Annotated in this window: 52 protein-coding genes and 1 pseudogene (2 of these 53 running past the window's edge); 31 read left to right on the top strand and 22 right to left on the bottom strand. The window is 63.2% G+C overall.

Features of this window, described 5'->3' with window-relative positions:
- From PU133_RS00570 to PU133_RS00550, 5 genes are all read left to right on the top strand, one after another.
- Window positions 1–268 carry the 3' portion of an ATPase inhibitor subunit zeta gene (locus tag PU133_RS00570; protein WP_164527747.1) on the top strand. The gene continues 92 nt to the left of window position 1, outside the view, so 268 of the gene's 360 nt are visible here — the last part of the coding sequence; its start codon lies beyond the left edge, outside the window; the stop codon is at window positions 266–268.
- A 19-nt stretch (window positions 269–287) separates the two neighbouring features.
- Window positions 288–1115: a universal stress protein gene (locus PU133_RS00565; protein ID WP_164527746.1), complete on the top strand. Its 828-nt coding sequence runs from the start codon at window positions 288–290 to the stop codon at window positions 1113–1115.
- 130 nt (window positions 1116–1245) lie between these two features.
- On the top strand, window positions 1246–2175 hold the full coding sequence (locus PU133_RS00560) for a transglutaminase family protein (RefSeq protein ID WP_404863077.1): 930 nt from the start codon (window positions 1246–1248) through the stop codon (window positions 2173–2175).
- 178 nt (window positions 2176–2353) lie between these two features.
- Entirely contained in the window at window positions 2354–4267 is a 1914-nt protein-coding gene (locus PU133_RS00555; RefSeq protein ID WP_404863076.1) for an autotransporter assembly complex family protein, read from the top strand.
- Entirely contained in the window at window positions 4264–8898 is a 4635-nt protein-coding gene (locus PU133_RS00550; RefSeq protein WP_404863075.1) for a translocation/assembly module TamB domain-containing protein, read from the top strand. Before PU133_RS00555 ends, PU133_RS00550 begins: the two co-directional genes overlap by 4 nt.
- A 50-nt stretch (window positions 8899–8948) precedes the next feature.
- Here the strand turns inward: PU133_RS00550 and PU133_RS00545 are convergent, their stop codons facing one another.
- Window positions 8949–10001: a LacI family transcriptional regulator gene (locus PU133_RS00545; protein ID WP_404863074.1), complete on the bottom strand. Its 1053-nt coding sequence runs from the start codon at window positions 9999–10001 to the stop codon at window positions 8949–8951.
- Window positions 10002–10235: 234 nt separating this feature from the next.
- Between PU133_RS00545 and PU133_RS00540 the strand changes: the two genes are divergently transcribed.
- The 8 genes from PU133_RS00540 to PU133_RS00505 all read left to right on the top strand — a co-directional run bounded on the left by PU133_RS00540 (window position 10236) and on the right by PU133_RS00505 (window position 17433).
- Window positions 10236–11489, top strand: a complete 1254-nt coding sequence (locus tag PU133_RS00540) for an ABC transporter substrate-binding protein (protein ID WP_404864605.1) — start codon at window positions 10236–10238, stop codon at window positions 11487–11489.
- Between the two features lie 113 nt (window positions 11490–11602).
- Window positions 11603–12523, top strand: a complete 921-nt coding sequence (locus tag PU133_RS00535; protein ID WP_126006643.1) for a carbohydrate ABC transporter permease — start codon at window positions 11603–11605, stop codon at window positions 12521–12523.
- Entirely contained in the window at window positions 12520–13401 is an 882-nt protein-coding gene (locus PU133_RS00530) for a carbohydrate ABC transporter permease (RefSeq protein ID WP_404863073.1), read from the top strand. Before PU133_RS00535 ends, PU133_RS00530 begins: the two co-directional genes overlap by 4 nt.
- Window positions 13402–13405: 4 nt before the next feature.
- Entirely contained in the window at window positions 13406–14524 is a 1119-nt protein-coding gene (locus PU133_RS00525; protein ID WP_404863072.1) for an ABC transporter ATP-binding protein, read from the top strand.
- Between the two features lie 11 nt (window positions 14525–14535).
- On the top strand, window positions 14536–15447 hold the full coding sequence (locus tag PU133_RS00520; protein WP_126006637.1) for an ROK family protein: 912 nt from the start codon (window positions 14536–14538) through the stop codon (window positions 15445–15447).
- 17 nt (window positions 15448–15464) lie between these two features.
- Window positions 15465–15959, top strand: a complete 495-nt coding sequence (locus tag PU133_RS00515) for a heme-degrading domain-containing protein (protein ID WP_126006635.1) — start codon at window positions 15465–15467, stop codon at window positions 15957–15959.
- Entirely contained in the window at window positions 15956–17140 is a 1185-nt protein-coding gene (locus PU133_RS00510) for an AGE family epimerase/isomerase (RefSeq protein ID WP_404863071.1), read from the top strand. Before PU133_RS00515 ends, PU133_RS00510 begins: the two co-directional genes overlap by 4 nt.
- On the top strand, window positions 17137–17433 hold the full coding sequence (locus PU133_RS00505; protein WP_404863070.1) for a SelT/SelW/SelH family protein: 297 nt from the start codon (window positions 17137–17139) through the stop codon (window positions 17431–17433). The genes PU133_RS00510 and PU133_RS00505 overlap by 4 nt, the downstream gene beginning before the upstream one ends.
- A 3-nt stretch (window positions 17434–17436) precedes the next feature.
- Here the strand turns inward: PU133_RS00505 and PU133_RS00500 are convergent, their stop codons facing one another.
- The 9 genes from PU133_RS00500 to PU133_RS00460 all read right to left on the bottom strand — a co-directional run bounded on the left by PU133_RS00500 (window position 17437) and on the right by PU133_RS00460 (window position 26345).
- Window positions 17437–18420 carry a type II secretion system F family protein gene (locus tag PU133_RS00500; RefSeq protein ID WP_404863069.1) on the bottom strand — a complete coding sequence of 328 codons (984 nt, stop codon included), beginning with the start codon at window positions 18418–18420 and terminating at the stop codon, window positions 17437–17439.
- Between the two features lie 18 nt (window positions 18421–18438).
- A complete protein-coding gene (locus PU133_RS00495; RefSeq protein WP_404863068.1) occupies window positions 18439–19452 on the bottom strand; it encodes a type II secretion system F family protein in 1014 nt (337 codons plus the stop codon).
- 14 nt (window positions 19453–19466) lie between these two features.
- Window positions 19467–20987 (bottom strand): CpaF family protein, encoded by a 1521-nt coding sequence (locus tag PU133_RS00490; RefSeq protein WP_404863067.1) that lies wholly within the window; start codon window positions 20985–20987, stop codon window positions 19467–19469.
- A gap of 57 nt (window positions 20988–21044) precedes the next feature.
- Complete coding sequence (locus tag PU133_RS00485) at window positions 21045–22298, bottom strand: CpaE family protein (protein ID WP_245451386.1); 1254 nt, start codon at window positions 22296–22298, stop codon at window positions 21045–21047.
- 78 nt (window positions 22299–22376) lie between these two features.
- Window positions 22377–23054: a CpaD family pilus assembly protein gene (locus tag PU133_RS00480; RefSeq protein ID WP_404863066.1), complete on the bottom strand. Its 678-nt coding sequence runs from the start codon at window positions 23052–23054 to the stop codon at window positions 22377–22379.
- Window positions 23055–23071: 17 nt separating this feature from the next.
- Window positions 23072–24628: a type II and III secretion system protein family protein gene (locus PU133_RS00475; protein WP_404863065.1), complete on the bottom strand. Its 1557-nt coding sequence runs from the start codon at window positions 24626–24628 to the stop codon at window positions 23072–23074.
- Between the two features lie 23 nt (window positions 24629–24651).
- A complete protein-coding gene (cpaB, locus tag PU133_RS00470; RefSeq protein ID WP_404863064.1) occupies window positions 24652–25449 on the bottom strand; it encodes a Flp pilus assembly protein CpaB in 798 nt (265 codons plus the stop codon).
- 112 nt (window positions 25450–25561) lie between these two features.
- Window positions 25562–26080: a prepilin peptidase gene (locus tag PU133_RS00465; protein ID WP_126006617.1), complete on the bottom strand. Its 519-nt coding sequence runs from the start codon at window positions 26078–26080 to the stop codon at window positions 25562–25564.
- Between the two features lie 97 nt (window positions 26081–26177).
- Window positions 26178–26345 carry a Flp family type IVb pilin gene (locus PU133_RS00460; RefSeq protein WP_126006615.1) on the bottom strand — a complete coding sequence of 56 codons (168 nt, stop codon included), beginning with the start codon at window positions 26343–26345 and terminating at the stop codon, window positions 26178–26180.
- Between the two features lie 320 nt (window positions 26346–26665).
- Here PU133_RS00460 and PU133_RS00455 point away from each other — a divergent pair, with 320 nt between their 5' ends.
- The 6 genes from PU133_RS00455 (at window position 26666) to PU133_RS00430 (ending at window position 31179) form a co-directional block, all read left to right on the top strand.
- Window positions 26666–27070 carry a pilus assembly protein N-terminal domain-containing protein gene (locus PU133_RS00455; RefSeq protein ID WP_126012530.1) on the top strand — a complete coding sequence of 135 codons (405 nt, stop codon included), beginning with the start codon at window positions 26666–26668 and terminating at the stop codon, window positions 27068–27070.
- Window positions 27071–27197: 127 nt separating this feature from the next.
- The gene (locus PU133_RS00450; RefSeq protein ID WP_404864604.1) at window positions 27198–27800 is read left to right on the top strand and encodes a TadE/TadG family type IV pilus assembly protein; all 603 of its coding nucleotides are present in this window, start codon (window positions 27198–27200) and stop codon (window positions 27798–27800) included.
- Window position 27801: 1 nt separating this feature from the next.
- Entirely contained in the window at window positions 27802–28380 is a 579-nt protein-coding gene (locus PU133_RS00445; protein ID WP_126006611.1) for a TadE/TadG family type IV pilus assembly protein, read from the top strand.
- 81 nt (window positions 28381–28461) lie between these two features.
- Entirely contained in the window at window positions 28462–29682 is a 1221-nt protein-coding gene (locus PU133_RS00440; protein WP_404863063.1) for a phosphopentomutase, read from the top strand.
- Window positions 29679–30647 carry an adenosine deaminase gene (locus PU133_RS00435; protein WP_404863062.1) on the top strand — a complete coding sequence of 323 codons (969 nt, stop codon included), beginning with the start codon at window positions 29679–29681 and terminating at the stop codon, window positions 30645–30647. The genes PU133_RS00440 and PU133_RS00435 overlap by 4 nt, the downstream gene beginning before the upstream one ends.
- 10 nt (window positions 30648–30657) lie before the next feature.
- A complete protein-coding gene (locus PU133_RS00430; RefSeq protein WP_404863061.1) occupies window positions 30658–31179 on the top strand; it encodes a gluconokinase in 522 nt (173 codons plus the stop codon).
- A 6-nt stretch (window positions 31180–31185) separates the two neighbouring features.
- On the opposite strand, the gene hemW is transcribed toward PU133_RS00430, so the two are convergent.
- The 4 genes from hemW to rph form a co-directional block, all read right to left on the bottom strand.
- The gene (gene hemW / locus PU133_RS00425; RefSeq protein ID WP_404863060.1) at window positions 31186–32382 is read right to left on the bottom strand and encodes a radical SAM family heme chaperone HemW; all 1197 of its coding nucleotides are present in this window, start codon (window positions 32380–32382) and stop codon (window positions 31186–31188) included.
- A gap of 80 nt (window positions 32383–32462) precedes the next feature.
- Window positions 32463–33119 carry an RdgB/HAM1 family non-canonical purine NTP pyrophosphatase gene (gene rdgB, locus PU133_RS00420; protein ID WP_404863059.1) on the bottom strand — a complete coding sequence of 219 codons (657 nt, stop codon included), beginning with the start codon at window positions 33117–33119 and terminating at the stop codon, window positions 32463–32465.
- The gene (locus PU133_RS00415; protein ID WP_404863058.1) at window positions 33116–33541 is read right to left on the bottom strand and encodes a VOC family protein; all 426 of its coding nucleotides are present in this window, start codon (window positions 33539–33541) and stop codon (window positions 33116–33118) included. The genes rdgB and PU133_RS00415 overlap by 4 nt, the downstream gene beginning before the upstream one ends.
- The gene (gene rph, locus PU133_RS00410) at window positions 33538–34257 is read right to left on the bottom strand and encodes a ribonuclease PH (RefSeq protein WP_404863057.1); all 720 of its coding nucleotides are present in this window, start codon (window positions 34255–34257) and stop codon (window positions 33538–33540) included. Before rph ends, PU133_RS00415 begins: the two co-directional genes overlap by 4 nt.
- 200 nt (window positions 34258–34457) lie before the next feature.
- On the opposite strand from rph, the gene hrcA reads away from it, so the two are divergent.
- The 3 genes from hrcA to PU133_RS00395 all read left to right on the top strand — a co-directional run bounded on the left by hrcA (window position 34458) and on the right by PU133_RS00395 (window position 38213).
- Window positions 34458–35528: a heat-inducible transcriptional repressor HrcA gene (gene hrcA / locus PU133_RS00405; protein ID WP_404864603.1), complete on the top strand. Its 1071-nt coding sequence runs from the start codon at window positions 34458–34460 to the stop codon at window positions 35526–35528.
- Between the two features lie 121 nt (window positions 35529–35649).
- Complete coding sequence (locus tag PU133_RS00400; RefSeq protein ID WP_404863056.1) at window positions 35650–36759, top strand: peptidase C39 family protein; 1110 nt, start codon at window positions 35650–35652, stop codon at window positions 36757–36759.
- Complete coding sequence (locus PU133_RS00395; RefSeq protein WP_404863055.1) at window positions 36759–38213, top strand: RimK family protein; 1455 nt, start codon at window positions 36759–36761, stop codon at window positions 38211–38213. Before PU133_RS00400 ends, PU133_RS00395 begins: the two co-directional genes overlap by 1 nt.
- 8 nt (window positions 38214–38221) lie before the next feature.
- Here the strand turns inward: PU133_RS00395 and PU133_RS00390 are convergent, their stop codons facing one another.
- On the bottom strand, window positions 38222–39136 hold the full coding sequence (locus PU133_RS00390) for a ribokinase (protein WP_126006585.1): 915 nt from the start codon (window positions 39134–39136) through the stop codon (window positions 38222–38224).
- Between the two features lie 69 nt (window positions 39137–39205).
- Window positions 39206–40420, bottom strand: coding sequence for a DNA recombination protein RmuC (locus tag PU133_RS00385; RefSeq protein ID WP_404863054.1), 1215 nt, complete (start codon window positions 40418–40420; stop codon window positions 39206–39208).
- 143 nt (window positions 40421–40563) lie between these two features.
- Between PU133_RS00385 and def the strand changes: the two genes are divergently transcribed.
- The 4 genes from def to PU133_RS00365 all read left to right on the top strand — a co-directional run bounded on the left by def (window position 40564) and on the right by PU133_RS00365 (window position 43879).
- Window positions 40564–41088 (top strand): peptide deformylase, encoded by a 525-nt coding sequence (gene def / locus PU133_RS00380; RefSeq protein ID WP_404863053.1) that lies wholly within the window; start codon window positions 40564–40566, stop codon window positions 41086–41088.
- 39 nt (window positions 41089–41127) lie between these two features.
- Window positions 41128–42063, top strand: coding sequence for a methionyl-tRNA formyltransferase (gene fmt / locus PU133_RS00375; RefSeq protein WP_404863052.1), 936 nt, complete (start codon window positions 41128–41130; stop codon window positions 42061–42063).
- Window positions 42063–42806: a tRNA pseudouridine(38-40) synthase TruA gene (gene truA, locus PU133_RS00370; RefSeq protein ID WP_404863051.1), complete on the top strand. Its 744-nt coding sequence runs from the start codon at window positions 42063–42065 to the stop codon at window positions 42804–42806. Before fmt ends, truA begins: the two co-directional genes overlap by 1 nt.
- A gap of 80 nt (window positions 42807–42886) precedes the next feature.
- Window positions 42887–43879, top strand: coding sequence for an adenosine kinase (locus PU133_RS00365; RefSeq protein ID WP_404863050.1), 993 nt, complete (start codon window positions 42887–42889; stop codon window positions 43877–43879).
- 13 nt (window positions 43880–43892) lie between these two features.
- On the opposite strand, the gene PU133_RS00360 is transcribed toward PU133_RS00365, so the two are convergent.
- The 3 genes from PU133_RS00360 to mutS all read right to left on the bottom strand — a co-directional run bounded on the left by PU133_RS00360 (window position 43893) and on the right by mutS (window position 48221).
- Window positions 43893–44525 (bottom strand): trimeric intracellular cation channel family protein, encoded by a 633-nt coding sequence (locus tag PU133_RS00360; RefSeq protein ID WP_404863049.1) that lies wholly within the window; start codon window positions 44523–44525, stop codon window positions 43893–43895.
- A gap of 97 nt (window positions 44526–44622) precedes the next feature.
- A complete protein-coding gene (gene grpE / locus PU133_RS00355) occupies window positions 44623–45324 on the bottom strand; it encodes a nucleotide exchange factor GrpE (RefSeq protein WP_404863048.1) in 702 nt (233 codons plus the stop codon).
- 149 nt (window positions 45325–45473) lie between these two features.
- The gene (mutS, locus tag PU133_RS00350) at window positions 45474–48221 is read right to left on the bottom strand and encodes a DNA mismatch repair protein MutS (RefSeq protein ID WP_404864602.1); all 2748 of its coding nucleotides are present in this window, start codon (window positions 48219–48221) and stop codon (window positions 45474–45476) included.
- 199 nt (window positions 48222–48420) lie between these two features.
- Between mutS and PU133_RS00345 the strand changes: the two genes are divergently transcribed.
- From PU133_RS00345 to PU133_RS00330, 4 genes are all read left to right on the top strand, one after another.
- Window positions 48421–50700 (top strand): NADP-dependent malic enzyme, encoded by a 2280-nt coding sequence (locus tag PU133_RS00345; protein WP_404864601.1) that lies wholly within the window; start codon window positions 48421–48423, stop codon window positions 50698–50700.
- Between the two features lie 73 nt (window positions 50701–50773).
- Window positions 50774–51652: a methylated-DNA--[protein]-cysteine S-methyltransferase gene (locus tag PU133_RS00340; protein ID WP_404863047.1), complete on the top strand. Its 879-nt coding sequence runs from the start codon at window positions 50774–50776 to the stop codon at window positions 51650–51652.
- A 59-nt stretch (window positions 51653–51711) separates the two neighbouring features.
- Window positions 51712–52386: an endonuclease III domain-containing protein gene (gene nth, locus PU133_RS00335; protein ID WP_404863046.1), complete on the top strand. Its 675-nt coding sequence runs from the start codon at window positions 51712–51714 to the stop codon at window positions 52384–52386.
- A gap of 46 nt (window positions 52387–52432) precedes the next feature.
- Window positions 52433–53815: a nicotinate phosphoribosyltransferase gene (locus tag PU133_RS00330; RefSeq protein WP_404863045.1), complete on the top strand. Its 1383-nt coding sequence runs from the start codon at window positions 52433–52435 to the stop codon at window positions 53813–53815.
- 18 nt (window positions 53816–53833) lie between these two features.
- Here the strand turns inward: PU133_RS00330 and PU133_RS00325 are convergent.
- Window positions 53834–54280: pseudogene (locus PU133_RS00325) on the bottom strand (cell wall hydrolase); the annotation flags it as partial.
- 376 nt (window positions 54281–54656) lie between these two features.
- On the opposite strand from PU133_RS00325, the gene PU133_RS00320 reads away from it, so the two are divergent.
- Complete coding sequence (locus PU133_RS00320; protein ID WP_404863044.1) at window positions 54657–55643, top strand: Gfo/Idh/MocA family protein; 987 nt, start codon at window positions 54657–54659, stop codon at window positions 55641–55643.
- Between the two features lie 9 nt (window positions 55644–55652).
- On the opposite strand, the gene PU133_RS00315 is transcribed toward PU133_RS00320, so the two are convergent.
- Window positions 55653–56027, bottom strand: a complete 375-nt coding sequence (locus PU133_RS00315) for a GtrA family protein (protein ID WP_404863043.1) — start codon at window positions 56025–56027, stop codon at window positions 55653–55655.
- On the bottom strand, window positions 56027–56562 hold the 3' portion of the coding sequence (locus tag PU133_RS00310) for a glycosyltransferase (protein ID WP_404863042.1). Its footprint extends 454 nt past the window's final position; 536 of the gene's 990 nt are visible here — the last part of the coding sequence; its start codon lies off the right edge, out of view; its stop codon occupies window positions 56027–56029. The genes PU133_RS00315 and PU133_RS00310 overlap by 1 nt, the downstream gene beginning before the upstream one ends.

Genomic DNA, 56562 nt, shown 5'->3' with positions numbered 1-56562 from the left:
GGACATGGCGCGCTGGGCCGCAGACAGGCTCGGCCTGATCGGCGCGGATGCGGACAGCTATGTCTCGACGCATGCGCACGCTGTTCTGACACGCGATGGATCCGGCCTTCTTCTGAAGCGGCTTGCGGCCGATCTGAAAGACCGCGACCTCGGTGTGTCCGAACAGGAACTGACGCGTGTTTACGACGGGTTCTGTGCCTCCGCGCTGATGCGCATGCAGACATTGCCCGATGCAGGCGAAGCGGGCATGGTGGCGCGCAAGCACTGATTGATACTGGAGAATGTGCATGAAGACGCTGTTGGTTCCGGTTCCCGAACAACCCAGTGCCGCCGTCTTCGATTGCGCGATCTCCTTTGCCCATGTCTTCGGCAGTCTTGTCGAAGGAATGGCGCTCGCGCCCGATCTGTCACGCACTATCGCAGCCGAGTTTCCGATCGACCCGCACTACATCGACCCGGACAACCGGCGCGACATGGTGACGACGGCGCGACGACATTTTGAGCAGCAGATGCAGCAGGCTCAATTGCCACGATGTGCCGACAAGGTGACCGGTCCCTGCTACCGCTGGGCCATGGACGAGCTTGGAGAGGATGGGCGCGTCGCGAGCTATGCGCGCCTGTTCGACCTCGTCGTGCTGGCTCGTCCGGAGCAACGTCGTGATGGCAGCCGCATCGCCACCGTGGAAACGATCCTCTTCGAGAGCGGCCGGCCGGTCCTTCTGGTTCCGCCGGCAATTCCCAAGGCCATCGGCCGCAGAGTCGTCATCGCCTGGAACGGCAGTCTCGAAACGGCCCGCGCCATCGCATTCGCCATGCCGATCCTGCTGCAGGCGGAACGCGCTATCGTTCTGCACCTGGAAGGCTGGGAAGTCGACGGTCCGCGCGCGTCCGACCAGGTCGAGTTTTTGAAGCGGCACGGCGTGAACGCCGAGCTTGCCTCGCGACCGCTCGTTTCGGGCCCCGGCGAATCGATCATGAAGCAAGCCCACGATCTGGGTGCGGACCTGATCATCAAGGGCGCCTACACGCAAAGCCGCTTGCGGCAGATGATTTTCGGTGGCGCGACGAGCCATCTGCTCGCTCATACGGATGTGCCGATGTTCATCGCCCATTGAGCATAAGCCACTGAAACTCTTTGATCCCTTTTCGTGACTGCCTGCAATCATAGCGAGATAAACCGCAAACCTCGCGGAACCAGAGTGCCTCGTATCGGTTGTAGCGGGATCAAACGCAGGGAGGTTGATCATGCTGGTACGTGTTGGTTTTGAGATCGGAATTTCCTGTAGCCAGCCGACGCCGATGACGATGCATCTCGCGATCCATCCCGAGCGTCGTCGCGATATCGTTGGCGAGACCGGGTTGAGCGCGTCGAACGACGTGCGTTTTGCGTCCTATCGCGACATCTATGGCAATGACTGCCGCCGCTGCCTCGTGCCCGAAGGCGGCATGGAACTGCGCTATGACGCCGTCGTTGAAGACGACGGCGAGCCGGACGAGTACGACCCGACCGCCGAATTGGTTCCCGTCGACCGTCTCCCCGCAGAAGCTTTGGCCTTCCTACTGCCGAGCCGGTACTGCGAGACGGAACATCTGTCGGATTTCGCCTGGCGCCGCTTCGGCTCGATCCAGTCGGGCTGGGAGCGCGTGCAGGCGGTATGCGACTATGTGCACGAGCGCCTGACCTTCTCCTATGGCTATGCCCGCGCGACACGCACGGCCTGCCAAGCCAACGATGAACGCGTTGGCGTGTGCCGCGACTTCGCCCATCTGGCGGTGGCACTTTGCCGGTGCCTCAATATTCCAGCCCGCTACGTCAATGGCTTCATGGGCGATATCGGCGTTCCGGTCGATCCGGCGCCGATGGATTTCAACGCATGGTTCGAAGTCTATCTCGGCGATCGCTGGTACACGTTTGACGCGCGCCACAACCAGCGACGCATCGGGCGCATCGCGGTCGCGAAGGGACGGGATGCCGCCGATATTCCGCTGTTCCATACGTTTGGTCCCCATACGCTGGAGATGTTCAACGTCTGGACATATGAAGCGAAGACCAGGATTGCTCGACCCGAAGCAATTCAGCAGAAGCACTCTCTGATAGAGCCATGGCATAGCCCATTTTGGGCGCGTCATTCCCGTTCTCACACATCGTTGTCGCCGAGTTTAACAGAGCGGTAACCTCTTTCGACCAACGTCAAGTGGTGCAATCTTGCTGCACCAACACGCCTCGTTGCTGCCAGTTACGTGAAATCAGGGCTGCTTGCCTTGCCGATTGCCGCCGCGTTTACGTAAGGTCGCCGCTCCGAAGGCGCAGCAATGCGTCAAGACGAACGGCTGTCGAGGAAGTGGGTTCGCGTTGCGTCGAAGACTGGGAGAGAGCGCATCAGCCATCGCCTTGGCGGTGCTGATTGCCGGGACGAGTGGGCAGGCGGCTGCCTTCGAGTTGTTCGGTATCCGCATTTTCGGGAGCAGCGAGCCGGCTGAAGCCGATGTGATCGGCGATCCGCAGTCCTATGAGGTGACGTTCGACGCGGGACCTGCTGAGGGCCGCGTCCTCAATGCCGTGCGGGGTGCCTCCAGGCTCTGGAGCGACCGCGACGAACCAGCCTCCGGATCCGCAGGATTGATCGGCCGGGCCAAGTCCGATTACGCGCGCATGGTCGCAGCCCTTTATACCGAAGGGCATTATGGCGGTTCGGTCAGCATTCTCATCGACGGCCGCGAAGCTGCCGACTTGCCGGTCGACTCCACGCTGCCCGATCCTGCCGTGGTGACCATCACCGTCGATATCGGCCCGCAGTTTTCATTTGGCCAGGCAACGATCGGCAATCAGGCACCGCCTGCGACCGAGCGTGGCGACGAAGTCGCGTTGCCATCCGAAGAGGGGCTGGCACCTGGCGAGATCGCCCGTTCCGGCGTGGTCATTCGCGGCGAGCGACTGGCGACCGAAGCTTGGCGGCAACAGGGCTTTGCCAAGGCGGAGATCGCCGACCGGACGGTGACCGCCAATCATAATTCCCAGACTGTGGATGTGTCGATCATCGTCGATCCCGGCCAGCGCGCCGCCTACGGCCAGACGCGGGTCGAAGGCGCGCAGCGCATGGATGCGGGCTATATCCGCTACATGACCGACCTGCCTGAGGGGCAGGAATATGATCCCGATGATATCGAACGGGCCCGCCAGCGCCTCGCGCGCCTCGATGTCTTCCAAGCGCTCACCGTGCGCGAGGCCGACGAAATTGCCCGCAACGGCCTTCTGCCGATGACGGTGAATGTCCAGGAGCGCCCGCTCCGCCGCCTGGGCGTTGGCGGCACCTATTCGACGGTCGATGGGCTGGGCGTCGAGACATTCTGGTTGCACCGCAACCTGTTCGGCAAGGCTGAGCGTCTCAGGCTCGACGCGCGGGTCGGCGGCATCGGCGACACGCTCGATGTTCAGGAATTCGACTATTCGCTTGGCGCTACCTTCACGCGGCCGGGCGTCTTCACGCCGGACACCAACTTCGTCGCGAGCCTGCTCGGCAAGCGTGAGGTGCTCGATGTCTATACCGAGACGTCCGTTGCGGCCCGCATGGGCTTCACGCACATCTTTTCCGAATATTTGAGCGGCGAAATCTTTGCCGAGGCGAAATATGCCGACTTCGAAGACGATCTCGGCGAGCGCAGCTTCACCACCTTTGGTTTGCCGGCTAAGCTCACCTATGACACGCGTGACAACTCCGCCGACGCGACGGAGGGCTACTTCCTCGAAGTAACCGCCGAGCCGTTCTACGAGTTTGAGTTCGGCAACATAGCGGGTCGGGCAACAGCCGAGGCGCGGGCCTATTACGGCATCGATGCGGACGATCGTTTCGTGCTGGCCGGCAAGCTCAAGATCGGCTCCATCGTGGGCGCCGATCTTTTCGAGCTCCCGCCGGACAAGCTGTTTCTTTCGGGTGGCGGCGGCTCGACGCGCGGCTATGCCTATCGCGGGATCGGGGTGGTCAACCCGAGCGGCGAAGTCACCGGCGGCCGTTCTCTGATCGAGGCATCCGGCGAAATTCGCACCAAGGTGACGGACTCGATCGGCCTCGTTGGCTTTGCCGACGTCGGCTATGTCGGCGCGGAATCCTTCCCGGACTTTTCCGAAGACCTGAAAGTCGGCGTCGGTATCGGCCTGCGTTACCAGACCGGCCTTGGGCCGATCCGCCTTGATGCCGCCATGCCGCTCGATCCGGGGCCGGATGATCCGGACTTTGCCCTCTATGTCGGGATAGGACAGGCGTTTTGACCCGTTTTCTCCTCATCATCCTTGCGATTCTCTTCGCTGGTCCGGCCTTTGCGCAGGACGAGGAAGCGGAAACCCGTTCGGCCTTCACGCGCTTCGTCGAGAACCAGCTGTCGGCGGAAAACCGGCAGATCCGTCTGCGCGGCATCCAGGGCGCACTGTCGTCCGAGGCCGTGATCGGCGAAATCACCGTCGCCGACCGCGAGGGCGTGTGGCTGCGAATCGTCAATGCGCGCATCGACTGGACCCGGTCGGCCCTGTTGCGCGGCCGGCTTGATATCGAAAGCCTGACGGCCGATCGCATCGAGGTCAGCCGCCAGCCGGTTCCGGCAGAGGGCGCGCCCCCGCCGGAAGCCGGCGGATTTGCGCTTCCCGAACTGCCTGTGGCGATCCGCCTGCAGCAATTGACCGTGCCCGAAGTGTTTTTTGGCCCGACGGTGTTCGGTCTTGAATCGATCCTGTCGATCAATGGCGGCATCAGCCTGACTGATGGTGCGCTGGAAACGAACCTCGCGATCGAGCGGCTCGATGGCCCGGGCGGATCGCTCACGCTGGCGCTCGCCTATTCCAATGCCACCGAGCAGCTCAACCTCGATCTTGCCGTCTCGGAGCCACAAGACGGGATTTTGGCAAACCTGCTTTCGATCGACGGCCGGCCTGCGGTTGATCTCAGCCTCGCCGGCTCCGGACCGCTCGCCGATCTGACGGTTGCGCTGACACTCGATGCCGACGGAACACGGGTCGTGTCTGGCACTTCGCGCCTGGAGCGAACCGCAGCAGGCCTGGCGGTCGATGCCGATGTCGAAGGCGCAATTGCCCGCCTCGTTGCCCCGGCCTTCCGCGATTTCTTTGGCGATAACGCCAGCCTGAGCGTCGACGCTCTGGTGCGAGACGAAGGTGGTCTCGCGGTCGAGGCGCTGACCATCGACACGGCCTCCCTCTCCGTGAATGCGACTGCTGAGACCAGCGCGGACAATTTCCTCCGGCGCCTTCGCCTTGAAGCCACCCTTGCCGATCCGTCCGGCGACGCCGTGATACTCCCGGTTGCCGGCGGCGACACCAGTGTTCGGCAGGCGCGACTGACGGTCGATTATGGCGCCGACGCTTCGGAGAACTGGTCGGGCGCCTTGACTGTCGGCGGGCTGGAAACGGCCACTCTTGCTGCAGACGATCTGGAGCTGACCTTCGGCGGGATCGCCGCTGCTCTGGACGATCCGGCAAACCGGCGCGTGACCTTCACCGTCGAAGGCGCGATGACGGGCATCGCAGCCGAGGACGAGGCTGTGGCGAGTGCGCTCGGGCAGAGGCTCGAGCTGGCGATCGATGGCGCATGGTCCTCGGGCAGCGCGGTGCAACTGTCGCGCGCCGAACTTCGCGGCGAGGCGCTGGCGCTTCAGCTTGCAGGAGCAATCGAGGAGTTCGCCTATACCGGCACGATCGGCGTCGTCGCCGAAAGCATCGCGCCTTTCGCCGATCTTGCAGGACGCCCGCTCGAAGGCAGCATCGATCTGACGGCCGACGGTACGCTGGCGCCGATTTCGGGCGCATTCGACCTGACGCTGGACGGCAGCGGCACTGGGTTGCAGGTCGGTACACCGGCGCTCGATGCGTTGATCGAGAGCACCGTGCAATTGTCCGGCAGGCTTGCCCGTGGCGAGGCTGGTTTTCAGGCCGGTGATTTCCGCATCGAGAACGAGCAGTTCAGCCTTGTGGCCGACGGGGTTTATTCGACTGAACGCGCCGACATCGCGCTCGACATCATGCTCGCCGATCTCGCGCTGGTCAGTGAGGATGCATCCGGCCGGCTGACACTGACGGGAACGGCGACCGGAGACGGTGGTCCCGTTGCGCTCGATCTTCAGGGCAGCATCCCGAGCGGCACACTCGTCGACCGTCCGCTGCGCGAGGCAACCTTCGGCTTCCAAGGCAACGTGATCGGCGTCGATGCGACGACGGGTTCGCCCTACGGTAGTGGCGTCGAAGGCGAGTTGTTGGTGGATGCCTTCCTCGACGGTCAGCGCATCGGCCTCAGCGCCGATCTGTTTGCCTCACCGGAGCGCCGCGCCCTCGACAATCTCGATTTCCGGGCAGGCGGCGCGACGATTGCCGGCTCGGTCGAACAAAATGCCGATGGCCTGCTGAGCGGCGCGATCACGCTGGATGCGCCTGAAATCGAGACGCTGGCTGCGCTTGCGCTTCAGGATGCCACCGGCGCGGCCAATGCCGATATCGAGTTCATCATCGTCGAAGGGCGTCAAAACGCAGTCGTTTCGGCCAATCTTTCCAACATCGCCGCCGAGGCCGTCACGCTGTCCTCCGCGCAGATCGATGCGACGATCGAAGACCTGTTCGAGATTCCGAAGATCGACGGCACGGTAGAAGCAGCCGGGCTGGAAGCGGGCGGCACCGTCGTCGAGCGGCTCAACGCGACGGCCAACCGGCAGGGCGCCCTGACGGACTTCACGGCCAATGCCAACCTGGCAGGCGGCACGACGATCGCGCTTTCCGGTGCGCTGGAAGACATCGAAACGGGTTTCCGCGTGGCTTTGGCCGAACTCGCTTTGAGGCAAGGCCAGACGGCGGCACGGCTTCTGCAACCGGCGGAAGTCCTGGTCGAAGGCGAGCGCTATACGCTGAGCGACATCGTGCTCGACGTCGCCGGAGGCGAGATCCGGGCAAGCGGCACGGTCGCAAACGAGATTAACCTCGATGTCGCGATCCGCGCCCTTCCGCTTTCGATCGCCAACACGATCATGCCCGACCTCCAGGCGGCCGGCACGGTGAACGGCACGGCGCAAATCCGCGGCACGCGGGATGCGCCGGACATCACCTTCGACGTTCAAGGCCGGGGCATCACCGCCGCGCCGGTGCGTGAACTCGGTCTCGGCGCAATTTCGGTCGATGCTTCGGGTCGCTCGTCGGGCAATCGGGTCAACCTCGATGCGCAGCTTGCGGCGGCTGGTGGCATCAACGTCAACATATCCGGCTCCGCGCCCATCGGCGACGGCCAACTCGCTCTTGACGTCACGGTCAACGAATTGCCGCTGGCGACGATCGACGCACTGGCCGGCAATCAGGGGCTTCAGGGCCGCGTTTCCGCCGATGCGCGGGTGACGGGAACGATCGCGGCCCCGGTGGTTGCTTTCGACGTCACCGGCTCAAGCGTCTCGGCAAGCGCGCTTGCCAGCAATGGGATCACGCCGCTCGGCGTCGCTGCCAGCGGCCGCTTCGCCGAGCAGTCCGTTGCACTCTCCTCGGCCACGGTCACCAACGGACAGGGCATCGACATCTCCGCGTCGGGTACGGTTCCGCTCACCGGCAGCGGGCTGAATGTCAACGTGCAGGGCCGCGCTCCGCTCTCCATCGCCAATGTGGCGCTGGCCGAGCGCGGCACGCGTGTCGATGGCACTGTGGAACTGTCCGTGCGGGCGTCGGGCTCCATCGCCGATCCGCGCTTCGACGGCATGGTGTCCACCTCGAACGCCGCAGTGCTCGATCCCGATACGAATGTGCAGTTGCGCGGCATCAATGTCATGGCATCGATCCAGGGCCAGCAGGTCACGATCAACACGTTCCAGGCGGGCCTCTCCACCGGCGGCACCATCACCGTTGGCGGCACCATTTCGCTCGATGCCGCCGCCGGCTTCCCGGCCAATATCAACATCGCACTCAACCAGACGCGTTATGCCGACGGCGATTTCCTGATCGTGACGGCCTCGGGCAACCTCGCTGTCACCGGCGGTCTCACCCGCGATCCGTTGGTGTCCGGCACCGTCAACATCGACAATGCCGAGATCGGCATTCCGGAAGGTGGCGCCGGTGCCAATGGCCTGACGGATGTTCGGCACATCGACCCGCCGCCGGCCGTTGCCGCAACGCTCGATCGTGCCCGTCTGCGCCAGGACGGCGAAATGCCCGTACCGACGGCACGGCCGAGCGTGGTCCAGTTCGACATACAGGTGAACGCCAACAACCAAATCTTCGTCCGCGGCCGTGGCCTCGATGCGGAACTCGGCGGCAGCCTTCGCATCACTGGCCCGGCGACCAACGTTCAGCCGGTCGGTGCATTCGACCTCATCCGCGGTCGTCTCTCGATCCTCGGACGGCGCATTGTGTTCGACGAGGGCAACGTCACGCTCATCGGTGATCTCGACCCGTTCGTGAACCTGACGGCCTCGTCCCAATCCGGCGATACGACAGTCATTATCACCGTGTCGGGAAGGGCGTCCGACATCCAGATCGACTTCTCCTCGCAGCCGGAATTGCCGGAAGACGAGGTGATCTCGCGCCTGATCTTCGATCGCGGTATCGCCGACCTGTCGGCATTCCAGATCGCACAGCTCGCTGCCGCCGTCGCCGAACTCTCGGGCGGGCAGAACACCTCGCTTTTGGGTCAATTGCGCCAGTCGACTGGGTTGGATGATCTCGATGTCGTTACCGACGACGAAGGCAACGCCGCGCTCAGGGCTGGCCGGTATCTGCGCGACAACGTCTATCTCGGCATCCAGGCCGGTTCGGGAGATTCCAGCGAGGTCACCATCGATCTCGACATCACCGACAGCCTAAAAGCACGCGGTGCCGCAGGTGCCGACGGCGACACGAGCCTCGGCATCTTCTTCGAGCGCGATTACTGACGGGAAACTCGGATTTGCCGCCCCGTCGGGCGGCGATCGTTCGGGTTGGATCAGGCAGCCGTTGCGTCGGCGGTCTCCATCTGAGGGCGATGCAATTCCTGAAGGTCCTCCGCGGCTGCACCACCGATGCGCTTCAAAAGCAGCCGCCCCATGGCCTCGCCGGCAGCGGCCAAATCCTCTTCGATCGTATCGATCCGCGGCCGAACCGGCGTGAAGAGCGTCGAGGTCTTCTTCGCCACGATGCCCACGTCCCGGCCAGGCACCATGGCGCGATCCGTGTAAGCGGCCATCACGGCCAGCGCCGAGACTTCCCCGCCGCAGACATAGCCGTCGGGCGGCGACGCTTCGTCGAGCCGGGCCAGAATGCGCGCATGGATCGTCTCCGCCGAGCTATCGAGGCTGACACCGGACAGGACCTCGTAGTCCACGCCCTGCATGCGCACCGCCTTCATGAAGCCGTAGCGAAGGTGATGATGAAAGGTAAACCGCTCGGGCGGCAGGATGATCGCCGGCTTGGTGCGCCCGGCCGCGATCAGCTTCATCGTCGCCAGGAAGGCGAACTCCTCATTGTCGTAGTCGACGTAAGGGTGCGGCACGGACAGTTCCGTGCGCCCGTGCGAGACGAAGGGAAAGTCGTTTTCGAGCAGCAGCCGCACCCGTTCGTCAAAGGGCTGCGTGCGCGAAAAAATGATGCCGTCCGCCATCCGGTTGCGCATGATGTAGCGCACGGGATCGAGGTTCGGCGCATCCTCGAAAGAGGGGGTGATGACCAGATGGTAAGGCGTTTGCCTAAGCGCCGTGCTGATGCCGCGGATCAGCGACGTGCCGAAATTGATGATTTCCTCGTGGGGATCGAGAATGAGGCTGATGACATTGGTGCGCCCTGTGCGCAGCCGCTGCGCAGCCCGATCGGGCATGTAGCCGATATGATCGGCCACCTGGCGCACGCGCTGGCGCGTCTCGAGCGCGATCTGCGGTGCGCCGCTCAGCGCTCGGGATACGGTTGTGACCGCAAGACCGGTGATCTCGGCGATCGTCCGCAATGTCGGCTTGCCGCCGGCATCATCCACGTCCCGGCGCGGGAGGTCATCCCGTCCACTCATGCTGCAGCCTCCCGATTTTTGCGTCTCCCCACGCATTTGCAACGTTATAAACATGAATGAGGGGCGATCGGAAGCACAATTCGCATAGGTGAAACGGCGAGAAAACGATCATATCGCGCCTGTTGCACAATTTTAAATCGGTTTGATCTTCCCGGCTTGACAATCTCCAAGCTTGTATCGTTATAAATCCCCACGTCCGGAAGGAACCGGACACGATGGGAGGTTTCCATGACTATTCGCACGATTGCAAAACTGGCCGCTGGTACCGCACTTCTGGCGCTTTCCGCCGGCAGTGCCAGCGCCCAGGACAAGAGCGTTGAAGTTCTGCACTGGTGGACTGCCGGTGGCGAGGCTGCAGCTGTCAACGTTCTGAAAGAAAACCTGGAAGGTGAAGGCGTAAGCTGGACCGACATGCCGGTTGCCGGCGGTGGCGGTACCCAGGCCATGACCGCTCTGCGCGCCCGCGTCACGTCCGGCGATGCGCCGACGGCCGTTCAGATGCTCGGTTTCGACATCAAGGACTGGGCTGAACTCGGCGTCGTCGCCAACCTGAACGATCTCGCGGCCGAAGAAGGCTGGGACGATGTCGTGCCGGCTGCTCTTCAGGAGTTCTCCAAGTACGACGGCAACTGGATCGCTGCTCCCGTCAACGTGCACTCGACCAACTGGCTCTGGGTGAACAAGGAAGCCTTCGATGCGGCAGGCGGCGAAGAGCCGACCGATTTCGCTGGCCTGATTGCCATGCTCGACTCCTTCAAGGAGCAGGGCATCACCCCGCTCGCCCATGGCGGCCAGCCCTGGCAGGATGCGACGCTTTGGGAAAACGTCGTTCTTTCCGTCGGTGGCATGGACTTCTACCGTGACGCCGTCATCGAACTGAACGAAGAAGCGCTGACCGGCGACACGATGCGCGAAGTCTTCGATAACATGACCCAGCTCGCAACCTATTTCGACGAGAACTTCTCGGGCCGCGACTGGAACCTGGCATCGGCCATGGTCATCGAAGGCGAAGCTGGCGCTCAGCAGATGGGCGACTGGGCAAAGGGCGAGTTCCTGCGCGCAGACCTGACGCCGGGCGAAGACTTCGTCTGCATGCGCTTCCCGGGCACCCAGGGCAGCGTTCTGTTCAACTCCGACCAGTTCGTCATGTTCGAAGTCGGTGACGACCAGCGCGAAGCCCAGAACCTGATGGCGTCTGCCGTCATGGATCCGGCCTTCCAGGTTGCCTTCAACACCGTCAAGGGCTCCGTTCCTGCCCGTACCGACGTTGAAGACACCGAGTTCGACGATTGCGGCAAGAAGGGCATGGCCGATCTCGCCGAAGCTGCCGAAAGCGGGAACCTCGCAGGCTCGATGGCCCATGGCCACGCTCAGCCGGCTGCCGTCAAGGAAGCCATGTACGACGTGATCACGCAGCACCTCAACGGTCAGATCACCACCGACGAAGCGCTCGAGCGCCTGCCGCAGGCCGTCGCTTCGGCTCAGTAAGCCCTAAGGCTTGAACATCGGCGCTTCGGCGCCGACGACCCAAGGCGTGCATGGCCGGCAGATGGTGCCGGCCATGCGCCCAACAATCCGATACACATGGGGAGAGGGCGGACATGACCGTCACAGTGGACGCGGTCGAGCCGGTGCGCCACAGGGCCGGGGTCCTCGACAAGGCCCGCGACATCCTGCCGAAAGTGGTGCTCGCACCCTCCTTCGCGCTGATCCTGTTCTTCGTCTACGGGTTCATCCTGTGGACGCTCTATCTCTCCTTCACCAATTCGCGCATCCTGCCGGTCTATGAACTGGTCGGTTTCGGCGCCTATGTGAATTTGTGGTCGCAGCCCAACTGGTATGTGGCGCTGCAGAACCTCGCGATCTTCGGCTCGCTCTACATCTTCTTCTGCATCGCCATCGGTCTGACGCTTGCGATTCTTCTCGACCAGCGTATTCGCGGCGAAGGCGTGCTGAGGCCGATCTTCCTTTACCCGATGGCGCTTTCTTTCGTCGTCACCGGTACGGCGTGGAAGTGGTTCCTCAATCCGGGCCTCGGGCTCGAGCGCACCATGAAGCAGTGGGGCTGGGAAAGTTTCGAGTTCGACTGGCTGACGAGCACCGACATGGCGATCTATACGGTCGTGATCGCGGGCGTCTGGCAGGCCTCCGGCTTCGTCATGGCCATGTTCCTCGCCGGTCTGCGCGGCATCGACAGCGAAATCATCAAGGCCGCCGAAATCGATGGCGCTTCCACCTATGCGATTTATCGCCGGATCATCATTCCGCTGTTGCGGCCGGCTTTCCTGTCGGCCGTCATCGTGCTCGCCCACATGGCGATCAAGTCCTACGACCTTGTGATTGCATTGACCGGCGGCGGACCTGGGAACGCGACGGAACTGCCGTCGACCTTCATGTATGCCTACACTTTCACGCGCAGCCAAATGGCCGTTGGCTCGGCCAGCGCGGTCATGATGCTGATGGGCATCTCCGCCATCATTATCCCCTATCTCTATTCGGAACTGAGGGAGCGTGAGCGATGAGCGCGGCTGCCACATCCGTCTCGCCGGGCTCGGCACGCTTTGCCCGGTATTTCATCTACGCGATCCTGGTTCTGTTCGCGCTGATCTACCTCTTACCGCTCTTCGTGATGATCATCACGTCGCTGAAGCCGCTGGCCGAGATCCGTTCGGGCAACATGCTGTCGCTGCCCCAAGAACCGTCATTCGAAGCCTGGGCCAAGGCCTGGGGCACCGCGTGCGTCGGCGTCAATTGTACGGGGATCAGCGGCTATTTCTGGAATTCCATCAAGATGGTCATTCCGGCCGTGGCGATCTCCACGATCCTCGGCGCGCTCAATGGCTACGTGTTGACGAAATGGCGCTTTCCCGGCCACAAGCTCGTCTTCGGCATGATGCTATTCGCATGCTTCATCCCGTTCCAGGCGGTCCTGATCCCGATGGCGCGCGTGCTCGGGCTCATCGGCCTGTCGAATTCCACGACGGGGCTCGTGCTGGTCCACGTCGTCTACGGTCTCGGCTTCACGACGCTGTTTTTCCGCAACTATTATGAGGCGTTTCCGGATGAACTGATCAAGGCCGCCCAGATGGATGGCGCCGGCTTCTTCAAGATATTCTGGCGCATCCTGCTGCCAAGCTCCGGGCCGATCATCGTCGTAACGGTCATCTACCAGTTCACCAATATCTGGAACGACTTCCTGTTCGGGGTCTCCTTCGCCTCGGGCGGTGGAGCGCCGATGACGGTTGCCTTGAACAACCTCGTCTCGTCGTCGACGGGCGTGAAGGAATACAATGTGGACATGGCAGCCGCCATGTTCGCCGCTCTGCCGACGCTGATCGTCTATGTCGTCGCGGGGCGCTATTTCGTGCGCGGTCTGATGGCCGGCGCGGTGAAGGGATAAGCCCATGGCGTTTCTTGAAATTCGCGGTCTCTACAAGACGATCGCCGGTGCCGACATCCTCAAGGGCATCGACATCACGCTCGACAAGGGCGGGTTCCTCGTCCTCGTCGGCCCATCCGGCTGCGGCAAGTCCACCTTGCTGAACACGGTGGCCGGCCTGACCGACGTGACCAAGGGCGACATCGTCATCGACGGCGAGATCGTCAACGACCTGCACCCGTCCAAGCGCGATATCGCGATGGTGTTCCAGTCCTACGCGCTCTACCCGAACATGACGGTGGAGGGGAACATCGCCTTTGCGCTCGAAATGCGCGGCGTGCCGAAACCCGAACGCGAGGAAGCGGTGAAGGCGGCGGCGAAGACGCTGCAGATCGAGCATCTCCTCAAGCGACGGCCGAGCCAGTTGTCCGGTGGCCAGCGCCAGCGCGTTGCCATGGGCCGCGCGCTCGTGCGCAAGCCGCGCGTCTTTCTGTTCGACGAACCGCTGTCGAACCTCGACGCGAAGCTGCGCGTGGAAATGCGGGCCGAGATTAAGCGCCTGCACCGCGATACCGGTGCCACGATCGTCTATGTGACGCACGACCAGATCGAGGCGATGACCATGGCGACCAAGATCGCGGTGCTCAAGGAAGGCATCGTTCAGCAGGTGGGCTCGCCGGAAGAAATCTATCGTCGCCCCGCCAATCTGTTCGTCGCCGATTTCATGGGCTCTCCCGCGATGAACCTGCTGGAAGGCAAGGTGGTCACCAACGGCGCGGAACGGGCGATCGAATTTGCTGGAAGCGGCAGCGATGGGCCGATCCGTCTCGCCATGCCGAGTTCCGTTCGCGAAACCACGTTCGTCGATGGGCAGAGCGTCATTCTGGGAATCCGACCTGAAGCGATCACCGATCGCGGCCTGACGGATCCCGAAGCGAATTCCGTGAGCTTCGTCGATGCGCTTGTCGATCTCGTCGAGCCGACCGGCTCCGACACCTTCGTCGTGACCAAGATCGCCGGCAAGGAGATCACCGCCCGCGTGCGCTCCGATGTCGATGCGCGCGCCGGCGAGACATTCCAGTTCGCCTTCAATCTGGACAAGGCCGTCGTGTTCGATCCCAAGACGACTCAGCGCCTCGCCTGACCGGTGAGACAATGCTGATCGGTATCGATTGGGGCGGCACCAAGATGGAAGTGATCGCGCTCTCGCCCCATGGCGAGACGCGCGCACGCCATCGAATCGACACGCCGCGGGCCGGCTATGACGCTTGCGTGACGGCGGTGCGCGACCTCGTCGCGCGCGTGGAAGGCGAGACGGGCGACCGTGGCACGGTCGGCCTCGGCATTCCGGGCAGCCCGTCGCCGCGCACCGGCCTCATTCGCAACGCCAACACGACCTTTCTCAACGGCAAGCCGCTCGGCGCCGATCTGCAGACCGCGCTCGACCGCCCGGTGCGTATCACCAATGACGGCAATTGCTTTGCCGTATCGGAGGCGGTGGATGGAGCGGGACAGGGCACCCATGTCGTCTTCGGCATCATCATCGGCACCGGCCATGGCGGAGGGCTGGTGATCGAAGGCCGCGTGCATGCCGGATTTCAGGGCTTTGCCGGCGAGATCGGCCACTACCCGCTGCCTTGGATGCGGGCCGACGAATATCCCGGCCATGCCTGCTGGTGCGGCAAGACCGGCTGCCAGGAAATGTATGCGTCGGGCACCGGGCTCGAGCTCGACTATCGCCTGACGACCGGCCGGGAAAAGCGCGGACGCGACATCCTGACGGACAAGCGCGCCGGCGATGCTGTGGCCGATGGTGTCTACCGCCGCTTCGCCGATCGCCTCGCCCGCAGTCTCGCGCTTCTGGTCAACGTCGTCGATCCCGATGTCTTCGTACTGGGCGGCGGTATGTCCAATGTCGACGAGCTCTACAGCGACCTCCCGCCGCTGATCGAGACCTACATTTTCGGCGATGGTTTCGAAACGCCGATCCGCAAGGCGGTGCATGGCGACAGTTCGGGGGTTCGCGGCGCTGCCTGGCTGTGGAAGGATAGCGCGACAAGCGCCTGAACCGCGAAGGACCGACCATGCAGGATATCGAAGCCGATCTGAGACGGATCGCCGAGCAGGAAGATGCGCTCGTATTTCCGACTTTCGATGCGGATCAGGCCTGGCAACTGGGCACGCTTCTGCGCGATGCCGCAAAAGCGGCGCAGGTATCGGTTGCGATCGATATCACCATCGCCGGGCAATGCCTGTTTCATACCGTCGTTGGCGGCGCGACGCTCGACAACAGCAACTGGATCCGGCGCAAGCGCAACGTCGCTATTCATTTTCAGCGGGCGAGCTATGCCGTCGGTCTCGGGCTGAAGCGGGCGGAGGCGACGCTCGACGGAAAATACGCATTAGCCGATGCCGATTACGCGGCCCATGGCGGCAGCTTCCCGATCCGCGTTCAAGGTGCTGGCATGATCGGGACAGTCACCGTTTCAGGCCTGCCGCAGCGTGACGACCACGCGATGGTGGTGGCAGCGCTCGCGGGGCTTCTCGGCCGAAGCGCCGAAGGGCTCGCTTTGGCATGAGTGGCGTTTTGGACCGTGTTCAAGCGCATGCGCAGGAATTCCGGCGCTGGCTGGACGAAGACGCTCTGCCGCTCTGGGCGGATCGCGGCGTCGATCCTGACTGGGGCTTCGTCGAGCGGATCGATCATTCAAGCAAAGCTGTGAACGGGCCGGTGCGCGCACGCGTGGTGCCGCGTCAGATCTATGTCTATGCCGAAGCGGGGCTGCATCAGTGGGGCGGCGATTGGCAGCGGCCGGTGGAACAGGCGCTCGAGCGGCTGACGACGATCTACCGCCGCAGCGACGGTCTTTACGGAAATGTCGCCGGACCCGACGGGCTGATCGACGATCGGTTCGATCTTTACAACCATGCCTTCGTTCTCCTGGCGCTCGCCTCGGCGGCGAAGGTGTTTACGGACAAGCGTGACGCGCTGCATGAAGAAGCCTTGGCCCTTCTGTCGCTCTTGAAGGCGCGGTTTGCCCATCCGATCGCCGGTTTTGAGGAAAGCGAGCCGCCGACGGCACCGCTGAAATCCAATCCGCACATGCATCTCTTCGAAGCCGCACAGGCCTGGACGGCGGTGCCGGATGTGGACACGGCTGCATTTGCTGCGGTCGCAGACGAGATCGCAGCGCTCGCCACGCGCAGCTTCATTGATGCCGAGACAGGCGCGCTGCGGGAATATTTCGGCCGCGGCTGGTTGCCGATGCCGGACGAAACGGGCCGGATCGTCGAGCCAGGGCACCAATTCGAGTGGGCCTGGCTTCTTGCCCGGCACGCCCGCGGCGGCCTCGACGAGGACCGTCACGTTACCCATGCCGCCCGGCTGTTCGATATCGGAGAGACGCACGGCGTGGATACGCGGGGCGTCGCTTTCATGGCGCTCGACGATGCGTTCGGCATTGTGGACCCGATCGCACGGCTCTGGGCGCAGACGGAGTGGCTGAAGGCTGCAAGCCTGCTGGCTGCGATGTCGACCGGCGCAGAGCGTGACCGCTATCTCGCTTCGACAGAGCGGGCAGCATCGGCGCTCCGGCGCTTCCTGGAGACGCCGGTCAAAGGGCTATGGTTCGACAAGATGCGCCCCGATGGCACATTTGTCGACGAGCCTGCACCGGCGAGCAGCTTCTATCACATCGCCTGCGCGATCTATGAGTTCGAAGACAGGCTCGGCGAGATCGCCGGTACGAGGTCGATGTGACCGGGGAAAGGCAAAAGACAGCGGTCTCCATCCGCTATTGTACCCAGTGCAACTGGCTTCTGCGCTCTGCCTGGCTGGCCCAGGAACTGTTGCAAACTTTCGGCCAGGAGCTGGGATCGGTTTCGCTCGAGCCGGGGACTGGTGGCATCTTCGAGATCAGCGTCGATGGCGTGCTCGTCTGGGAGCGCAAGCGTGACGGCGGTTTCCCCGAAGCCAAGGTGCTGAAGCAGCGCGTGCGGGATGCGGCGTTTCCCGAGCGCGATCTCGGCCATTCGGACCGGACGTCGGGATAGTACTCAGAACGTGTCCATGACGCCGATGATGGCAGGTCCCAGGATAACCCCGAAGAGGACCGGCAGGAAGAACAGGATCATCGGGACGGTGAGCTTCGGCGGCAGTGCGGCAGCTTTCTTTTCCGCTTCCGTCATGCGTTGATCGCGGCTTTCCTGGGCCAGCACGCGCAGGGCCTGGGCAATGGGTGTGCCGTACCGCTCCGCCTGGATCAAAGCCTGGCAGACGGATTTGACGCTTTCGAGCCCCGTGCGGATGCCGAGGTTTTCATAGGCTTGCCGGCGCTCCTGCAGGTAGGAGAGTTCAGCTGTCGTGAGGACGAGCTCCTCGGCCAGTGCCGTCGACTGGGCAGCGATTTCGTCGGCCACGCGGCGCAGCGCCGCCTCGATCGAGACGCCCGACTCGACGCAGATCAGCGTCAGGTCCAGCGCGTCTGGCCAAGCCTGCCGGATGGATTTTTGCCGCTTGCTGGCATTGTTGGAGACATAGAGGTTCGGCGCGTAGAACCCGGCATAGGCGACGACCATGCAGAACAGGAGCTTGATGGTGAAGGGTTGCTCGGCGAGCCCGCCCATGAACATCACGTAGAAGACCGCGCCGGCCAGAAAGAAGAATGGCAAGGCAAAGCGTGCCAGAAGGAACCGGTTGAGGGCATTCGGGCTGCGATAGCCGGCCGAGCGGAGTTTCGCGACCGTGTTGTCGTCCACGAGGGCCTTGCGCAGGTTGAGCTTCTCGACGATCTGGCGCAGCGAGGAGTTGTTTTCCTGGCGCAGCGAACCGCGGCGGTTCTGTTCCGCGTTGAGACGTGCGCGTTCCCGGGCACGGATCTCATCACGCTCGACGGCGACCGCCTTCATGCGCTGGTTGAGATCGCCGCGTTCGAAATAGGGCATCACGAAGGTGATGAGCGTCGCGAAGACCGAAATCGAGACGAGCACGGCCAGAACGAAGCTCGGTTGGGTCGCCGTGTTGATGATGGTCGTGAACATCGCCGTGCTCGCCCCGTCTCAGACTTCGAAATTGATCATGTTGCGCATGACGAGAACCCCGATCGTCATCCAGACGGCCGACACGCCGATGATGAACTGGCCGCGCGGATCGGTGAAAAGCACGATCATGTAGTCGGGCGAGGTCAGGTAGACGAGGATCGCGACGATGAAGGGCAGAGCGCCGATAATGGCAGCCGATGCCTTGGCTTCCATCGACAGGGCCTGAACTTTGGCCTTCATCTTTCGGCGGTCGCGCAGGACCTTGGAAAGGTTGCCAAGGGCTTCGGACAAGTTGCCGCCGGCTTGCGCCTGGATCGCAATGACGATGGCAAAGAAGCTCGCCTCGGGCAGCGGCACGCTGTTGTAAAGCCGGGCGACCGCATCCGGTACGGAGAGGCCGAGCTGCTGGGCTTCAACGATGCGGCGGAACTCGCTCTTCACCGGCTCCTGGCCTTCGGCTGCGATCAGGCGGATCGCGTCGTTCAGCGGCAGACCCGACTTGATCGAGCGCACCATGACGTCGAGCGCGTTGGGAAATTCGTTAAGGAAGGCCTTGAAGCGCTTGGAGCGAATGTAACCGACGATCCAGCGCGGCACTCCGAAACCGGCGGCGAACGTCACGCCTGCCACGACGAGGAGCGGCATTCCCGCTGCAAAGGTGACGAAGCCGAGCAGCAAGCCGAGCGCGGCACTCATCAGGTAGAACTGGCGCGGGGTGATGGAGAGACCCGCCTGAACCAGAAGCACCTTGAGCGGCGGCGACTTGGAGGTCTTCTGGTTCTCTTTCTGCTTGTCTTCGAGATCCTTGAGGGAGTTCTCGATCGTCTTGCGGCGGCGCGATGCTTCGTTGACCCGGTCGCGCGCAACGCGCACGGCGTTCTGGTCTGTTTCAGCCGCGCGCACGCGTTTCAGGCGGACTTCCGCCTTCTTTTCATTCTCGAAACGTGAGTAGAGGGCGCCATAGGACAGCCCCGCAGCGGCCACCGCGACGAGCAGAACGATGAGCAGAACTTGCGGGTCCAAACCGAACACGAGCGTCGCCTTCCCTATTCCCGTTCCATCGCATCCAGAGCGGCAGCGAGGCGCTTTTCCTCGTTGTAGTAGCGCGCACGATCCCAGAAATAGGGGCGGCCGATACCGGTCGATTTATGCGCGCCGATGATGCGGCCATTGGCGTCTTCGCCGTCCATGGCGAACTTCACCAGGTCCTGGGTGATGATGACGTCACCTTCCATGCCGATGACTTCGGTGATGTGCGTGATGCGGCGCGAACCGTCGCGCAGGCGCGATGCCTGGATGATGACGTCGACGGAGCCGACGATCATTTCGCGCACCGTGCGTGCGGGAAGCGTATAGCCGCCCATGGCGATCATCGATTCCATACGTGCCAGGCACTCGCGCGGCGTGTTGGCGTGGATGGTGCCCATGGAACCGTCGTGACCGGTGTTCATCGCCTGCAGAAGGTCGAACACCTCCGGACCACGGACTTCGCCGACGATGATCCGCTCGGGGCGCATACGCAGGCAGTTCTTGACGAGGTCGCGCATCGTTACCTCGCCTTCGCCTTCGATGTTCGGCGGGCGGGTTTCGAGACGGACCACATGGGGCTGCTGCAGCTGAAGTTCGGCGGAGTCTTCGCAGGTGATGATCCGCTCGGTGCGGTCGATATAGCGAGTCAGGCAGTTGAGCAGCGTCGTCTTGCCCGAGCCGGTACCGCCGGAGATGACGATGTTGCAACGAACGCGACCGATGATCTGCAGGATCGTTGCGCCTTCTGGCGTGATCGTGCCGTATTTGACCAGCTGATCGAGCGTCAGCTTGTCCTTCTTGAATTTTCGGATGGTAAGCGCGGTGCCGTCGATGGCGAGCGGCGGCGCGATGACGTTCACGCGGCTGCCGTCGGGAAGGCGCGCGTCGCAGATCGGCGAGCTTTCGTCGACGCGACGGCCGACCTGGCTCACGATGCGCTGGCAGATCGACAGGAGCTGCGAGTTGTCGCGGAAGCGGATCTCCGACTCTTCTACTTTGCCGGCGACTTCGATGAAGGTCTGCCCGGCGCCATTGACCATGATGTCGGCGATGTCGTCGCGAGCGAGAAGCGGCTCCAGCGGGCCGTAACCGAGCACGTCGTTGCAGATATCCTCGAGCAGCTCTTCCTGCTCGGAGATTGACATCGCGAAGTTCTTGATCGTGATGATGTCGTTGACGATGTCGCGGATTTCTTCCCGCGCGCTTTCGGCATCGAGCTTGGCAAGCTGCGACAGATCGATCGTATCGATCAGCGCGGCAAAAACCTGGCTCTTGGTGTCGTAATAATTATCCGTCTTGCGGGGGCGCTTGCGCTCTGGTGCCGGCGGAGGTGGCGCCACCTTGGTGCGCGTTTCGAGCACCGGCGGAGGCGTCGGCGCTCTGGCCCGCATCGCATCGGCAGCCTGGCCGGTAGGCTCGGCGCCTGTCAGCTCAAGCTCGTCGGCAACCGGCCGCAGGCTTTCCGGAGCCAATGGCGGCATCTGCTCTACCGGCACCTGGGGGCGCTGAAATCCGTCCTTGCCTCTTTTGCCGAACATCGATCTTTCCGTTCTTCAATTCGCTTGCCGCACGTGTGGGGCGGTCTGGGGGACCGACTAGCGTGCCGCTTTTTTCCTGCCGAGCAGCGACATGAGGTCCGGCAAGCCAGACTTCTTGCGCTTCTTCGCTTCCGCGCGACCCGTGACGACATGCGCGATCTGCGAAATCGTCTCGGCCGTGGCAGACTTGGCGTCGATCTCGCTGATCATGCGGCCGCTGTTTGCCGCCGATCCGAAGAGCGCCGCTTCGAATGGGAGGATCGCGATCGGCTCGATACCGAGTGGATCGCAGAAATCGGCCGGCGTGATTTCGGGGCGCTTGGGCAAGCCCACCTGGTTCAGCACGAGATGCGGCAGCTGATCGTTCGGCCGCATCTTCTTCAACACATCCAGCATGTTCTTGGTGTTGCGCAGATTGGCGAGATCCGGCACCGCCGTGATGACCACCTGATCGACCGATGAGAGCAGATTGCGCGCCCAGTCGGTCCAGATGTGCGGGACATCCAGAACGGCCACCGGCGCACTGCGCTGCACCACTTCCACCATGGGCATGAAGGCCGAAGGGTCGAAATCATAGGTGCGGTCGAGCATCGAGGGTGCGGCAAGCATCGAAAGACGCTCGGAGCATTTGGCCAGAAGTCGATCGAGGAACACGTCGTCGAGCCGCTCTGGCGAATACACCGCCTCGGACATGCCCTGGGGCGGGTCCTGGTCGAAATTGATGTTGGCCGTGCCGAAGGGCATGTCGAGATCGGCGAGGATGACTTCCTCGGAAAAGAGGTTCGAGATCGCGAAAGCGCAATTGTGCGCCATGGTGGACGATCCGACGCCACCCTTTGCGCCGACGAAGGCGATGGTGCGGCCGAGCGGCTCTGCCTCGGGATCGACGAAGATCGCGGTAATGACGCCGATCAGGTCGGCAAGCGATACGGGAGCGACAATGTATTCCGAAATGCCGTTGCGGATGAGCTCGCGGTAAAGGCCGACATCGTTCTGGTGTCCGACGATGACCACCTTGGTCGAGGCATCGCAAACCTCTGCGAGTTGCTCGAGTTCGCCAAGCAGTGTTGCCCGGTCGCCATCCGACTCCAGGATGATCAGATTGGGGGTCGGATGCGAGGCGAACATGTTGATCGCAGCCGGCAGCCCGCCCTTGTTTACCCGAAGATTGACCTTGGCCATGCGGCGATCTTCGCCACAGCGCTCGATCGTCCGCAGCAGGCCTTCGGTTTCGAAGAAAGCCTGGATGGAGATCCGCGGAAGCGGCCTCAGCTTGTCGATCTGTCCGCGTGCGATGTCGCTCTCGCTCATCTCGCCCCGTCCTTCAATGCCGCTGTCGTTCATCGTCGTTTTGCCCCCAAGGCTCAATTCACTGGCCAGCTTCGCTGCTCAAAGGCCGGCGCCGTCTGCCTGGTAGTCGCGGATCGCATTGCCGCGGCGCTCTGCGTCGATCGGCGACGAGCCGCGCGGTGCGATTAGATCCATCGGATCAGCGATCTGGGCAGCGAGGTTGTTTTGCGTCGCGCAGCCGAAATTGGCGTAGTGCTTGTTCTCGTTGCCATTGGCGAGAATGTCTTCCGGCCAGCGTCCGCACTCGCCCGTTGAGGCGGCCGTCGCATAGTAGGAAAGGCGGATCGGGGCCGCATCGCCCGTGGTGTTGGCCTGGTAGCCCGTCACGATGATGTTGCCACCTGGAACGCCTTGCGCCACCAGCTCGGAACGGATGTCGTTGGCGATGATCGAAGCGGCGTTCGAATTGATGGAGCCGTGTGGCGTCAGGATCGTGATCGCGCCCGAAGCTGTGTCGCGATAACGATTGGCATAGCCGCGAACGGCGCTGCGTGCGCCGAGCGTCATGCGCCGATCGCCCGAGGCGACGGGAATGTCGATCGTGCGCTCCTGCTCGCTGACGATGATCGGATGGTTGGTGCGATAATCGTCAGGCACCGCCCCGACTTCGATGTGGTGCACGTTGGCGCAGGCGCCAAGTGTCGTGGCAAGGCCAACCAGAAGGGCGCTGCGCACGGTGCGGAGGCTGATGTGAGGTGATCGTGCCTTCAAGGTCATGGTGGAAGCCCCCGCGCTTACTTGTAGATGAAGCCGACGACGCCGTGATAACGGCCATCGGGCAGATTGGTGTCGGCGCGGCCATAGACGCGGTTCACGCGACCGAGGAAGAAGCCGGCGCCGTCGCTTGCTGCGTTGAAATTGTCATCGGGACGGGCAAGTTCGTTGCGGGCCACCGGACGCACAAGATAGGGCGTCGCGATGATCACCAGCTCGGTTTCGTTGCGCTGGAAATCGCGGCTGCGGAAGAGCGTGCCGAGGATGGGAATGCTCGACGCTCCAGGGACGCTCGACATGGCCTGGCGGATGTCGTCGCGAATGAGGCCGGCAATCACGATCGAGCCGCCTGAAGGCAATTCCACCGCGGTTTGCGCTTCGCGCCGGCGAATGCCGAGCAGCGTTCCAGCCTGGTTCCCGACACTGCCTTCGAAGGTCGGTTCCGACACTTCCGTGCGGACCCTGAGGCTGATACGGCCGGGTCCCAGCACCAGTGGCGTGAAGTCCAGGCCAATGCCGTACTGCACTTCGCCGATGGAGTAATTTTGGCGAGCCGGGTTGTTGGCATCGGCTGGAGTGACGGTGATGTCTTCGACGAGACGGAAGTCGCCGCCGACGAAGAAGGAAGCAGCCTCGCCCGAAATTGCGGTCAGCGACGGCTCGGCAAGTGTGCGCATCACGCCGGATCGTTCGAGCGCGTTGAGCTGAGAAGCCAGGTTGACGCTGCCGATCGTACCGCCGATCGAGCTGCTGAGGCCGGCGATCGGCGGTTGCTCGAGATTGCTGCCGAGGCCCTGGCTGAGCTGGCCGAAGAAGGCTCCGCTCGTGCCGGAGGTCGATCCATTGAAGCCGAGCTGCTTGAGAACCTGGCGGCTGACTTCGGCGACAGTGACCTTCAGCGTGACTTGGTCTTCGCCCTGGATCGTCAAGAGGTTCACGATCTGTGAGACCTGGCGGTCTTCGGCGAAGATCGCGGCATCGCCGCCATCGCCGACGGCCGTGAGGTTGCGGGTGGTCGCTTCACCGCCCGTCAGGAAGATCTGCGCGAGCTGGCTCGCGCGCTGCGCATCCTGCGGTGTCTGCACCGAGCCGTTCAGCACGATGTTGTCGTTGATGATCTCGACATTGATGTCGCTGTCGGGAATGAAGCGTGCAAGCTGCTGCTGCAGCCCCGTAATGTCGCGTTCGATCTGCAGTTCGAGCGTGACGACTTCTTCGCCGTTCGGTCCGAACACGAAGATGTTGGTCTGGCCGACAGCTTTGCCAAAGAGATAGAGCCTTGTCGACGTGCGCGTGACCGCATCGGCGATGGAAGGGTCGGCAACGAGGATATCGCCTGCCTGGCTCGGCAGATCAATGACCACGGCCTTGTTGAGACCGAGCCCGACGCGCTTGGAAACGCCGGAACCGCCCTGCGCGATGCGGATGATGTTGGCTTCCTGCGCTTGAGCGGTCGCAACCTGAAGGCCGTCAAATGGGTTGCCGAGCGTCGCCGCGCCGGTGAGAAGGATCAGCGCGAAAGCCGTCGACAAACGGGTCGTGCGGGCGGTCGGGCGAAATGTCTTGGATGTCAGCACTGTGGTCTGCCCCCGTTTAAGTCTTACTGGCCAACGCTCGTGATGGCGCCGGAGCGGATGAGCTGGATCGCGTCAGCGCCGCTCGCACCGCTCAAGAGATGTTCTGCGAATGTCGTGTCGGGCTGCTGGACGTCGGCGACGCTGCGAAGCGCGAGCGTCAGCCGGTCGGCCATCTGCTGGGCCACCGCGATGACCTGCGTCTGCTCAGGCGTCAGCTCGAGCGTCGCGGTCGAACCGATCGCCGTGCGGCTGCCGTCTTCGTTTTCCTGGATGGTCTGGTCGATCGCCAGAACGCGGATGTTGCTGAGCACGACTTCGGTCAGATAGTTGTCGGTCTCCCCGCGCCGCACCATGACGACATCGACGCGGTCGTTTGGCAGGATGAAGCCGCCGGCGCTGGTCGATACGGAGATGTCGGTAGCGACAGCGCGCTTACCGGACGGCAGCAGCGACGACATGATGCGCGAGGAGGAATCAACGATCTTCTCGGCGCGCAGCGGCTCGCCATCGAAAACCGGCAATCTGACCACGGCGCCTGCAAGCTCGGTCGATGCGTCAGGGCGTTCGTCGCGGGTGATGAAACCTTCGGTCAAGCCGCTCGTCGGCCATTCGCGCCATTCGATCACCTCTTCGGTGATGCGGGTGCCGATCGGCAGGCTGGTATTGGCGACCAGCACGTCGGTCACGTCGATGCGTTCGGTGACCTGCTGAATGGTTGGCTCGGTGACGGGCTGCGGCGCGCTCAGCGTCATCGCCAGATACCCGGCGAGGCCAGCCGCGGCAACGGCCACGGTAAGTATGACGAGGCGGGCAGGCTTCATGGTGATTCCCCGGAACACGACTGTCTGTTCTGCGGAGAATGTCGGCTATTGGTGTAATTAAGGTTAACGTGATGCTTACAAGCGTAGTTAACCAAACCTTGCTAGAGCGGCCTCAGCCGGCCGCAAGCTGCGCCATGACCTGCTGCATGATCGCCGTGTCGGGATAGGTGATGAGCCCGGCAGCGCCGATCGCGATCCCGTAGGGCACGCCTTGCGCGGCGGTGAGATTATGCGTCAGCGGAATGCGCGACATGATGTATATGCCAGCCGGGCTACGCGCCTTGAGGATGAAGAGGCACAGAAGACCACCGACCACGGTGACGAGGATCATGAACGTCATCAGTTCGGTGCCTAGCCCGAACCAGAGCGCGCTGGCTGACAAAAGCTTGGCATCGCCGCCCCCCATCGTGTTGGCAGCGAAAAGGCCGAAGCAGATGACGAAGACGACAAGCATCGCCGCCACGTGATTGCCGATCTCGTGGAGGCCTAGGCCCGCCATCGGCGCGATGCAGAAAAAGGAAACGATCAGCAGCAACGACACGCGGTTTGCGATCGTCATCGTCAACAAATCCGTAAACGCCGCATAAGCCATGCAGAGCGGAAAGATGACGAGAATAGCTGCTGTGAGCATTGATCGCGCTCCGTTTGTGGTCGATGGCCCGAAACGTAAAGCCGCCCGGATCGAAATTCGGACGGCTTGCTTTGGAATGATGTGACTGACGTCAGTTTTACTGAGTCAGGCCGTTCGAGATGCTGTTGAACGTCGTCTCGAGGTTGTTACCAACAGTGCTGACTGCAGTGATGATACCGACGGAGATCAGAGCTGCGATCAGGCCGTATTCGATGGCCGTTGCACCCGACTCGTCCTTCATGAAACGTGCGATAAGGTTTTTCATCTTGCTACTCCTTGCTCCACCGTGAAATTCAGCATTTGCCGTCAACGTGTTCTGCCGTGTTGATCGGATGACGCTAATCTACGTGTGGCCCATTGCGATCCACTTAAGAAACAGGGTTACCGAAAGCTTGCCGCCCCCATCCCGCCCCGATGGTTAACAAGTGCAGTCGGTGATCGTTAAAATTCAAACTGTGCATAGCGGGCCGCTTTAAGCCTTCATTCACCATTCTCGTTCAGTCTTGGCACATGGGCGCCGACGCGCGTTCAATGCGGAGGCGGAACGATGGCGCCTTCCAGATCAGCCTTGAAGGGTCGACCAAGATGATGAAGCGTGCCGCCAGATCGGGTCTCATTGCACTTTGCAGCCTTGTCGGGTTCGGCGCCGTATCGACCCTCCCGGCCACGGCCGAGAACATCCGCGTGTTCATGGACTACGCGCGTGTGCTGAAGCTCGACCGCGCTGTCAGCAAGGTCATCATCGGAAACCCTAACATCGCCGATGTTACGGTTAGTGATCCTCAGACGATTGTCGTCACCGGCAGATCGTTCGGCGTGACGAACCTCGTCATCATCGACACCGAAGGCACGACCCTCGTCGACGAACGGATCGTCGTCGCGCGGGATGGCACGGACCAGTTGCGCGTCTACCGCAACACCGAGCCTTCGACCCTGATCTGCTCGCCCACCTGCGAGCGTCCATCCGAGGCCGCCGCTGCGGTCAACTGACCCAATTTAGCTGCTGAAACGCCTGTATCCGGGGCAGTTGCGCTGGATTCGAGCGGTTCCTATTACGGATTGTAAAGGCCTTTGCGCTAATCCTTTTGATGACGAAAGGGCAGCTGCGGGGGCCATGATGACAGCATCGACAGGGCGCAAAGGCGTGTTCAGACGCCTTGGTCTGAAAGGGCGTACGTTCCGCCGTTCCGATGAAGGTGCGGTCGCGATCGAGTTCGCCATGCTCGCGATCCCGTTCTTCATGTTGCTTTTCGCCATCATCGAATCCTGCATCGCCTATGCGGCGGAGCAGGTGCTCGACAATGCCGTCGACGATATCGGCCGACAGCTGCGCACCGGTCAGATCACGGCTGGCGCCAATCTGCCGACTGACATGAACGCAGCTGAATTTCGCGAAGCCTTCTGCGAACGCATCGAGATCATGCTCTCCTGCGACACCGACAAGCTCTATCTCGACATACGTTCCTTCTCGAATTTTTCGAACATTCCGGTCGGAATTCCGCGTGAAGACAACCGCACCTTTGGCGATCTGGACACCACGAATTTCGGTTATGCGCCGGGTGGCGCCGGTTCGATCAACATGGTGCGCGCCTTCTATCGCTGGCCGATCATCACAGACCTCATTCGTCCGTACATCACGAATATTCGACCCGAAGATGGGTCGATGCCCACCGACTACCTGATCGTCGGGACCTCCGCATTCCAGAACGAGGCGTATTGAGATGAGCACTGCGCCAAAGACGACGTTTCGCGGTCTCCTGCGGCGGTTGCGCGGCGATCGGTCCGGTGTCGGCGCCATCGAGTTCGCCTTCATCGCGCCGGTCATGATCGTGCTCTATATCGGCGCGGTCGAGGTGTCGGTCGCCATGTCGGTCAACAAGAAGCTGGCACGCGCCTCGAGCACGGTTGCCGACCTGATCACGCAGGAACAGTCGGTCACGCGTGACAAGCTGAAGAGCATGAACACGGTCGCCCAAAGCATCATGTCGCCCTATGACCCCACGCCGGTGGCGATGAAGATCACCGGCATCTGGGTGGGTACGGATCTGGTGCCCAAGGTCGAATGGTCCTGGAAGCCGAATGGCGGCAATGGCGAGGCGGCCTACACGGTGGGCTCCGTCGTCGACATTCCGGAAAATCTGAAGATCGCGAACACGTTTCTGCTGCGAAGCGAGATCGATTACCGGCACGACATGATCACGTCTTTCCCGATCACCGGGCAGACGATGACCGGTATCGACATGGCCAAGACCTATCATCTGCGCCCTCGCATCGGCGAACGCGTCACCTGCTCCTGCTAGCGCTAAGCGCCTGCGCTTGACATGACTTGACCATTCTGGCGATGGAACCTCTCCGAAGCCTGGTCTTGAAGAAGGTGTTCCATGTCGCGCGCATTTCTGTTCGTGCTCGATTCCGTCGGTATCGGCGGCGCTCCCGATGCCCAGGCGTTTGGCGATGAGGGCGCCGATACGCTCGGTCACATCGCCGAGTTCTGCGCCATGGGCGCGGGCGACCAGCAGGGCCTGCGCGAAGGCCCGCTTCATCTTCCCAATCTGAAAGCGCTCGGGCTTGGCCGCGCAATGCGCCTTGCTGCGGGCGCGACGCCGGAAGCGCTCGCGACCAATGAGCGGCCGCGCGCGATCTATGGCGCAGCCAGTGAAACCTCGCGGGGCAAGGACACGCCCTCAGGCCACTGGGAAATCGCAGGCGTGCCCGTCGATTTCGAGTGGGGCTACTTCCCGACCAAAGGCGATGCGTTCCCGCCCGAACTGGTCAACGAGATCGTGGAGCAAGGCAGCATTTCCGGCATCCTCGGCAATTGCCATGCATCCGGCACGGAGATCATCGCTAGGCTTGGTGAAGAGCACATCCGCACCGGCAAGCCGATCTGCTACACGTCCGCCGACAGTGTCTTCCAAATTGCCGCTCATGAGACGCATTTCGGTCTCGACCGGCTCCTGAAGCTTTGCGAACTGGTGCACGGTCTCGTCGCACCGCTGAACATCGGAAGGGTTATCGCCCGTCCCTTCGTCGGCGAGAGTGCTGCCACCTTCGAGCGTACGGGGAACCGCCGCGACTATTCGGTGCCGCCGCCGGAGCCGACTTTGCTGGATCGCGCGAAGGAAGCCGGCCGCAACGTCATCGCTGTCGGAAAGATCGGCGATATCTTCGCTCACCAAGGCGTGACGGATCTGCGCAAGGCCAATGGCAACATGGCGCTTTTCGACCGGACGCTGGAAGCGATGGACGATGCCGAGGACGGCGATCTCGTCTTCACCAATTTCGTCGATTTCGACATGCTCTTCGGTCACCGCCGCGATGTGCCCGGTTACGCGGCCGCACTCGAAGCGTTCGACCGGCGCCTGCCGGAGATCGAGGCCAAGCTGAAGAAGGGCGATGTGGTGATCATCACCGCCGATCATGGCTGTGATCCCACCTGGCGGGGCAGCGATCACACGCGCGAACGGGTGCCGATCCTGGCCTTCGGACCGGACGTCATTGCCCGGTCGATCGGCGTGCGTACGACATTTGCGGATATCGGCGAAAGCATCGCCACGCATCTGCAACTATCGCGCGGCAGGCATGGGCGGTCGTTCCTGTGACGGGTCCGGTGGTCAAGGCGGAACTTCATTGCCACATCGAAGGCGCCATCCCGCCGGCGCTGGCAAGGGCGCAGGCTAAGCGCTACGGCGTCGATACCGCCAGCTTCATTGCCGGCGACCGGTATGTCTGGAACGATTTCACGACCTTCATGGCAGCCTATGATGGAGCAGCCGCGCTTTTCCGGACGCCGGAGGATTACGCGCTGCTTGCCGAAGTCTATCTCGCCGAACTGGATGTGGCCGGCGCCATCTATAGCGAAATCTTCGTTTCACCGGATCATGCCCGCACCGCCGGCTTGTCGGCGGAAGCTTATATCGAAGGCCTGGCGGAAGGAATTGCGCGCGCCAAAGACAAGTCCGGCATCGAGTGCCGGATGATCGTGGTCGGCGTGCGCCATCTGGGGGCGGATGCCGTGGAGGGTGCGGCGCGCTTCGCGGCGGCCAGGCCGCATCCGCTGATCACCGGTTTCGGCATGGCGGGGGAGGAGCGGTTCGGCCGCGTCGCGGATTACGCGCGTGCTTTCGACATCGCGCGTGATGCGGGCCTCGGCATCACCATCCATGCCGGCGAACTCGTCGGTCCTGAAAGCGTGCGCGACGCGCTCAATGTGGTTCGCCCAAGCCGCATCGGCCACGGCGTGCGTGCGATCGAGGATCCCGATCTCGTACGTCGCCTGGCCGACGAGGGAACGGTGCTGGAAGTCTGCCCCGGTTCCAACATTGCGCTGAACGTCTTCCCCGACTTCGCAGCGCACCCGTTTCGACGGTTGATGGATGCGGGCGTGAAAGTCACGCTGGCCTCGGACGATCCGCCATTTTTCGACACGTCGCTCGCGCGGGAATATGAGCTGGGGTCGGAAGCCTTCGGCTTGTCCGATGACCAGTTGCGGGACGTGACGCGCACTGCGATCGAGGCTGCTTTTGTCGACGAGCCGACGCGTCAGGCGCTTCTCGCGAAACTCTGATGCAGTGCTGATGCTGGATCAAGCCACGGTCATCCTCGTCATGGGCGTGAGCGGCTGCGGCAAGTCCAGCGTGGCGACTGAACTTGTTGCCAAGATCGGCGGCCGGTTGATCGAGGGCGATGCTTTCCATCCGCCTGAAAACATCGCCCGAATGGCCGCCGGCCAGCCGCTTGACGATGCAATGCGAGGGCCCTGGCTGGATCGCATCGCATCAGAGATCACTGCCCTGCAGAAGGCGGAAGGTTCCCCGATCGTGGTTGCCTGTTCCGCTTTGAAACGCGCTTACCGTGATCGCCTACGCTCAGCGGCACCGACCATGCGTGTCCTCTGTCTCGTGGGAAGCGAGGATGTGCTGCGGCAGCGGCTTGAAACACGCGAAGGCCACTTCATGAAGGCCGATCTGCTGGCCAGCCAGTTGGCAACGCTGGAAGTGCCGGAGCCGGACGAGGGCGCGACGGTGATCGACATCGACCAGCCTATTGATGCGATCATAGACCGGTTTCTTGAAGAGTCAGCAGATTGGTCCCGTTGATGGGTCCTAGATCGCGAGATCCGCAACCACCGCATCGAGAATGAGCATGCCGGCCGGTGTACAGCGGATGCGATCGTTGCCAAGCCGCTCCAGGAAGCCGTTGGCGATCAGGTCCCGCTCGCGCGCGGAATCGAAAGGACGGCCCGAAAGCGCCTGCCAACGCGACACTTCGATGCCTTCCGTCAGCCGCAGACCCATGAGCAGTAATTCGTCGGCCTGCTCCTCGGGCTCCAGCTCCTCGATCTCGACATGAGCAGCGCCGCGGGCCTCCACCATCTCCAGCCAGCGTTCCGGCATGCGCTCCGTAGCGGTGGCGATGCGGGTCCCGTTCAGCGTCAGCCGCCCATGGGCGCCGGCGCCAATGCCGGCATAGTCGCCATAGCGCCAGTAGGTGAGGTTGTGACGGCTTTCCGCGCCCGGCCGGGCATGATTAGAAACCTCGTAAGCCGGCATGCCGGCCTCGCCCGTAATCGCCTGCGTCGCCTCGTAAAGTTCGGCTGAAAGATCGCCATCGGGCACGATCAGCTTGCCGGCCTTGTGTAGGGCGTAGAAGGGCGTGCCCTCTTCGATGGTCAGCTGGTAAAGCGACAGATGGTCGACCGCGTAGCCGATCGCCTGTTTCAGCTCGGCTTCCCAGGCGGCGACCGTCTGATTCGGACGCGCATAGATGAGGTCGAAGGAAAGCCGAGGGAAAGTCTCGCGTGCAAGCCGGATCGCCTTCAGCGCATCCTCGACGTCATGGAGCCGGCCGAGCACCTTAAGATCGGCGTCGTTGAGCGCCTGGACGCCCATGGAAACGCGGTTCACCCCGGCATCGCGATAGCCGCGAAAGCGCGTCGCCTCCACCGATGATGGATTGGCCTCGAGCGTGATCTCGATGCCGTCCGGCACATGCCAGTTGCGCGCGACCGTGTCGAGGATTGCGCCGACGGTCGACGGATCCATGAGAGACGGAGTGCCGCCGCCGATGAATATGCTGGTGACCGTCTTCGGTCCGGTCATCCCCGCCGTATAGGCAATCTCCTGCCGGAATGCGTCGACGAAGCGGTTCTGGTCGACCGGCTTGTGGCGGACGTGACTGTTGAAGTCGCAATAGGGGCATTTGGCCGCGCAGAACGGCCAATGCAGATAAACGCCGAAGCCCGGGTCGCCCGCGTCGGGATAGGCGCGGAAATCGCCGGTAAATCGGGTCGTGATGGTCATGGCCAGTGTCTTCGCAACAATTTCGGTTCAGCGGCCATCTGCGTCGAATCGCGACGCACCCGCGCGATGATCAACGCGTCTCACGACGCATTTCGTTCGGCAAGGCCTGTTTCCGCGAAGAGCTTGAAGGCGCGCGCCCGGTGGGAAAGCGCCTCGGCCTGACCCGGAACCCAGCCATGCTTTTCCGTCGCCGTCATTTCCCCGAAGGTGCGGGAATGCCCGTCAGGCAGAAACACCGGATCATAGCCGAAGCCGTCATTGCCGCGCGGCGGCCAGACGAGCGTGCCTTCGACCTCGCCCCGGAAGAATTCCACATGGCCATCCGGCCAGCTGAGGCAGAGCGTCGATACGAAGCGCGCACGGCGTTCCTCGGGCGATGTGGCGCCCTTTTCGGACAGCAGCGCCTCGACCTTTTCCATCGCCATCGTGAAGTCGCGGCTGCCATCCGGCCGTTCGGCCCAGTCGGCCGTGTAGACCCCGGGCTCTCCGCCAAGGGCGTCCACCATCAGGCCGCTGTCATCGGACAGTGCGGGCAGTCCGGTCGCCTTCGTTGCGGAAAGCGCCTTCAGTGCCGCATTTTCCTCGAACGTCGTCCCGGTTTCCTTCGGTTCGGGAAGGCCCAGCGATTTCGCAGTCACGATCTCGAAGCCGAAGGGCTCGATAAGCTCCGCGATCTCGCGGATCTTGCCCTCATTGTGCGAAGCGACGACGAGCTTTTTTTCCGTCAGACGTCTCATTCCAGTCCCCAGAGTTTGGGTTCGGCGAATTCCAGGCTGTTGCCGGCCGAATCGCGGAAATAGATGGATCGGCCACCATTCGGCCAATGAAAATCGGCCTCGATGGCGACGCCGTTTGCAGCAAGATGCATGACCCAGCCGTCGATCTCGTCTGCGCTTGCGGAAAAACAGAGATGCCCTTGGCCAATTGTCCCATGCGGTGGGACCGGCATGTCTGGATTCGTAGAGGGTTCCCGCGTCGCTTGCGGATTGAAGATCAGCAACACGCTGGCGCCGCAGCGAAAGAAGACGTGACGTCCCTCGACGGCCACGATCTTCTCCAGGCCGAGGATCCCGCCGTAAAACGCCTCCGCGCGCTCCAGGTCCTCGGCGTAAAGCGCCGATTCCAGGATGGCAGAGGGTGCGGCGGGCCCGTTCGTCATGCGCCGATCGCAGCCTTTTGCAGGCCGACGAGCTCGTCGATGCCCGCGCGCGCAAGGCTCATCAGCGTCTGGAACTCATCCTGCGAGAACGGGTCCTTTTCCGCCGTGCCCTGGATCTCGACGATGCCGCCAGACGCCGTCATGACGAAGTTGGCGTCGGTGTCGGCGGCGGAATCCTCCAGATAGTCGAGGTCGATGACCGGCTGGCTGGCGAAGATGCCGCAGGAAACGGCGGCCACATGGTCTTTCAGCACGCGATCGGTCTTCACCATACTGCGTGCTTCCATCCACTTCAGGCAATCGTGGAGGGCGACCCAGGCACCGGTGATGGACGCGGTGCGCGTGCCGCCATCGGCCTGGATCACGTCGCAGTCGATCGAGATCTGGCGCTCGCCGAGCGCTTCCAGATTGACGACGGCGCGCAGCGACCGGCCGATGAGGCGCTGGATTTCCACAGTGCGGCCGCCCTGCTTGCCGGAAGCGGCCTCGCGGCGCATGCGCTCGCCGGTGGCGCGCGGCAGCATGCCATATTCGGCCGTGACCCAGCCGCGACCGGCATTGCGCAACCATGGCGGAACCCGCTCTTCCAGCGATGCGGTGCAGAGCACATGCGTATCGCCGAATTTCACGAGACACGAGCCTTCCGCATGCTTGGAGAAGTTCCGCTCGAAGGAAACGGCGCGCATCTGGTCTGGCTTCCGCCCTGAAGGTCGCATTGGGAGCTCCTGCTGATCAAGTTGGCTGCCTTCTATCGTCGGCAAAGCCCGCTTGCAAAGGAAAAGCCTGATGGCACAGGATGCGCCTCTCTTCCGTCCGCTTCGCGGAGACACTATATCTGAGAACGAATGGCACGGAGTCGACCACCAACGTGAACAGCTTCTCCAAGACGCCAAAGCTGAGCCAGGGCTCGGCTTCCTTGTCCGGATCATCATCGCTTTCGGGAGCGCTTGACGACCGAACCGGCGAGATCTTTCGACGCATTGTCGAATCCTACCTGGAATCCGGCGAACCCGTCGGGTCGCGTAACCTGTCGCGCATCCTGCCCATGGCGCTTTCGCCCGCATCCGTGCGCAACGTGATGAGCGATCTGGAACATCTCGGCCTCATCTATGCGCCGCATATCTCGGCCGGACGACTGCCGACACAGCAGGGGCTGCGCTTCTTCGTCGATGCCTTCATGCAGGCGGGCGCGCTGTCCGATGACGAGCGGGTGCAGATCGAGACGCAGATCCGCCAGACCCACCGCGACCGCGACCAGACGGTCGAGAACCTTCTGACCGATGCGAGCCAAATGCTGTCGGGGCTCTCCCGCGGCGCGGGTCTCGTGATTGCGGCAAAATCCGACACGGTGCTGAAGCACATCGAGTTCATCCGGCTGGACCCGACGCGCGCGCTCGCGGTCCTTGTGGGCGAGCACGATCATGTCGAAAACCGCATCTTGGACCTGCCGGTCGGAACCACCGCGTCACAGCTGACCGAGGCCTCGAACTTTCTGAACGCTCATCTCGCCGGCCGCACGATCCCGGAAGTGCGCCGCGAGCTGGAGACGCTAAAATCCGAATTGACGCGCGAACTGGATGAACTCAGCCAGGATCTCGTCTCCAGGGGCCTCGCCGTCTGGTCGGGCAGCGGCAAGGATCAGCCCGCCCAGCTCATCGTGCGCGGCCGCGCCAATCTGCTCGATAGCGTCTCGGGCGGCGAGGATATCGAGCGGCTGCGGCTTCTGTTCGATGAATTGGAGAAGAAGGACAGCCTCGTGCAGCTGATGACGCTCGCCGAGGAAGGGTCCGGCGTGCGCATCTTCATCGGCTCCGAAAACAAGCTCTTTTCGCTCTCCGGCTCATCGCTCATCGTCGCGCCCTATCGCGACAGCGAAGCGCGTGTGGTCGGCGCGGTGGGCGTGATCGGACCGACGCGGTTGAACTATGCGAGGATCGTTCCGATGGTCGATTATACCGCACAGCTCGTCTCGAAGATGATGCGGTGATCGATCATATTTCTTCGCATGGGCGGGAGTTGGGGCATTCCGCCGCTCCGCGTGCCGGTGATAAGGTCGGCCCATGCAAAGCAGCCGTGCCCCACACGGCGCACCTTTTGGAAGTGTTCCCATGTCCGCTCTGCGGATACGTCCCGCCACCCACGATGACATCGATGCCCTTCTCGCCATCGAAAATGCCGTCTTTGCCACGGACCGGATTTCAAGACGCTCCTTCCGTGCGCTGATCAACCGGCCTACGGCCGAGACGATCGTCGCGCAGGACGAGGCAAATCGCATCGTCGGTTATGCGATGCTTTTGTTTCGCAAGGGCACGGGCCTCGCCCGCCTGTACTCGATCGGCGTGGCGCCCGACGCAAAGGGGCATGGTGTCGGCAAGGCGCTGCTCGCCAAGGCCGAGGAGGCCGCCAAGCAGCATGATCGCTTCCTTCTGCGCCTTGAGGTGCGCGAGGACAACATGCCGGCGATATCGCTCTATAAGCGGTCGGGATATCGCCGCATCGGCGTCTACGAGGATTATTACGAGGATCACAGCCGCGCTTTGCGCTTCGAGAAGCGGCTGCGGGATGATGAACATCAGGACTACGAAACGCCGTTTTACGAGCAGACGACGGATTTTACCTGCGGCGCCGCCTGCCTCAACATGGCGCTCGCGCGCTATGTGTCGCGCGATTATCTGGATCCGGTCTGGGAGATCCGTTTCTGGCGCGAAGCGACAACGGTTTTCATGATGTCCGGCATGGGCGGCTGCGAGCCGTTCGGCCTCGCCGTCACGGCCCATGCCTATGGGCTCGAGCCGGAGATTTACGTCACCGATACCAACGTTCTTTTCCTAGATACCGTTCGAAACCTGGAAAAGCGCCAGGTGATGGAACTGGCCCAGCGCGATTTTCGGCGTCGGGTGGAAGAAGCGGCCATTCCCGTCCTCAATTTTGCCGCTTCGCTGCATACGATCCGGGCGGCGATCGAACGGGGCCATTCGGCCATCGTCCTGATCTCCGGCTACTACATGTTCGGCAAGAAGGTGCCGCACTGGGTGCTCGTGCATGGTGACGATGGTCGGCACCTGATTATCAATGATCCGTGGGTGGAAGAGAAAACGTCCGAAACGGCGTCGGACGCGTCCAATCTGCCGGTTCCCTACGACATATTCGATCGCATCACGCGTTTCGGCCGCTCCAACCTGCGCGCTGCGGTGATCCTGAAAGGCAGACGTTCCTGATGTTCAACTGGGTGATCCTGTCGTCGCGCATGAACGACATCGACCATGCGGCGACCTCCCACAAAGTGCTTGCGACCCGCGACTACCTCGCGCGGCCGGAGCTTTTCCGGGGCTCCCGCCCGAACATCATCAACCTGGCGCGATCCTATCGCTATCAGAGCCGTGGCTATTATGCCTCGTTGCTTGCCGGCGCGCGCGGGCAGCGCGTGATTCCGTCGGTCGAGACGATCATCGACCTGTCGGCGCGCAAGCTCTACGAAAACGCGATCCCCGAACTCGAGGACACGCTGAACAAGGTCTGCGCCAAGGCCGGCGAGCGGCCGACCCGGCTCAACATCTTCTTCGGCTATACCGCCGACCAGCGTCTGGAACGCTTCGCCCGCCTCGTCTTCGACTGGTTTCGCGCGCCCTTCGTCGAGGTCACGATCAAGGACAATGGCGCCTGGCTGTCGATCCCGAAGGTGGCGCTCGGTTCGGTGACGAAGCTTTCCGACAAGGAGCGCGCATTCTTCTTCGAATGCCTCAACCGCTACACGGGCCGGCAATGGCGCGACGCCAAGGCCAAGACACCGGCGAAATACACCTTCGCCACCCTCGTCGACGCCAACGAGGCATTGCCACCATCGTCCATATCGAGCCTGAAGCACTGGGCGCGGATCGCCGCCCGCATGGGTGTGGAAGTGGAGCCGATCGGCAAGCGCGACCTGTCGCGGCTTGCCAACTACGATGCGCTCTTCATCCGCGAAACGACGTCGATCTCCAACCACACCTATCGCTTCGCGCGCCGTGCCCAGCAGGAAGGCATGCCGGTGATCGACGATCCGGTTTCGATGATCCGCTGCACCAACAAGGTCTATCTCGACGAGCTGATGGCTGGAAACGGCATCCCTGTGCCGAAGACGGTGATGATTGCTGGCATAGACGACCTGCCGCGCGCCGCCGATCTTCTGGGATTTCCGATGGTGCTGAAGATCCCGGATTCGTCATTTTCGCGCGGCGTCTCCAAGGTGGGGTCTCTTGAAGAGCTGAAGGCGCTCGCAACGACCTGGCTTGAGGATTCCGACCTGCTGCTGGCGCAGAAATTCATGCCCACGGCCTATGACTGGCGCATCGGGGTGCTTGGCGGCAAACCGCTGTTCGCGGTGCAGTATCTGATGGCCAAGGAACACTGGCAGATCATCAAGCACGATACCGGCGGCAAGCCGCTCGAAGGCGGCTTCCGTGGTTTTTCGCTGGCATCCGCGCCACCGCTCGTGCTCGACACGGGCCTGCGTGCTGCGCGCTGCATCGGCGACGGGTTCTATGGCGTCGATCTCAAAGAGACCGACGATGGCGTGTTCGTGATCGAGGTCAACGACAATCCGAACCTAGAACATGGTGTCGAGGATTTCGCCGAGAAGGATGAAGTCTGGACCAGGCTGACCAACTGGTTCCTCGAACGCCTCGAGGGTTGAGCGCCCGCTTACTGGGTGTCGGCCAGCGCGGCATCGACCTCCACAGCCGTGGGGATCGAGGGCTGCGCGCCGGGCTTGAGACAGGCGAGGCTGCCGGCAGCGGCCGCGCGCCGGAGCGCCAGCTCGAAATCGAGGCCGGCATCGAGCCCGGTTGCGAGATAGCCGCAGAACGTGTCGCCCGCGCCGACCGTATCGACCGGCTTGATCGATAGCCCCTGCACGTGATGCATCCGGCCTTCGTGAAAGGCCATCACGCCATCGGCGCCAAGCGTCACGATGATCGTCTGGTCGCGGTCCCGGCTCATCGCCTGCATCGCATCCTCACGCTCGGCCGCAGACTGGTCCTTGGCACGGCAGAGCAACGCAAATTCCGTTTCATTGGCGATGACGATGCTGGCGAGCGGAGCGAGCGTGATTGCATCCTCCGTCAGGGGCGCGACATTGAGGATGCTGCGGATGCTCCTGTCGCGCGCCGCGTTCAGCGCCGCTTCGATCGCAGGCGCCGGTATTTCCATCTGCAGAAGCAGCGTATCGTCCTTGCCCATCCGGTCGACGGCCGCTTTTGCCGCATCCGCGCTAACTTCACCATTGGCACCGGCGACGACCACGATGACATTGTCGCCGTCTTCTGCACCGACCAGAATCGAGGCGATGCCGGTGGCGCCTTCGACGCGAGCCACCTTATCGAGATCGGCTCCCGCTTCGGCGAGAAGCGCGAGCGCCTCATCGGCAAAGCCATCCGCTCCAACGGCACCCACCATCGCCACATCGGCGCCGGCGCGGCGCGCGGCCAGCGCCTGGTTGGCGCCCTTGCCACCGGCTGCAGTGGCAAACGCAGTGCCCGCCAGCGTCTCGCCCGGTTTCGGCAATCGCGCGACATTGGCGATGAGGTCCATGTTGATGGAGCCGACGACGGTGATCATGCCCTGATTGTCTCCCCGCTTGAATGCGCCGGCCACTCTGCCTTTTTCGGCTGGGCCGGCAAGGGGGTGTCAGTCTTCTTCCACCACGCGCAGCCGCAACGACCCGGTGCGGCTCTCGACCGCCTGGGTCGGCTCGGCGGCTGGCTGAGCGGTGTCGGCACCGGGTGCCTCGAGTTCCAGTGCCTCGATCCGGGCTCCCCGCTTGGCGAGCTTGTCGGTCGAAGTGACGATCTGGTCGATGTCTTTCTGCGTCTGGCCGAAATGGGTCTGCAGGTTCCGCACGCGCTGATCGAGCCGCGTCAGATCCATCATCAGCTTTCCCACTTCGCCTTGGATGAGATGCGCCTGTTCGCGCATGCGCTGGTCACGCAGTATCGCCTGCACCACCTGGATCGACAGCATGAGCAGCGAGGGCGAGACGATGACAACGCGGGCACGGTGCGCGCGTTGGACGATCTCCTCGAAATTCTCGTGGATTTCGGCGAAGATCGATTCCGACGGCACGAAGAGAAACGCCGTGTCCTGCGTCTCGCCCTTGATCAAATATTTTTCCGAAATGGCTCGGATATGCACGTCCATGTCACGGCGAAACTGTTGCGCAGCCGGCTTCGCCGCTTCCGCATTCTCCGCCGCCCGGATGGCATGCCACGCTTCGAGCGGAAACTTGGCGTCGATCGCAAGCGAGGGCTGTCCATTCGGCATATGGATCAGGCAGTCGGGCCGCTGATTGTTGGAAAGCGTCGCTTGAAAAGTGTAGCTGCCCATCGGCAGCGCATCGGCGATAATGGTTTCCATGCGCGACTGGCCGAACGCACCGCGCGTCTGCTTGTTCGTGAGGATCGCCTGCAGCCCCACGACATCCTTGGCGAGCGACTGGATGTTGTTCTGCGCCGTGTCGATGACGGCAAGGCGCTCCTGAAGCTTCGTCAGGTTCTCGTGTGTCGAGCGCGTCTGCTCGGTGAGCGTCGTGCCGAGCCGCTGCGTCATGCCGTCCAGCCGCTGCTGGATCGACTGATTGAGTTCCGCCTGCCGTGCGCCGAAAAGCTCGGCCATGGTCGCCATGCGTCCCTGCATTTCCGACTGCGCCTTGAGGATCTCGGCAAGCCGCTGCTCGCTCTCCTCCGCCGCTTGCACGAGCTCGGCACGTTCGGTACGCCGGACGGCGGAGCGCCACATCCACAGGATGGCGAGAACCACCAGCAACGCAGCACCAGCCATGCCGAAGCTGACGGCGGTATCGCCGAGGGTGAAGAGAGGCTGCGCGAGGAGAGACAAGTCGACCATCCCCAAATCCTACACGGATTTCTGCTCCATGCCAGATCAAAACGTGAACAGGCTTAACGGTCTCGCGGTGACCTGCAAGCCCAGAGGCCTCGTTGCGCAAGCGGAAGATTGACGAGAAAGCCGGCGATGCTTAATTGCCGGGCATGACCATCAAGCCACTCGTCCTCCTTCCCGATCCCGTGCTGCGCCAGCACTCCGAGCCGCTCGAACGCGTCGATGGCGACGTGCGCCGGCTCGTCGATGATATGCTCGAGACCATGTATGATGCGCCGGGCATCGGCCTGGCCGCCATCCAGATCGGTGTGCCGCGCCGACTGCTGGTGATCGATGTCGCGAAGGAAGAGGAGGGCCGCCAGCCCCAGATTTTCATCAACCCGGAGATCCTGGCATCCTCGGATGAACGGTCGGTCTATGAAGAGGGCTGCCTCTCCATCCCCGACTATTATGCCGAGGTCGAGCGACCGGCACGGGTCACCGTGCGTCACCTGGACATCGACGGTCACGAGCGCACCGTCGAGGCCGATGGCCTTCTCGCCACTTGCCTCCAGCATGAACTCGACCATTTGAACGGCGTGCTCTTCATCGACCACATTTCGAAGCTGAAGCGCGATATGGTCGTGCGCAAATTCACCAAGCTCGCCAAGTCGCGGCCGGCCTCGGCGCTCTGAACTGGCCGGCAGGCGGCTGCGTCTGCGGAAAGAGATCCGATGCCGTTGAAGATCGTCTTCATGGGAACGCCGGAATTTGCGGTGCCGACGCTTGCCGCCTTGGCGCAGGACGGGCATCAGATCCTCGCCGTCTACACCCAGCCGCCACGGCCCGGTGGCCGTCGAGGCCTGGCTCCCGTCAAGTCGCCCGTGCACCAGCAGGCCGAACTCCTGGGCTTTGACGTGCGCACGCCGACAAGCCTGAAAAGCGCCGAGGAGCAGGCAGCTTTCGCTGCGCTGAAACCTGACGTCGCCGTCGTCGTCGCCTATGGGATGCTCTTGCCGCAGCCGATCCTCGATGCGCCCCATCACGGCTGCTTCAACGGCCATGCGTCGCTCCTGCCGCGCTGGCGCGGCGCGGCCCCCATTCACCGCGCGATCATGGCGGGCGACGCGGAAACTGGCATGATGGTGATGAAGATGGATGCCGGCCTCGACACCGGCCCCGTTGCCCTCACCGAGCGCGTGACGATCGATCCCGACATGACCACCGGCGAACTTCACGACCGCTTGATGGTGATCGGCGGCAGCCTGATGGCCCGCGCGATGAAGGCGCTGGAGGCCGGCACGCTGACCCTGACCCAGCAGCCAGAAGAGGGCGCGACCTATGCCCGCAAGATCGACAAGGCCGAAACGCGCATCGACTTTTCCAAACCGGCTGCGGAGGTCCACAACCACATACGCGGCCTTTCGCCCTTCCCAGGCGCGTGGTTCGAAGCGGAGTTCGCCGGCAAGCCCGAGCGCGTGAAGGTGCTGGCATCGCGCCTCGTAGAAGGCAGCGGCGCGCCCGGAACGGTGCTGGATGACGATTTGTCCATTGCCTGCGCGGACGGCGCGGTGCGCCTCGTGAAGCTGCAGCGTGCCGGCGGCAAGCCGCTGGCGGCGGACGACTTCCAGCGCGGCGGCCGCATCGTGAAGGGCACGGTCCTCTCCTGATGCCGCGCTACAAGCTGACCATCGAATATGACGGCTCGAGCTTCGTCGGCTGGCAGCGCCAGGACAATGGCCGCTCCGTGCAGGGCGCCATCGAGGCTGCGATCTTCGGCTTCAGCGGCGAGACGGTGACCGTAAAAGGCGCCGGCCGCACCGATGCGGGCGTCCATGCGCTCGGCCAGGTCGGCCACGTGGACCTGGCGCGCGACTGGCCGGTCGAGACCGTTCGCAACGCCGTCAACGCGCATCTGATCAAGGCCCGTGATGCCGTCGCGATCCTCGCCGTCGACCTGGTGACCGAAGAGTTCGATGCGCGCTTTTCGGCGCTGAAACGGCATTATGTCTACCGCATCGTCAACCGCGCGGCGCCGCTGACCGTACTTCGCGACCGCGCGTGGCGGGTGCCGCGCCATCTCGATGCCGACGCCATGCACGAGGCGGCGCAGCGCCTGGTCGGACGCCACGATTTCACGACCTTCCGCTCCGTCCAGTGTCAGGCGAAGAACCCGGTGCGCACGCTCGACCTGCTGGATGTATCGCGCAGCGGGGAGGTGATCGAGATCCACGCTTCGGCCCAGAGCTTCCTGCACAACCAGATCCGCTCTTTTGCAGGGTCCCTCAAGCTCGTGGGCGAAGGCCGCTGGAGCGCCGACACCATGACCGCCGCGCTGGAAGCGCGCGATCGCCAGAAATGTGGCCCTGTCGCACCGCCCGACGGGCTCTATTTCGCAAGCGTCGACTATTGAGCCCATCGCTGCTTTCAATCGAACTGCAGCACCTCTAGAACAGCGGACGGCCCGCTTCTCCAACAGCTCCGGAACCCTTCATGTCTTCCATCGACGTCCTGTGCATCGGCAATGCCATTGTCGACATCATCGCCCGCTGTGACGATGCGTTCCTCAACGACAATGCCATCATCAAGGGCGCGATGAACCTGATCGATGCCGAACGCGCCGAGACGCTCTACGACCGGATGGGTCCGGCTGTCGAAGCCTCCGGTGGCTCGGCCGGCAACACGGCAGCGGGCATCGCAAGTTTCGGCGGCAAGGCCGCCTTCTTCGGCAAGGTCGCCAAGGACCAGCTCGGCGCAATCTACGCGCACGACATCCGCGCTCAAGGCGTGCATTTCGAAACGGCACCGCTCGCTTCGCCCCCGCCGACGGCACGCTCCATGATCTTCGTCACGCCCGATGGCGAGCGCTCGATGAACACCTATCTCGGCGCCTGCGTCGAACTCGGACCGGACGACGTCGACGAGGCGGTCGTCGCATCCGCCAAGGTCACCTATTTCGAAGGCTATCTCTGGGATCCGCCCCGCGCCAAGGAAGCGATCCGCGAATGTGCCCGCATCGCTCATGCCAATGGCCGGGAGATGTCGATGACGCTTTCCGACCCATTTTGCGTGGATCGCTACCGGGCGGAATTCCTTGATCTGATGCGCTCGGGAACGGTCGACATCGTCTTCGCCAATGCCAGCGAGGCAAAATCGCTCTATGAGACCGAGAGCCTCGAAGAAGCTCTGGAACGCATTGCCAAGGATTGCCGCCTCGCGGTCGTCACCATGAGCGAAAAGGGCTCGATCGTCGTCACCGGCGACGAGCGCGTCATCGTCGAGCCCCTCGCCATCGAGGAACTGGTCGACACGACCGGCGCAGGCGATCTCTACGCCGCCGGCTTTCTTTACGGCTATACCCAGGGCCGCGACCTCGCCACCTGCGGCCGACTGGGCTCGCTCGCCGCCGGCCTCGTCATCCAGCAAATCGGCCCCCGCCCCCTGCAGTCGCTCCGCGACGAGGCGAAGGCGCACGGACTGGGATGAGGCGTTTGCTGATCTACATGATGTCTTCCGGCTTGCGGCCCGGGCGGGCTCGGTAGGGTTTGAAGGTCCAGCCGTTCTTCAGCGCGCCGCCGCGCACGATGAAGGCGACGATGACGCCTGAGAGCGTTGCGACGATCACCGGTAGCCCGGCTTCGGCCAGAAACGTGTAAGTCGCGGCTCCTGAGAGAGCGGCGGTGACATAGATTTCCGGGCGCATGAGGACGGAGGGCTCACCCGCGAGCATGTCGCGCAAAATGCCGCCGAAGGTGGATGTGAGCACGCCCATGACGATGGCGACCGTGGCTGACCCGGTCACGGCATAGCCTTTCGCGGCGCCCATAACGCAATAGGCGGAAAGCCCTATCGCATCGAGCCAGAGCAGAAGCTTGTAGCGCGACTCGAACAGGTGCGCGGTGAAGAAGACGGTGACGGCGACAAGCGCGCAGACCAGGATATAGGCCGGATCGGCCACCCAGAGCACAGGCACGTCGAGGATGAGATCGCGCAGCGTGCCGCCGCCGATGCCCGTCACGGCCGCCAGAAAGATAAAGCCGATGATATCGAGCTGCTTGCGCGAAGCCGCAAGCGCGCCGGTTGCCGCAAAGACCGCAACGCCGGCATAGTCGAGCAGGTCGATGATCGGCATTCAAGCGGTCCTGAAAACGTGAAAAGGCCGGACTGGCCGGCCTTTTCTATGGCCCGGATCCCGGGCGCGTCAATTGTAGCAGGTCTGGCCCTGAGGCTTACGCGTCCCGCTCGGCCTCGCCGTTCGGTGCGCCGGGTTCCGCACCGGCTTCCGGCTTCGGCTCCACAGGCTGCTTCGGGCCGCCCTTGGCGACTCCGACCATGGCCGGGCGCAGAACGCGTTCGCCGATCACGTAGCCATCCTGCACCACCTGCATGACGGTGTTGTTCGGCACGTCCGGGTTCGGGATTTCGAACATGGCCTGGTGGAAATTGGGATCGAAACGCTGGCCTTCCGGCTTCAGCTTTGCCACGCCGTGCCGTTCCAGCGCCGACAGCATCGCGCGTTCGGTCATCTCGACGCCTTCGACGAGCGCCTTGAAGCCGTCATCCCCGGCTTCGCGCGATTCCGCCGGAATGGCATCGAGCGCACGGCGCAGATTGTCGGAAACGGCAAGCATGTCGCGCGCGAAATTGGCGATCGAATAGGAACGCGCATCCTTCACGTCGCGCTCGGTGCGACGGCGCAGATTGTCCATGTCGGCGGCAAGGCGGAGGTAGCGATCCTTGAGATCGGCATTCTCGGCCTTCAGGCCGTCGACGAGGAGGGCGATCGCCTCGGAATTGTCCGGCGCGCCATCGTCATGCCCGGCGTGAGGCTCGTCGAACGCGGACTCGGCAGCCTTCACCGCTTCTTCCATGCGCTCGTTTGCGCCGTCCTGGTGGGTGGTTTCGGTCGTCTTCTTCGTGTCGTCGGTCATGACGCTCGTTTCATTCCCTGTCGGCCTGAAGTTGCACCGCTCCGGCTGCCAACGCGCGATTGCGTGACAAGCGACTTCGGTAACGGCGGCGAATTCTCTTGGGGCGCATATCGACGTTCGGGCGCCAAAAATCAAGGATGTCGTCGCCTTCAGCCTTTGGGCGAGCCATCTACGGCAAGGCTTTTCAGCCTGTAAAGCACCTCGAGCGCTTCCCTCGGGCTGAGCTCATCCGGATTGACGGCGGCGAGTTCAATCGCCAGACCCGATAAAGCCGACGGCAAGGCGGCGCTTTCCGGCTTCGTCTGCCGCATCGAGGCGGCAAAAAGCGGCAGGTCGTCGACGAGATTGGCGGCGGGGCTCTTGCGGTCGTTTTCTTCCAGCTGGGCAAGCACGTCGCGCGCCCTGGCAACGACACTGTCGGGCAGGCCTGCAAGCCGCGCCACCTGGATGCCATAGGACCGGTCCGCGGCACCCTGGCCGACCGAATGCAGGAAAATCACTTCGCCCTGCCATTCCTTCACCCGCATCGTCGCGTTGGAAAGCCGGGCGAGCCTTTCCGAAAGTGCCGTCAGCTCGTGATAATGCGTCGCGAAAAGCCCGCGGCAGCGGTTGGCTTCGTGCAGATATTCCACCGCTGCCCAGGCGATCGACAGCCCGTCGAAGGTCGCCGTGCCGCGGCCGATCTCGTCCAGGATGACCAGCGATCGCTCGCTTGCCTGATTGAGGATCGCGGCCGTCTCGACCATCTCGACCATGAAAGTGGAGCGCCCGCGCGCCAGATCGTCCGACGCGCCGACACGGCTGAACAGCCGGTCGATCACGCCGATGCGGGCAGCACCCGCCGGAACGAAGGAACCCATCTGCGCCATGACCGCAATCAGCGCATTCTGGCGCAGGAAGGTCGACTTACCGCCCATGTTGGGGCCGGTCAGAAGCCAGAGCGCGCCATGCTTTGCACCCTCCGGCGGCGACAGGTCGCAATCATTCGCAACGAACGGGTCGCTCGCCTGGCGCCTCAGCGCCTGCTCCACCACCGGGTGGCGGCCTGCCGTGATGGCGAAATCCATCGAGCGGTCGACGATCGGGCGGCAATAGCCCTGTTCTTCGGCGAGCGCGGCGAGCGCGCGCGCGACGTCCATGACGGAAATCGCATGCGCTGCTTCCCGGATGGGGTCGGCGCTGGCGACCACCTGTGCGGACAGCGTGTCGAAGATCGAGAGCTCAATCGCGATCGCCCAGCCGGCAGCATTGGCGATCTTCGATTCCAGATCCGCGAGTTCCGTCGTCGTGAACCGCATGGCATTCGCCATGGACTGGCGGTGAATGAAGCGCTCCCGGCCTTCGTCGCTTGTAAGCGGTCCGGCATTGCCGGCGGTCACCTCGATGTAATAGCCGAGCACGTTGTTGTGTCGGATCTTCAGTGACTTGACGCCGGTCTCCTCGCCGTAGCGCGCCTGCAGCGAGGCGATGACCCGGCGCGTGTCGTCGCGCAGTGCCCGCATCTCGTCGAGCTCGCCGTCGCGGCCGGGACGCACGAAGCCACCCTCGCGCCTGAGCAGCGGCAACTCGTCGTCGAGCGTCGCCTCGAGCTCGGCAATCAGCGAAAGCGGCAGGCGGCCGAGCGCGTCACGCGCCTCGGCAAGCTCCTCTGGCAGATCGCGCTCGGCAAGCATCTGGCCGATGGCGCGCGCGGTCGTGAGGCCTTGGCGGAGGCTTCCGAGATCGCGCGGTCCGCCACGGTTCAGCGCAATGCGCGACAGCGCGCGCGGCATGTCCGCCATTTGCTTGAGGTGATCGGTCAGGCCGTCGGCAAGGCGTGGCTCCGCCATCAGCCACGCGATCGCATCGAGACGGCGGTCGATGGCATCCGGGTCGGTCAAAGGCGCGGTCAGCCGTTCGGCGAGGAGACGGGCTCCACCGCCGGTGACGGTCCGGTCGATCGCCTTGAGGAGCGAGCCGTCACGGCTGCCGGAAAGCGTGCGCGTCAGTTCCAGATTGGCCCGCGTGGCAGGATCGATGAAGAGCGTCGATCCCGCTTCGTCGCGCTGCGGGCGCGAGAGGGGCGGTCGCTCGGCAAGCTGCGTCTTCTCGACATAGCCGATCGCCGCAGCCGCTGCGGAGAGTTCGGCGCGGGAGAAATTGCCGAAGCCCGAAAGCGTTGCGACGCCGAAAAACCGGGCGACACGGCCCTCAGCACTTGTCCCATCGAACAGCACCGCCGGCTGCGGCATGACGATGCGCCCGAGCACGTCCATCGCAGCGCGCATGTCCGGATCGTGGAACAGCGTGTCGGGCACCAGCACTTCGCGCGGATCGATGCGCAGAATGTCGGCGACGAGCCGCGAGGCATCCGTTTCCGCAACCCTGAAGACACCTGTCGAAATGTCGATCCAGGCAATCGCGAAGCCGCGATCGCCGGCCGATTTCAGCCGGGTGAGCGTCATCAGGTAATTGGGCTCGGCCGGATCGAGCAGGCGTTCTTCCGTCAGCGTGCCCGGCGTCACGAGCCGGGTAACGCCCCGCTGGACGACCGACTTGCCCCCGCGCTTCTTCGCCTCGGCCGGGTCTTCGATCTGCTCGCAGACGGCGACGCGGAAACCAAGGGCGATCAGCTTCTGCAGATAATCGTCGGCTGCATGCACGGGCACGCCGCACATGGGAATGTCTTCGCCCATGTGCTGGCCGCGCTTCGTCAGCGTGATGCCGAGCGCGCGCGCCGCCGAAACAGCGTCATCGAAAAAAAGTTCGTAGAAATCGCCCATCCGATAGAACAGCAGCGAATCCGGATTGGCGGCTTTGATTTCGATGAATTGCGCCATCATCGGCGTCGCCGACGACAGGCTTTCGGCCGAGATCAGGCGCTCGGCGGTCAACTCTGTCGACGAAGCGTTCTTCATGAGCACGCGGTCTGTCCGTCCTGTCGAATTGCGATTTCGCTTGGGATGTCTAGTGTGCGGGACCCGGGGGCGGAAAGCACGTTTGCACGAGCCCGCTCCACAGGAATAAAGATGTTTCAGAGTCGTCTCAAGAACGGCCTGCGACGAGAAGCGCCGAATAATCGGCGACGCGAAATGATGAGGAAACATGCCCATGGAAATGAAGCCGCGCAAGGCTGGCCGTTCGGCGTCCAGCATATCCGATCAGGAGGCGCTGGATTTTCACGCGCGGGGACGCCCCGGCAAGCTTGAGGTGACGCCGACCAAGGCGATGGCGACGCAGCGCGATCTCGCGCTCGCCTATTCGCCGGGTGTCGCCGTGCCGGTGAAGGCGATTGCCGAAGATCCCTCCCGCGCCTTCGACTACACGACGCGTGGCAACATGGTCGCCGTCATTTCAAACGGCACGGCCATTCTCGGCCTGGGCAATCTCGGCGCGCTGGCCTCCAAGCCCGTCATGGAAGGCAAGGCGGTGCTCTTCAAGCGCTTTGCCGACGTCGATTCCATCGACCTCGAAGTCGATACCGAGAATGTCGACGAATTCATCAACTGCGTGCGCTATCTCGGACCCTCCTTCGGCGGGATCAACCTGGAAGACATCCGGGCACCCGATTGCTTCATCATCGAGCAGCGCCTGCGCGAACTGATGGATATCCCGGTCTTCCATGACGACCAGCATGGCACGGCGATCATCGCCGCCGCCGGTCTGATCAACGCGCTGCACCTCACCGGCCGCGACGTGAAGACGACGAAGCTCGTCGTCAATGGTGCGGGTGCCGCCGCCATCGCCTGCGTGGAACTGATCAAGGCCATGGGCTTCACGCCCGGCAACGTCACGCTCTGCGACACCAAGGGCGTCATCCACAAGGACCGCACCGAGGGCCTCAACCAGTGGAAATCGGCGCATTCTATCGTCACCGAAGACCGCACGCTGGCCGATGCCCTGAAGGGCGCCGACGTCGTGTTCGGCCTCTCGGTGAAAGGCGCGCTCACGGAAGACATGATCCGCTCCATGGCGCCCAATCCCATCATCTTCGCCATGGCGAACCCGGATCCGGAAATCACGCCCGAAGAAGTCGCCGACATCCGCACCGATGCGATCATGGCAACGGGGCGTTCGGACTATCCCAACCAGGTCAACAACGTGCTTGGCTTCCCCTATATTTTCCGCGGTGCGCTCGACGTGCGTGCATCCACGATCAACGACGCGATGAAGATCGCGGCGGCCGAAGCGCTGGCGGCGCTTGCGCGGGAGGACGTGCCGGACGACGTGGCTGCCGCCTATTCCGGCAACAGACCGCGTTTCGGCCCGCAATACATCATCCCGGTTCCGTTCGATCCGCGCCTGATCTCCGCCATTCCGCTCGCCGTCGCCAAGGCCGCGATGGACTCCGGCGTTGCGCAAAAGCCGATCCTCAACATGGAGGCCTATGCCAACGAGTTGTCGGCGCGCCGCGATCCGATCGCGTCCACCCTGCAGCGCATCTATGAGCGCGTGCGGCGCCACCCGCGTCGAGTCGTCTTCGCCGAGGGCGAAGAAGAGCAGGTCATGCGCGCCGCCGTCTCCTATGTGAACCAGAAGCTCGGCACCGCGATCCTTCTCGGCCGCGACGAGCAGATGCAGGAAACTGCGCAGAAGGCCGGCATCGACCTCAACCGTCCGGGTATCGAGCTCATCAACGCCCGCCGGTCGCACCGCGTGAACGCCTATGTGGATTACCTCTACGGCCGACTTCAGCGGCAGGGTTACCTGCAGCGCGATTGCCAGCGCCTCATCAACAACGACCGCAACCATTTCGCCGCCTGCATGGTCGCGCTCGGCGATGCGGATGCGATGGTGACGGGCACGACGCGCAATTATTCGACGGCACTCGAGGACGTGCGCCGCGTGATCGACGTGAAGCCCGGCCACCGCGTTATCGGCGCGTCGCTCGCGCTTTGCCGCGGCCGCACCGTGCTGGTGGCCGATACGGCGGTCATCGACATGCCGACGTCGGAGGAACTGGCCGATATCGCCGAAGAGGCAGCCCGGCTTGCACGGCGCATGGGCTACGAGCCCCGCGTCGCGATGCTGGCCTATTCCACCTTCGGCCATCCGTCCGGCGAGCGCTCCGATCGCGTCAAGGAAGCGGTCCGCATCCTCGACAAGCGCCGCGTCGATTTCGAATATGATGGCGAAATGGCCGCCGACGTCGCGCTCAACCCGAAGATCATGGAGCAATATCCGTTCTGCAGGCTTTCCGGCACGGCGAACGTGCTCGTGATGCCGGCGTTCCACTCGGCTTCGATCTCGACGAAGATGCTGCAGGAACTCGGCGGTTCGACCGTGATCGGCCCGCTTCTGGTCGGCCTCGACAAATCCGTCCAGATCGCCTCGATGAGCGCCAAGGACACGGACCTCGTGAACCTCGCCGCCATTGCGGCCTTCAACGCGAGTTGATGGCCGCATGAATCGGGTGGCGGGCAAGCGGCCATCGTGGTGATATCCACCCCATGAAGTGGAGATGTCAGCCATGACGATTGCTGCCCGCCTGCAAACGGAGATCACGCCGAAGGGCACGGATTACGACACCGTGCGCGGCGTGATCGAACTGATTTCCAACGACTATCGCAGCCAGCCGACGTTGGAGACGATCGCCGCGGAGCTCGGCCAGTCGCCGACTCAATTGCAGAAGGTCTTCACCCGCTGGGCGGGGCTTTCGCCGAAAGCCTTCCTGCAGGCCGTGACGCTCGATCATGCCAAACGCCTGCTCGGTCGGGAGGGGCTGCCGCTGCTCGATGCGAGCTTCGAGGTCGGCTATTCGGGGCCCGGACGGCTGCACGATCTTTTCGTCACCCATGAAGCGATGTCGCCCGGTATTTGGAAGGCGAAGGGCGAGGGGCTGACGATCCGCTATGGCTACCATCCCTCGCCATTTGGCACCGCGCTGGTGATGATCACGGATCGGGGCTTGGCCGGCCTTGCCTTCGACGACCCGGGCGAACGCCGCGATGCCTTCGAGGACATGGCCTCGCGCTGGCCCCGGGCCACCTATGTCGAGGATGCAGCCGCAACGGCACTCTATGCCACCCGCATCTTCGATCCGGCGCGGTGGACGGCGGATGCGCCGCTGAATGTCGTGCTCATCGGATCGGACTTTCAGATCCGCGTCTGGCAGGCGCTGATGACGATCCCGCTCGCCAAGGCCGTCACCTATTCCGATATCGCGCGCGACATCGGCCAGCCGACCGCGTCGCGTGCCGTCGGCGCGGCTGTCGGGCGCAACCCCATCTCGTTCGTCGTGCCGTGCCATCGCGCGCTTGGAAAATCGGGCGATCTGACGGGCTATCACTGGGGCTTGACGCGCAAGCGGGCGATGCTCGGCTGGGAAACGGGGCAGACCGCCGCCTGATCGGCAAGCTGACCCGCCAGACACTGTCAGCATGTGCCAAGCGCGCTAGCTTCGTTTGCATGACGCCAGCCGCCGAACGCCCGCTCGATCCAGAAGAAATCGAAACGCTCTTTTCCCGCTTGTCCAAGGCGATGCCAGGACGCACGAAGAACGCCAAAGGTCCGAAGGGGCAGCCGGATGCGTTCCGTTCCTGCATCTCCTGCATGCTGTCGGCGCAGAGCCTCGATCGCAACACGGCTGCGGCCAGCAAGGCACTGTTTGCCAAGGCCCGCACGCCGCGATCGATCCTGAAGCTGCCCGAAGAGGACCTGATCGACGCGATCCGTCCGGCCGGCCTCTACAACATGAAAGCCCGCAACATCCGTCGTTTCTGCGAGGTGCTGCTCGAAGAGCATGACGGCGTCGTGCCCGACACGCGCGAGGGTCTTCTCAAGCTGCCCGGCATCGGGCGCAAATGCGCCGATATCGTCATGAGCTTCACCTTCGGCGCCGACGTGATCGCGGTCGACACCCATGTGCACCGCGTCTGCAACCGCACGGGCCTCGCATTAGGAAAGACCGAAGCGCAGACCGCGGCTCAACTTGAGGCGCGCGCGCCGGGCTGGGCCATGCGGGACGGGCATTTCTGGCTGATCCAGTTCGGTAAGCGGATCTGCACCTCGCGCGCGCCGCGCTGTGCCGATTGTGTCATTGTCGACATTTGCCAGTGGCCGGGCAAAGCGGTTCCGCGCTAAGGACGGTCAGATCATTTTGGCGGCGCTTTCCTTCGGACAGATGAGCATGAACCCTATCCTCAACACCGACAGCTACAAATACTCGCATTTCGCGCAGTATCCGCCGCAGACGGCCGCCATCTCTGCCTATATCGAAGCGCGCTCCGGCGGTGCCTACGACCATGTGCTGTTCTTCGGGTTGCAGATGTTCCTGAAGGACTATCTGTCCCGCCGCGTGACGCGCGAGGATGTGGAGGAGGCCGCAGACATCGTGACCGCGCACGGCCTGCCATTTCACCGCGAAGGCTGGGAACTGCTTGTCGAACGGCACGGCGGTGCCATGCCGGTGATGATCGAGGCGCTGCCGGAAGGCATGGTGGTGCCGACAGGTACACCGCTTGTCCAGATCCGCAACACGGACCCGGATTTCTTCTGGCTGCCGACATTCCTGGAAACAGCCCTTCTGCGCGCGGTCTGGTATCCGTCCACCGTCGCCACCGTGTCCCATTCGGTGCGCGGCATGATCAAGGCATCGCTGGAGCGGACCTGCGAGACGCCGGACGAAGTGCTGCCCTTCCGCCTGCACGACTTCGGCGCGCGCGGCGCGACGTCGGCCGAACAGGCGGGCATCGGTGGGGCGGCGCACCTCGTCAGCTTCCTCGGCACCGACACGGTCGCCGGCGTCGTCTATGCCCGCCGCTTCTACCACGAGAAGATGGCCGGCTTCTCCATCCCGGCGGCAGAGCATTCCACCATGACCAGCTGGGGCGAAGAACGCGAAACGGATGCCTACCGCAACATGCTCGTGCAGTTCGGCGGTAAGGGCAAGCTCGTCGCCGTCGTCTCCGACAGCTACGATCTCTACCGCGCCGTTAAGAAGATCTGGGGCGGAGAATTGCGCGCCGAGGTCGAGGCGAGCGGGGGCACGCTGGTAGTCAGGCCCGATTCCGGCGACGCGGCGCGGGTGCCGATCGACACGATCGAGATGCTCGGCGAAATCTTCGGCCACTCCGTCAACGCCAAGGGCTACAAGGTTCTCAATCCCGCGGTGCGCGTCATACAGGGCGACGGCATATCACCCGACATGATCCGCCGACTGCTGACAGGGCTCGAAGATCGCGGCTGGTCGTCGGAAAACCTTGCCTTCGGCATGGGCGGCGGCCTCTTGCAGAAGGTCAATCGCGACACGCTCCGCTTCGCCATGAAGGCCAATTCCCGCCAGGACAGCGAAGGCCAGTGGCACGGCATTGCCAAGGACCCGAAGACCGACCCCGGCAAGGCCTCCAAGCGCTACCGCCAGGCCGTCATCCTGAAGAACGGCCGACCCGAGGCGGTGCCGCTCAAGGATTTGAACGGAGACGTGAACCTCATGGAACCCGTCTGGCAGGACGGCAAATTGCTGAAGGACTGGACCTTTGCCGACATCCGGGCCCGCGCGACCGCATCCTGAAGCGCAACTAGGAACTTGTCAGTAGGACGCCGGCATGGTGCGCGCCACGCGTTCGCTGCGATAGAAGATGTGGAGGCCGATCTGGCCAACGCGCTTCTTCGCGCGTGCCCATCGCGGCCGCACATAGGTGGCGTGGTAATGCGTCGCCGATTTGAGCCCCCGGCTGAGCCGCTCGATTTCCGGTGAAGCCGCCCGTCGGGCGCAGCCGCCGATGCAGAGGATTCCGTTTGCGAGCCTGACCGCTGATCGCCAGGACTTTGCGTCCCGCGGCCGATCGCTGACCCCGTCGCAGGCGAAGGAAAACTGACAGCGATTCTTCATGTGCCGGTTCTCGTAAACGACCCCGCAGATCGTGTCCGGATAGACCTTGGCGCGTACCCGGTTGAGGATCACCTGGGCAACCGCAATGCGGCCGAGTTCCGTTTCTCCACGCGCTTCATGGTAAAGCGCCTGTGCCAGGCAATCACGTTGCTGCCGGTCGATTGGAACGCCGCGCAGATGTTCGGGTGTGCGGATGTCGAGATAGCGGGGAATGTAGTCTGCGGTGCTGGCATGGGCCGTCATGGGGACGAGCATCAGCGCTGCCGCGAGTGCCGCAGCCTGAAGCAGTCCCTGACGGAGAATGCCGGCAACGCGCCCTGTCCGGTAGCGCATCGCTCGTCTCCTGATGTGATTGACGAGGCGTTAACGAAAGGGCGCTGCCGGCTATTCCGCGAAAATCGGACGCGCGGCGCCTATGTTGCGCATCGGCAACAGCGATGCGGCAGCGCTGGTCGATGACAAGCGCGCGGCCTGCCTGTATGGCTCCAGCACCAGTCAGCCATCACGCAAGGAAAGAACCATGATGCGCTTCGGAATTCTCTCGACGGCCAAGATCGCGCGCGAACACGTGATCCCGGCGCTCCTGGACGCGGGCAATTGCGTCGTCACGGCCATCGGGAGCCGCGACCTGGAGCGCGGGCGTGAGACGGCGCAACGTTTTGGGATCTCCGAAGTGCACGGCAGTTATGATGCGCTTCTCGCCTCGCCGAACGTCGACGCGGTCTATATTCCGCTGCCGACGAGCCAGCATGTCGAATGGGCCGTGCGCGCCGCAGAGGCCGGCAAGCATGTGCTGGTGGAAAAGCCGCTGGCGCTGAAGGCCGAGCAGATCGACGAGGTGATCGCCGCGCGCGACAAGGCCGGCGTCGTCGTCTCTGAGGCCTTCATGGTCTTCTACCATCCCCAGTGGCGCAAGGTGCGCGAACTGATCGCCGGCGGCGCGATCGGCAAGCTGCGGCGCATCGACGGCGCCTTTACCTATGCCAACCGGGACCCCGGCAATATGCGCAACCAGCTGGCACTCGGCGGCGGGGCGCTCGCCGATATCGGCGTTTATCCCGTCATCACGGCAAGGTTTGCGACCGGCATGGAGCCGCAGCGCGTGCGTGCCACGGTCGAACGCGATCCGGATTTCGGCACCGACCGTTATGCCAGCGCGGTCGTCGACTTCGGCGATTTCGAGATGGGGTTCTACTGCTCCACCCAGATGGCGCTGCGCCAGGCAATGGTCTTCCACGGAGATCAGGGCACGATCGAAGTGGCTGCGCCCTTCAATGCGGGTGAGTACGATTTGGCCAGCGTCACGCTGCACTCGGTGAAGCGCGACCGTTCGGAGGTTTTCCGCTTCTCCGGCGTGCGCCAGTATCGCCTCCAGGCCGAAGCCTTTGCCGAGAAGATCGCCGGCGGCGATGTCGACCTGTTCGAACTGGAGGCGTCGCGCGCCAATCAGAAGGTGATCGATGCGATCTTCAGGGCAGGCGAGCACGAAGGCTGGGAAACTATCTGACAGGCGGAGTCAGGGCCGCCGGAAGACGAGCTTCTGATAGCCGACATAGGAAAAGAGCGCTGCCGCGGCCGAGGCCGCGACAAGCGCGGCCAGCGGCATGAGCCGCGGGAAGGCAAGAAGAAGCCCCGCATAGATGAGGTAGTTGAGCCCGGCCGAGCTCAAGCCCACGCCGCCATAGCGCAGACCTTCGGCAGCCACCGAGCGATCGCTCTTGCCGAAGGTCACCGCGCGGTTGAGCACATAGGTCACCAGCAGGGCCGTTCCGATCGAGACGATGCGCGCGATCAGTGGATCCAGCCCGACATGCAGGCCAGATGCGAGAACGCCTGCATCGACGGCGAAGCCGATGGCACCCACCATGCCGAAGGCAAGCACGCGCCGCATCAGGCGACTTTGCGTGTGGATTTGGTCTTGGCGGCAGGTTGCGCGTCCGTGCGCTCGGCCGTTGGCGCAAAGCCGGGTTTCAAAGTCAGATAGTACACGCGTTTCTGCTCGGCGCGCCCGCGCGCAACCGAATCCAGGATGACCCCGGACACGAAGGCGACGAGCGCCATGAGGCTGAGCGCGACTGCCAGAACCCAGGTCGGCAACCGGTCGACGAGCCCCGTGCGAAAATACTCGATCAGCACCGGGACCATGAAGCCGAGCGAGACCACCGCGAAGCCAAGCGCGATCGAACCGAAGAAGGTGAAGGGCCGCGTTTCCTTCATCAGAAGCGCCAGCATCCACAGGATGCGACCGCCATCGCGGAACGTGCCGAGCTTGCTGTGCGATCCTTCCGGACGCCGCCCGTAGACGACGGGGATTTCGGCCACGGGCAGCTTGAGCTGCGATGCATGGACCGACATTTCCGTTTCGATCTCGAAGCCTGCGGAAAGTGCCGGAAAGCTCTTCGCGAAGCGTCGCGAAAACGCGCGGT

The sequence above is a fragment of the Georhizobium sp. MAB10 genome, assembly GCF_045012825.1.
Lineage (GTDB): Bacteria > Pseudomonadota > Alphaproteobacteria > Rhizobiales > Rhizobiaceae > Georhizobium > Georhizobium profundi.
The sequence above is the reverse complement of the archived record's forward strand: the minus strand, read 5'-3'. Positions and strand labels throughout refer to the sequence as shown.

What these genes read in the sequence shown, in the direction of transcription:
- PU133_RS00565 (WP_164527746.1), top strand. Translation starts at nt 288, where the DNA reads ATGAAGACGCTGTTGGTTCCGGTTCCCGAACAACCCAGTGCCGCCGTC.
- PU133_RS00560 (WP_404863077.1), top strand. Translation starts at nt 1,246, where the DNA reads ATGCTGGTACGTGTTGGTTTTGAGATCGGAATTTCCTGTAGCCAGCCG.
- PU133_RS00545 (WP_404863074.1), bottom strand. Translation starts at nt 10,001, where the DNA reads ATGAGTGGACGGGATGACCTCCCGCGCCGGGACGTGGATGATGCCGGC.
- PU133_RS00535 (WP_126006643.1), top strand. Translation starts at nt 11,603, where the DNA reads ATGACCGTCACAGTGGACGCGGTCGAGCCGGTGCGCCACAGGGCCGGG.
- PU133_RS00530 (WP_404863073.1), top strand. Translation starts at nt 12,520, where the DNA reads ATGAGCGCGGCTGCCACATCCGTCTCGCCGGGCTCGGCACGCTTTGCC.
- PU133_RS00525 (WP_404863072.1), top strand. Translation starts at nt 13,406, where the DNA reads ATGGCGTTTCTTGAAATTCGCGGTCTCTACAAGACGATCGCCGGTGCC.
- PU133_RS00520 (WP_126006637.1), top strand. Translation starts at nt 14,536, where the DNA reads ATGCTGATCGGTATCGATTGGGGCGGCACCAAGATGGAAGTGATCGCG.
- PU133_RS00515 (WP_126006635.1), top strand. Translation starts at nt 15,465, where the DNA reads ATGCAGGATATCGAAGCCGATCTGAGACGGATCGCCGAGCAGGAAGAT.
- PU133_RS00510 (WP_404863071.1), top strand. Translation starts at nt 15,956, where the DNA reads ATGAGTGGCGTTTTGGACCGTGTTCAAGCGCATGCGCAGGAATTCCGG.
- PU133_RS00500 (WP_404863069.1), bottom strand. Translation starts at nt 18,420, where the DNA reads ATGTTCACGACCATCATCAACACGGCGACCCAACCGAGCTTCGTTCTG.
- PU133_RS00490 (WP_404863067.1), bottom strand. Translation starts at nt 20,987, where the DNA reads ATGTTCGGCAAAAGAGGCAAGGACGGATTTCAGCGCCCCCAGGTGCCG.
- PU133_RS00485 (WP_245451386.1), bottom strand. Translation starts at nt 22,298, where the DNA reads ATGAGCGAGAGCGACATCGCACGCGGACAGATCGACAAGCTGAGGCCG.
- PU133_RS00480 (WP_404863066.1), bottom strand. Translation starts at nt 23,054, where the DNA reads ATGACCTTGAAGGCACGATCACCTCACATCAGCCTCCGCACCGTGCGC.
- cpaB (WP_404863064.1), bottom strand. Translation starts at nt 25,449, where the DNA reads ATGAAGCCTGCCCGCCTCGTCATACTTACCGTGGCCGTTGCCGCGGCT.
- PU133_RS00465 (WP_126006617.1), bottom strand. Translation starts at nt 26,080, where the DNA reads ATGCTCACAGCAGCTATTCTCGTCATCTTTCCGCTCTGCATGGCTTAT.
- PU133_RS00460 (WP_126006615.1), bottom strand. Translation starts at nt 26,345, where the DNA reads ATGAAAAACCTTATCGCACGTTTCATGAAGGACGAGTCGGGTGCAACG.
- PU133_RS00455 (WP_126012530.1), top strand. Translation starts at nt 26,666, where the DNA reads ATGATGAAGCGTGCCGCCAGATCGGGTCTCATTGCACTTTGCAGCCTT.
- PU133_RS00450 (WP_404864604.1), top strand. Translation starts at nt 27,198, where the DNA reads ATGACAGCATCGACAGGGCGCAAAGGCGTGTTCAGACGCCTTGGTCTG.
- PU133_RS00445 (WP_126006611.1), top strand. Translation starts at nt 27,802, where the DNA reads ATGAGCACTGCGCCAAAGACGACGTTTCGCGGTCTCCTGCGGCGGTTG.
- PU133_RS00440 (WP_404863063.1), top strand. Translation starts at nt 28,462, where the DNA reads ATGTCGCGCGCATTTCTGTTCGTGCTCGATTCCGTCGGTATCGGCGGC.
- PU133_RS00430 (WP_404863061.1), top strand. Translation starts at nt 30,658, where the DNA reads ATGCTGGATCAAGCCACGGTCATCCTCGTCATGGGCGTGAGCGGCTGC.
- hemW (WP_404863060.1), bottom strand. Translation starts at nt 32,382, where the DNA reads ATGACCATCACGACCCGATTTACCGGCGATTTCCGCGCCTATCCCGAC.
- rdgB (WP_404863059.1), bottom strand. Translation starts at nt 33,119, where the DNA reads ATGAGACGTCTGACGGAAAAAAAGCTCGTCGTCGCTTCGCACAATGAG.
- PU133_RS00415 (WP_404863058.1), bottom strand. Translation starts at nt 33,541, where the DNA reads ATGACGAACGGGCCCGCCGCACCCTCTGCCATCCTGGAATCGGCGCTT.
- rph (WP_404863057.1), bottom strand. Translation starts at nt 34,257, where the DNA reads ATGCGACCTTCAGGGCGGAAGCCAGACCAGATGCGCGCCGTTTCCTTC.
- PU133_RS00400 (WP_404863056.1), top strand. Translation starts at nt 35,650, where the DNA reads ATGTCCGCTCTGCGGATACGTCCCGCCACCCACGATGACATCGATGCC.
- PU133_RS00395 (WP_404863055.1), top strand. Translation starts at nt 36,759, where the DNA reads ATGTTCAACTGGGTGATCCTGTCGTCGCGCATGAACGACATCGACCAT.
- PU133_RS00390 (WP_126006585.1), bottom strand. Translation starts at nt 39,136, where the DNA reads ATGATCACCGTCGTCGGCTCCATCAACATGGACCTCATCGCCAATGTC.
- PU133_RS00385 (WP_404863054.1), bottom strand. Translation starts at nt 40,420, where the DNA reads ATGGTCGACTTGTCTCTCCTCGCGCAGCCTCTCTTCACCCTCGGCGAT.
- def (WP_404863053.1), top strand. Translation starts at nt 40,564, where the DNA reads ATGACCATCAAGCCACTCGTCCTCCTTCCCGATCCCGTGCTGCGCCAG.
- fmt (WP_404863052.1), top strand. Translation starts at nt 41,128, where the DNA reads ATGCCGTTGAAGATCGTCTTCATGGGAACGCCGGAATTTGCGGTGCCG.
- truA (WP_404863051.1), top strand. Translation starts at nt 42,063, where the DNA reads ATGCCGCGCTACAAGCTGACCATCGAATATGACGGCTCGAGCTTCGTC.
- PU133_RS00365 (WP_404863050.1), top strand. Translation starts at nt 42,887, where the DNA reads ATGTCTTCCATCGACGTCCTGTGCATCGGCAATGCCATTGTCGACATC.
- PU133_RS00360 (WP_404863049.1), bottom strand. Translation starts at nt 44,525, where the DNA reads ATGCCGATCATCGACCTGCTCGACTATGCCGGCGTTGCGGTCTTTGCG.
- grpE (WP_404863048.1), bottom strand. Translation starts at nt 45,324, where the DNA reads ATGACCGACGACACGAAGAAGACGACCGAAACCACCCACCAGGACGGC.
- mutS (WP_404864602.1), bottom strand. Translation starts at nt 48,221, where the DNA reads ATGAAGAACGCTTCGTCGACAGAGTTGACCGCCGAGCGCCTGATCTCG.
- PU133_RS00345 (WP_404864601.1), top strand. Translation starts at nt 48,421, where the DNA reads ATGAAGCCGCGCAAGGCTGGCCGTTCGGCGTCCAGCATATCCGATCAG.
- PU133_RS00340 (WP_404863047.1), top strand. Translation starts at nt 50,774, where the DNA reads ATGACGATTGCTGCCCGCCTGCAAACGGAGATCACGCCGAAGGGCACG.
- nth (WP_404863046.1), top strand. Translation starts at nt 51,712, where the DNA reads ATGACGCCAGCCGCCGAACGCCCGCTCGATCCAGAAGAAATCGAAACG.
- PU133_RS00330 (WP_404863045.1), top strand. Translation starts at nt 52,433, where the DNA reads ATGAACCCTATCCTCAACACCGACAGCTACAAATACTCGCATTTCGCG.
- PU133_RS00320 (WP_404863044.1), top strand. Translation starts at nt 54,657, where the DNA reads ATGATGCGCTTCGGAATTCTCTCGACGGCCAAGATCGCGCGCGAACAC.
- PU133_RS00315 (WP_404863043.1), bottom strand. Translation starts at nt 56,027, where the DNA reads ATGCGGCGCGTGCTTGCCTTCGGCATGGTGGGTGCCATCGGCTTCGCC.